Source organism: Nocardia sp. NPDC055053 (assembly GCF_053608285.1).
The window spans coordinates 1-41,659 of the sequence record NZ_JBSGVD010000045.1; the positions used below are offsets into that span (position 1 = coordinate 1).

At 70.2% G+C, this 41,659-nt stretch carries 37 protein-coding genes and 1 pseudogene; 26 read left to right on the forward strand and 12 right to left on the reverse strand.

What is annotated here, in order from left to right; translation table 11 throughout:
* Positions 1-101 precede the first annotated feature (101 nt).
* Genes ACWF82_RS30370 through ACWF82_RS30400 form a run of 7 tightly spaced genes read left to right on the forward strand, consistent with a single transcriptional unit; the run spans position 102 to position 8,934 of the window.
* Positions 102-1,598 carry an SCO6880 family protein gene (locus ACWF82_RS30370; protein WP_452506743.1) on the forward strand — a complete coding sequence of 499 codons (1,497 nt, stop codon included), beginning with the start codon at positions 102-104 and terminating at the stop codon, positions 1,596-1,598.
* Between the two features lie 7 nt (positions 1,599-1,605).
* Entirely contained in the window at positions 1,606-4,038 is a 2,433-nt protein-coding gene (locus ACWF82_RS30375; protein WP_452506744.1) for a hypothetical protein, read from the forward strand.
* On the forward strand, positions 4,035-4,343 hold the full coding sequence (locus ACWF82_RS30380; RefSeq protein ID WP_375928830.1) for a transposase: 309 nt from the start codon (positions 4,035-4,037) through the stop codon (positions 4,341-4,343). Before ACWF82_RS30375 ends, ACWF82_RS30380 begins: the two co-directional genes overlap by 4 nt.
* A gap of 58 nt (positions 4,344-4,401) precedes the next feature.
* Positions 4,402-6,063, forward strand: a complete 1,662-nt coding sequence (locus tag ACWF82_RS30385; protein WP_452506746.1) for a peptidoglycan DD-metalloendopeptidase family protein — start codon at positions 4,402-4,404, stop codon at positions 6,061-6,063.
* Positions 6,060-6,647 (forward strand): hypothetical protein, encoded by a 588-nt coding sequence (locus ACWF82_RS30390; protein WP_452506748.1) that lies wholly within the window; start codon positions 6,060-6,062, stop codon positions 6,645-6,647. Before ACWF82_RS30385 ends, ACWF82_RS30390 begins: the two co-directional genes overlap by 4 nt.
* Before the next feature lie 44 nt (positions 6,648-6,691).
* Positions 6,692-8,515, forward strand: a complete 1,824-nt coding sequence (locus tag ACWF82_RS30395; RefSeq protein WP_452506750.1) for a type IV secretory system conjugative DNA transfer family protein — start codon at positions 6,692-6,694, stop codon at positions 8,513-8,515.
* Entirely contained in the window at positions 8,512-8,934 is a 423-nt protein-coding gene (locus tag ACWF82_RS30400; RefSeq protein ID WP_452506752.1) for a DUF4913 domain-containing protein, read from the forward strand. Before ACWF82_RS30395 ends, ACWF82_RS30400 begins: the two co-directional genes overlap by 4 nt.
* Positions 8,935-8,999: 65 nt before the next feature.
* Here the strand turns inward: ACWF82_RS30400 and ACWF82_RS30405 are convergent, their stop codons facing one another.
* A complete protein-coding gene (locus ACWF82_RS30405; RefSeq protein ID WP_452506754.1) occupies positions 9,000-9,542 on the reverse strand; it encodes a hypothetical protein in 543 nt (180 codons plus the stop codon).
* 276 nt (positions 9,543-9,818) lie between these two features.
* Entirely contained in the window at positions 9,819-10,712 is an 894-nt protein-coding gene (locus ACWF82_RS30410) for a peptidylprolyl isomerase (protein ID WP_452506756.1), read from the reverse strand.
* A gap of 85 nt (positions 10,713-10,797) precedes the next feature.
* Here ACWF82_RS30410 and hisS point away from each other — a divergent pair, with 85 nt between their 5' ends.
* Complete coding sequence (hisS, locus tag ACWF82_RS30415) at positions 10,798-12,072, forward strand: histidine--tRNA ligase (RefSeq protein WP_452506798.1); 1,275 nt, start codon at positions 10,798-10,800, stop codon at positions 12,070-12,072.
* A gap of 70 nt (positions 12,073-12,142) precedes the next feature.
* Positions 12,143-12,787 (forward strand): hypothetical protein, encoded by a 645-nt coding sequence (locus ACWF82_RS30420; RefSeq protein ID WP_452506757.1) that lies wholly within the window; start codon positions 12,143-12,145, stop codon positions 12,785-12,787.
* 9 nt (positions 12,788-12,796) lie between these two features.
* On the opposite strand, the gene ACWF82_RS30425 is transcribed toward ACWF82_RS30420, so the two are convergent.
* Entirely contained in the window at positions 12,797-13,810 is a 1,014-nt protein-coding gene (locus tag ACWF82_RS30425) for an Rv2578c family radical SAM protein (RefSeq protein ID WP_452506759.1), read from the reverse strand.
* A gap of 89 nt (positions 13,811-13,899) precedes the next feature.
* Here ACWF82_RS30425 and ACWF82_RS30430 point away from each other — a divergent pair, with 89 nt between their 5' ends.
* Positions 13,900-14,217, forward strand: coding sequence for a hypothetical protein (locus ACWF82_RS30430; protein WP_452506760.1), 318 nt, complete (start codon positions 13,900-13,902; stop codon positions 14,215-14,217).
* 128 nt (positions 14,218-14,345) lie between these two features.
* Positions 14,346-15,191, forward strand: a complete 846-nt coding sequence (locus tag ACWF82_RS30435; RefSeq protein WP_452506762.1) for an SGNH/GDSL hydrolase family protein — start codon at positions 14,346-14,348, stop codon at positions 15,189-15,191.
* 13 nt (positions 15,192-15,204) lie between these two features.
* On the opposite strand, the gene ACWF82_RS30440 is transcribed toward ACWF82_RS30435, so the two are convergent.
* A complete protein-coding gene (locus tag ACWF82_RS30440) occupies positions 15,205-16,179 on the reverse strand; it encodes an NAD-dependent epimerase/dehydratase family protein (protein WP_452506764.1) in 975 nt (324 codons plus the stop codon).
* A gap of 191 nt (positions 16,180-16,370) precedes the next feature.
* On the opposite strand from ACWF82_RS30440, the gene ACWF82_RS30445 reads away from it, so the two are divergent.
* Both ACWF82_RS30445 and ACWF82_RS30450 read left to right on the forward strand, forming a co-directional pair.
* Positions 16,371-16,700: a type VII secretion target gene (locus ACWF82_RS30445; RefSeq protein ID WP_189023704.1), complete on the forward strand. Its 330-nt coding sequence runs from the start codon at positions 16,371-16,373 to the stop codon at positions 16,698-16,700.
* Entirely contained in the window at positions 16,697-18,334 is a 1,638-nt protein-coding gene (locus tag ACWF82_RS30450) for a hypothetical protein (protein ID WP_452506766.1), read from the forward strand. The genes ACWF82_RS30445 and ACWF82_RS30450 overlap by 4 nt, the downstream gene beginning before the upstream one ends.
* A 60-nt stretch (positions 18,335-18,394) precedes the next feature.
* On the opposite strand, the gene ACWF82_RS30455 is transcribed toward ACWF82_RS30450, so the two are convergent.
* Together ACWF82_RS30455 and ypfJ are read right to left on the reverse strand one after the other, a co-directional pair.
* Positions 18,395-18,895: a hypothetical protein gene (locus tag ACWF82_RS30455; protein ID WP_452506768.1), complete on the reverse strand. Its 501-nt coding sequence runs from the start codon at positions 18,893-18,895 to the stop codon at positions 18,395-18,397.
* Between the two features lie 46 nt (positions 18,896-18,941).
* Positions 18,942-19,868: a KPN_02809 family neutral zinc metallopeptidase gene (gene ypfJ / locus ACWF82_RS30460; RefSeq protein ID WP_452506770.1), complete on the reverse strand. Its 927-nt coding sequence runs from the start codon at positions 19,866-19,868 to the stop codon at positions 18,942-18,944.
* A 209-nt stretch (positions 19,869-20,077) separates the two neighbouring features.
* On the opposite strand from ypfJ, the gene aspS reads away from it, so the two are divergent.
* Positions 20,078-21,892 carry an aspartate--tRNA ligase gene (gene aspS, locus ACWF82_RS30465; RefSeq protein ID WP_452506772.1) on the forward strand — a complete coding sequence of 605 codons (1,815 nt, stop codon included), beginning with the start codon at positions 20,078-20,080 and terminating at the stop codon, positions 21,890-21,892.
* Between the two features lie 76 nt (positions 21,893-21,968).
* Complete coding sequence (locus ACWF82_RS30470) at positions 21,969-22,937, forward strand: DUF389 domain-containing protein (protein ID WP_452506774.1); 969 nt, start codon at positions 21,969-21,971, stop codon at positions 22,935-22,937.
* 4 nt (positions 22,938-22,941) lie between these two features.
* Here the strand turns inward: ACWF82_RS30470 and ACWF82_RS30475 are convergent, their stop codons facing one another.
* Positions 22,942-23,961: a hypothetical protein gene (locus tag ACWF82_RS30475; RefSeq protein ID WP_452506775.1), complete on the reverse strand. Its 1,020-nt coding sequence runs from the start codon at positions 23,959-23,961 to the stop codon at positions 22,942-22,944.
* Between the two features lie 193 nt (positions 23,962-24,154).
* Between ACWF82_RS30475 and ACWF82_RS30480 the strand changes: the two genes are divergently transcribed.
* Entirely contained in the window at positions 24,155-25,324 is a 1,170-nt protein-coding gene (locus ACWF82_RS30480) for a phosphotransferase family protein (protein WP_452506777.1), read from the forward strand.
* Positions 25,325-25,383: 59 nt separating this feature from the next.
* Here ACWF82_RS30480 and ACWF82_RS30485 read toward each other — a convergent pair whose 3' ends face one another.
* Positions 25,384-27,060 (reverse strand): alkaline phosphatase D family protein, encoded by a 1,677-nt coding sequence (locus ACWF82_RS30485; protein WP_452506779.1) that lies wholly within the window; start codon positions 27,058-27,060, stop codon positions 25,384-25,386.
* Between the two features lie 86 nt (positions 27,061-27,146).
* Here ACWF82_RS30485 and ACWF82_RS30490 point away from each other — a divergent pair, with 86 nt between their 5' ends.
* The 6 genes from ACWF82_RS30490 (at position 27,147) to ACWF82_RS30515 (ending at position 34,670) form a co-directional block, all read left to right on the forward strand.
* Positions 27,147-28,523, forward strand: a complete 1,377-nt coding sequence (locus ACWF82_RS30490; protein ID WP_452506800.1) for a replication-associated recombination protein A — start codon at positions 27,147-27,149, stop codon at positions 28,521-28,523.
* A 75-nt stretch (positions 28,524-28,598) separates the two neighbouring features.
* The gene (alaS, locus tag ACWF82_RS30495) at positions 28,599-31,262 is read left to right on the forward strand and encodes an alanine--tRNA ligase (protein ID WP_452506781.1); all 2,664 of its coding nucleotides are present in this window, start codon (positions 28,599-28,601) and stop codon (positions 31,260-31,262) included.
* Entirely contained in the window at positions 31,262-31,828 is a 567-nt protein-coding gene (gene ruvX / locus ACWF82_RS30500; protein WP_452506783.1) for a Holliday junction resolvase RuvX, read from the forward strand. The genes alaS and ruvX overlap by 1 nt, the downstream gene beginning before the upstream one ends.
* A complete protein-coding gene (locus ACWF82_RS30505) occupies positions 31,825-33,375 on the forward strand; it encodes an endolytic transglycosylase MltG (protein ID WP_452506785.1) in 1,551 nt (516 codons plus the stop codon). Before ruvX ends, ACWF82_RS30505 begins: the two co-directional genes overlap by 4 nt.
* Positions 33,368-34,174, forward strand: coding sequence for a shikimate dehydrogenase (locus ACWF82_RS30510; RefSeq protein ID WP_452506787.1), 807 nt, complete (start codon positions 33,368-33,370; stop codon positions 34,172-34,174). The genes ACWF82_RS30505 and ACWF82_RS30510 overlap by 8 nt, the downstream gene beginning before the upstream one ends.
* A 49-nt stretch (positions 34,175-34,223) precedes the next feature.
* A complete protein-coding gene (locus ACWF82_RS30515; protein WP_452506789.1) occupies positions 34,224-34,670 on the forward strand; it encodes a B-4DMT family transporter in 447 nt (148 codons plus the stop codon).
* A 50-nt stretch (positions 34,671-34,720) separates the two neighbouring features.
* On the opposite strand, the gene aroB is transcribed toward ACWF82_RS30515, so the two are convergent.
* The 4 genes and pseudogenes from aroB to ACWF82_RS30535 form a co-directional block, all read right to left on the reverse strand.
* The gene (gene aroB, locus ACWF82_RS30520; RefSeq protein WP_452506791.1) at positions 34,721-35,836 is read right to left on the reverse strand and encodes a 3-dehydroquinate synthase; all 1,116 of its coding nucleotides are present in this window, start codon (positions 35,834-35,836) and stop codon (positions 34,721-34,723) included.
* Between the two features lie 608 nt (positions 35,837-36,444).
* Positions 36,445-36,927, reverse strand: a pseudogene (locus ACWF82_RS30525) (shikimate kinase); the annotation flags it as partial.
* 146 nt (positions 36,928-37,073) lie between these two features.
* Positions 37,074-38,282 carry a chorismate synthase gene (gene aroC / locus ACWF82_RS30530; RefSeq protein WP_452506802.1) on the reverse strand — a complete coding sequence of 403 codons (1,209 nt, stop codon included), beginning with the start codon at positions 38,280-38,282 and terminating at the stop codon, positions 37,074-37,076.
* A gap of 184 nt (positions 38,283-38,466) precedes the next feature.
* Positions 38,467-38,934 (reverse strand): prepilin peptidase, encoded by a 468-nt coding sequence (locus tag ACWF82_RS30535; protein ID WP_452506793.1) that lies wholly within the window; start codon positions 38,932-38,934, stop codon positions 38,467-38,469.
* A gap of 176 nt (positions 38,935-39,110) precedes the next feature.
* Between ACWF82_RS30535 and ACWF82_RS30540 the strand changes: the two genes are divergently transcribed.
* The 4 genes from ACWF82_RS30540 to ACWF82_RS30555 are packed head-to-tail and all read left to right on the forward strand — an operon-like array spanning position 39,111 to position 41,626.
* On the forward strand, positions 39,111-40,232 hold the full coding sequence (locus tag ACWF82_RS30540; RefSeq protein WP_452506795.1) for a M24 family metallopeptidase: 1,122 nt from the start codon (positions 39,111-39,113) through the stop codon (positions 40,230-40,232).
* A gap of 49 nt (positions 40,233-40,281) precedes the next feature.
* On the forward strand, positions 40,282-40,845 hold the full coding sequence (gene efp / locus ACWF82_RS30545) for an elongation factor P (protein WP_379088395.1): 564 nt from the start codon (positions 40,282-40,284) through the stop codon (positions 40,843-40,845).
* A 2-nt stretch (positions 40,846-40,847) separates the two neighbouring features.
* Entirely contained in the window at positions 40,848-41,363 is a 516-nt protein-coding gene (gene nusB, locus ACWF82_RS30550; protein ID WP_189023664.1) for a transcription antitermination factor NusB, read from the forward strand.
* Positions 41,360-41,626 carry a YciI family protein gene (locus tag ACWF82_RS30555; protein WP_452506796.1) on the forward strand — a complete coding sequence of 89 codons (267 nt, stop codon included), beginning with the start codon at positions 41,360-41,362 and terminating at the stop codon, positions 41,624-41,626. The genes nusB and ACWF82_RS30555 overlap by 4 nt, the downstream gene beginning before the upstream one ends.
* The last annotated feature ends 33 nt before the right edge of the window (positions 41,627-41,659 follow it).

Sequence of the window (41,659 nt, forward strand, 5' to 3'; positions counted from 1 at the left end):
GCGGCGGGCAGCGCGGCGCGCGCCGACCAGTCGGCGGGCGACCTCGCCGGTGACCGCTGGGCGAATCGTTCACCCGACCTCGGCAGGAGCACGATCCCGCGATGACGACCACCTCGACCGACACCTACGAGCGGCGCTCGTACGGGCTGTGGCAGAAGCCGCGCAGCGCCGGCCTTTTCGGCCTGCGCTGGGAAGAGACCGTGATCGGTTTCGTCGTGGTGATCGCGGCCCTGATCAGCGCCATGGTCGGTGGGTTCAAATGGGGTTTCGTCGTCGGCGGCCTCGGCGCGCTGGTGATGGTGCCCCTGGTGTGGCGGACGGGGGGCCGCTCGGGCTACGAGACGGGATTGATGATGTTCAACTGGATGCGCTCGCGCAAGAACGGCGAGCACGTGTATCGCGGCGGCCGGTTCTCCCGGATCCCCGGCGGCGTCACCAAGCTGCCGGGGCTGCTCGCCCCGTCGAAGCTCTATGAGGGCATCGACGCGGGTGGCTACCACTTCGGGATGATCCACCTGCCCGCGTTCGCGCAGTACACCGTGGTGTTGCGGGCCTGGCCGCAGGGTCACGAGGCGGTGGACCAGCCGGTGATCGACCGCTGGGTCGCCGCCTGGGGCACCTTCCTGGCCTCGGTCGGGCAGACCAGCGACATCGTCGCGGTGGTGCCGGTGATCGACACCGTGCCCGAGACGGGTAACCGGCTGCTCAACGAGGTCTCCACGATCACCCGCCCGGAAGCGCCCGAGCTGGCCCAGCAGGTGATGTACGAGCTGGCCACCGAGCTGCCGCAGGAGCGGGTGCAGCTGCTGCCGCGCGTGGCGATCACGTTCAAGGCCACCACCGCAGAGCGGCGCAAGAACCCGGCCGAGGAGGCTGTGGAGATCGGGCGCAGGCTGCCCGGCATCTGCGCGGCGCTGGCCGAGGCTGGCGTGCGGGCGCAGCCGATGTCGGCCGAGGAGGTCATCTCCTTCATCCGCCGCAGCTACGACCCGGCCGCCCAGGCCGATCTCGAGGTCGCCGCGGCCGATCCCGGCGGGCACGGTCTCGGCTGGGACGACGCGGGCCCGGTCTCGCACGACGAGAAGTGGGATCACCTGATCCACGACGGTGGCCGCTCGGTCACCTGGGAGATGGACGCGGCGCCGGAGGGCGCGGTCGACGAGCGGGTGCTGCAGCGGCTGCTCGCGCCGAATCCCGAAGTGCCGCGTAAGCGGATCGCGATCGTCTACCGGCCGCACTCGGCCGCCGACGCCGCCGAGATCGTCGACGACGACTTCAAGAACGCGCTCGTCGCGCAGCAGAGCGAACGCGGTGTCGTCTCGGCCGCCGCGACACTGCGGGTCGGCGCGACCCAGCAGGCACGGGAGGAACAGGCCCGCGGGCACGGTGTGACCCGCTTCGGCGCGCTGGTGACGATCACCGAGCCGCTGCGCGGCGACCTGCCGCGCATCGAGGCCATCACCCGCGACCTCTCGACGCAGGCCCGGCTCAAGATCCGGCGTTGCTACCGCTACCAGGCCGCGGCGTTCGCGGCCTCCCTCGGTTGTGGCGTCATCCTGCCCGAGCACGCGACCATTCCGAAGGCATTGGCGGGGTGAGGCGATCATGGGACGCGACTTCGACGACATCGCGCTACGGCCCGTGCACCGGCCGCCCCGCATCCGCGGGGAACGCGAACCACGACCGGCCGGGAGTTCGTCGCGCGTGAGCGACGACGTGCTCGGCCTGGAAGAGCGCACCGAACGCGGCGACCGGGAGTCGGCGCGCGGTACGGCCGTGGCCGGCGAGCGCGAACGCCCGTCGCGCGAGGGCAGGTCGCGCGTCGGGGAACCCGGCGGTAGGCCGCGCGCGGACGAGCCGCGCCGTCCGGCCGCCGAGCGCGGGCCGCAGGGCGAGGACACCCGCAGGCCGCGCGCGGAGGACGAGCGTCGCAGGCCGCGCGCCGAAGACGAGCATCGTGAGCCGCGCACCGGCGAGAACCGCAGGCCGCGTACCGGCGAGCACCCGAGGCCACGCGAAGAGGACGCACGGGGCAGGCGCGGTGACGAGGCCCGTGGCGGTCGGCCCGCCGCGGGGGAGCGGCGTGGACCGCGGCCCGACGCCGACCGTGCCCCCAAGGCCCGCGTCGAGCGCGGCCTGCGTGCCGAGGATCACGGCCCGCGGCTCGATCACGAGCGCGCGATGGATCCGCACCGCCGGAAGCGCCCGGCCGAGCAGGCCAAGCTCGTCAAGGCGCCGCGCCCGGTGAAGGCGGACCGCCCCGACGACGTCGCCGACCGGGCGATGGGCACCGGCCGCTCGGCCAAGTCGCGGAACAAGGCCGACCGGCGCGCCCAGTCCGGCCCGTCACTGCTCGACGACGCCGCCCGCGCCCGCTACGAGATGATCGCCCGCGAGCAGTCCGGATTGCGCGCGGCCTGGGCGACCTTCCGCATCCACACCGACGATCTGCGCCGCAACAACGCGCAGGCGCGCACCGAGGCCGTCGTCAGCGACGGATTCGACCGCACCACCGCCGAATTGACCGACCGCGGCTACTCGGGCCCCGGCGGTGGCAAGATGAACGTGGTCGGCCGCCCGGTCGAGTACCGGGCCACCACCGCCCAGGTCGCAGGCCTGTGGCCGTGGTCGGTCGGCGCGGGCGCGCCGCTGATCGGCACCCCGCTCGGCTCGCACCTGCACACCGGCGCGCCGGTCTGCTTCGACCCGATGAACTGGTTCATGCGCGGCAGCTTCATCACCGCGCCCAGCCTGTTCGTGCTCGGCCTCAACGGTTTCGGCAAGTCCTCGCTGGTGCGCCGGATCGTGCTGGGCGGCATCGCCCAGGGCATCACCCCGCTGATCCTGGCCGACGTGAAACCCGACTACCGCAAGATGGTCGAGCTCGTCGGCGGCCAGGTGATCGACCTCGGCTACGGCCACGGCAAACTGAACCCGCTCGCCGCCGGTGTGCTCGGCTCGGTCGTGCCGCGGCTGGAGGAGTTCCCCGCGCTGCAACGGCAAGTGCTGCAGGACCTGCGGGCCAGGCAGGTGACACTGATCGCCGGTCTGGTGGAGCTGGTGCGTGGCGCCAGGGTCGCCGACTTCGAGGAGACGCTGATCGCGACCGCGCTGCGCATCCTGTACCAGCCGGGCAGCGAATACGCCCCCGACAAGCCGCCGATCATGGAGAACCTCCTGGAAGTGATCGTCGGTGGCGGCGCGGAACTGATGCTCGACGCGGGCGCCGACAACGAGGACGAATACCAGCACGCGATCAAGAACCTGCGCCGCTCGCTGCGCGCGCTCACCCAGGGCCCGTTCGGCGCGATCTTCAACGGGCAGACCAGCGTTCCCATCGATACCGGCGCCGTCGCGGTGTGCATCGACGTCTCGCACATCCCCACCGGCGACAAGAAGCTCAAGGCCGCGGTCATGCTGGCCTGCTGGGCCGACGGCTTCGCCTCGGTCGAGGCCGCGCACGTGCTGGCCGACGCGAAACTCGGTCCGCAGCGCTACTTCCAGGTGGTGATGGACGAGCTGTGGCAGGTGCTCGGCCTCGGTGACTTCATGGTCGACCGCGTCGACGAGCTGACCCGACTGCAGCGTGGCCTCGCCACCGCGCTGATCATGATCAGCCACACCATCAAGGACCTACAGGCGCTGGGTTCGGACGCCGCGATCGCCAAGGCGATCGGCTTCCTGGAACGCGCCCGCGCCAAGATCTTCGGCGCGCTGCCGGCCGAGGAGATCAGCAGGCTCGATTCCACCGTGCCCTTCACCTCCGCCGAGCAGGAGATGGTGACCGGCTGGTCGGCGCCCCAGGCGCTCACCGGTGAAGCGCTACGCCCCGGTCAGCAGCGGCCGTCGCCGCCCGGCACCGGCAAGTTCCTGCTCAAGATCGGTGAGGATCGCCGTCCCGGTATCCCCTTCCACATGGAGTTCACGGTGTCGGAGAAGGAAAGCGGAATCCACGACACGAATCAGCGGTTCAGCGAATTCGGCGACAACCCGCGTGCCGCTCCCGAACCGCCGACACCGAACGGAGGCCGGCAATGATGCCGCACCGGTCCTACCGCCGGGTCTCGCCCGAGGTCCGCAAGGCCGCCGTCGAGCAGGTCGTCGCCCTGACCGACAAGCTGCGCAGCGAGTCCGAGGCCTGCCGGGTGGTGGCCGAACAGATCGGCGTGCACGCCAATTCGGTGCGCAACTGGGTGCGCGCGGCCGAGGGGCCGAGCCTGGACCGGATGGACGCCACGGCGCTACGCCGCAAAGTGGTGCTGCTGCAACAGCAGTTGGCCGCCGCCGCCGAGATGAACCGCACGCTCGCCGACACGCTCAACGAAACCCGGCGCCGCACGTGATCACCGCCGCGGCGGACCCGGATCCCGGCGCCCGGCGCGGAACGCCTGGAGGCGGCCGGTGAACGCCCGCACGATGCTGATGTCCGCGCTCGGCTCCGTCATCGGGTTGATCGCGCTCGTGCTGGTCATCGTGCTGCCCTCCTCGGACGAGACCTGCGAAACCTCCGGCGTGCTCGACGGTTCGTCGGCGCCGACACTGCCGCCGCTGGGCGGCCAGTCGCCCGGTGAGGCCCGCGCTGCCGCGTCCGCGACGCCGACCACCAACGCCGCCGTCACCGGAACGCCCTCGCTGGCCGCCGGGGTCGGTCCGCTGCGCCGCACCCTGCCGCTGGAGACCGGCACCTTCACCGTCTCCGACGTGTTCGGTTCCCGCGGTGGCGATCACAAGGGCATCGATATGGCGGCCACCGACGGGACGACGATCTACTCGGTGTCGGACGGCCGGGTCGTCGCCGCCGGTCCGGCGTCGGGCTTCGGCAACTGGATCGTCGTCGATTCCGTCGACACCAACGGGCGCGCCTACTCCGCCGTCTACGGGCACATGTGGGATCACGGTGTGAAGGTGCGGACGGGGCAGACGGTGACCGCGGGCCAGCCGATCGGGATGGTGGGCTCAGCCGGCGAATCCAGCGGCCCGCACCTGCATTTCGAGATCGTGCCGGGCGGCCGCTTCACCGGGGGCCGCCAGATCGACCCGATGCCGTGGCTCGACGGCGCGCCGACCCCGGATGTCGGTGGCGCGCGGGCGTTCTCGGTCGACCCGAACTGTGTGCGCGGTTTCGGCAGCGCCGGTGGCGCGCTCGCCGACGGCAAGGTGCCCGCGGAACTGGAGATCTGGTATCGCCGGGCTGGCACCGTCTGCCCGGAGATCTCCTCGTCGCTGCTGGCCGCACAGGCCAAGCAGGAGTCGGGTTTCCGGCGCGGGCTGACCTCGCCCGCCGGCGCGCAGGGCCTGGCGCAGTTCCTGCCCGGCACCGCGGTGAGCATCAATCCCGACGACGGCTTGCCCTATGTCATCGACGCCGACGGCAACGGCACGGCCAGCGTCTGGGACGACGGCGACGCGATCATCGGCCAGGCCCGCTACATGTGCGCGATCGCGCACAAGATCGCGGGCTGGATGGCCGCGGGCAAGGTCTCCGGCGACCTGACCGCGCTGACCCTGGCCGGCTACAACGCCGGTGAGGGCGCGGTGCTCGCCTCCGGCGGCATGCCCAATCAGGTTGCGGCGCACTACTCCGAGACCCAGCCCTACGTCACCAACATCCTGTCGATGGAACCGCAGTACCGCGCGCCCGGCGCGCAGGGCCGGTTCACCCCCGAACCCGGTGGCGGTGGCGCGCAGATCGCCGAGGCGGCGCACGACTGGCTCGGCGCGCCGTATGTCTGGGGTGGTGGTGGCGCGCAGGGCCCGAGCAACGGCGGGTTCGACGGGCCTGGCCTCACCGCCGCCGCGGTGTTCGCGGCGTCCTCGGGCGCGGTGACGTTGCCGCGCACCGCCGAACAGCAGTGGGAGTCCGGCCGGGAGGTGCCCCTCGCGAAAGTGGCGGTGGGTGACCTGGTGTTCAGCGATTTCGGGCCGAAAGGTCCGGCGAAGGTGGGGATCTACGCGGGCAACGGTCAGCTGATCCAGGCGGTGCCGCCGTCGAGCAGCGGGGCAGGCGGTGGCGTCGTCGAGGTGGCGGTGCCGGGTGACGCGCGGGCGAGGAGGGTGTTGTGACCACACGACGCGACGCGGCGGGGATAACCTGGTGGGAGAGAACACGAATCCGCACCATTCCGGCGGTGATGCTCGTGGCGGCCCTGACCTCGGTCGCCGCTTGCGGCGGCGACTCCGATACCGCGCGCCCGGACGGCGCGACGCCGACCACCCGGCTGCTCGAGGCAGCGGCCACCACGGTCGACCCGACGACGCCCGACGGTGTCGCGGTCGTCGCCCTGCGCGAGGTCTACACCTGGAACCCCGCGACCGAGCAGCAAGGAGATTCGCTGCAGCGGGCGCGAAAATGGTTGGGGCCCAGCATGATACGTATGCTGGACAGTTCGGCCGGGACCACCGGCACGCCGAAACCGACGCTGCAGTGGGCGGACTGGGGCAAGGCGAAGGCCCGCGTCGAGGCGTTCACCTTCGCTTCGGGGGAGCAGGCGCCGCCGAGCGCGGATCCCACGGTGGCGCAGTACAAGATCGGCATCGAGCAGACGGTCGTCTACCCGAACGGGCGGACCGAGGCCCTACCGCCGAGCACGGTCATCGCGACCGTGGTGCAGACGCCGCAAGGCTGGCGCCTCGACGCGTTCCGCTGAGAGCACCCACCCACCCATCCGACAAGGTCCACAAGGAGGCACACGTGGCGAAGAAGAAGGTGACGGATCCGGCCGCGATCGGACCCGACACGACGCTGATCCTGATCGTGTTCGGCTTTGCGACGCTGATCACCCTCGCCGTCGCGCTGCACCTTGGCAACGCGATGTCGGTGGTGCCACAGAACATTCCGGTGAACCCGATCGCGGTGGTCGCCGACCTGGCGCGCGGGAAACTGCACTGGCCGCGAGCGTCCACGGTGATCGTGCTGCTGGTCATCGCCGCGGCCATCGCGTATGTGGTGATCCGCAAGAAGATGAAGACGCGCGCGGTGGCGGGCCGGTTGTCGATCGACGACAAGGCCGACCACATGGGCAGCGGCAGCGCCATCGCCTCCATCACCGAGGAGGGGGTGCGGACGAAGGCCAAGGAGCTCGGCGTGCGGCTGGGCACCAACGACGCGCCCGGTGTGCCGATCGGCATCGCCGTCGCCGACGGCACCCCGCTCTACGGTTCCTACGAGGACCTGCACCTCGACATCTGGGGTCCGCGCCAGGGCAAGTCCACCTCGCGGGTGATCCCGGCGATCCTGTCGGCCATCGGACCGGTGCTGACCACGTCGAACAAGCGTGACGTGGTCGACGCGACCCGGAATGTCCGCGAGACCAAGGGCAGCGCGACCTTCGTCTTCGACCCGCAGGGTGTCGCGGGTGAACGGCCGACGTGGTTCTGGGATCCGCTGGCCTGGGTCGACCACCGCAAGGAGGGGTGCGAGATGCGCGCGGCCCGGCTGGCAGGCCACTTCGCCGATGCCGAGAGCGGCGGCGCCGACACCACCGACAGCTTCTTCGATCCGGAAGCCGAGGATCTGCTCGCCGGGCTGTTCCTGGCCGCCGCGATCGCGGGCAAGCCCATCACCCAGGTGTGGGAATGGGTGACCAATCCGCAGAACAGCGAGCCGATCGAGCATCTGCGCGGTGCGGGCCACGACTTCACCGCGTCCGGCCTGGCCATGCAGTACAACGCCGAACAGCGCACCAAGAGCGGCATTTTCGGCACGGCCAAGAAGATGGTCCGCTGCCTGCAGATGTCGAACGTACATCCGTGGATCACCCGCGGCAGCAGCGACCGCCTGCAGTTCGACGAGCTCGAGTTCATCGAGCGCAACGGCACGCTCTACTGCCTGTCGCTGGAGGGTCGTGGGTCGGCCGCGCCGCTGGTGAGCGCGCTCACCGAGGCCGTCATCGACGTGGCGATGCGCAAGGCTTCGCTGTCCTCCGGTGGCAGGCTGCCGATTCCGCTGCTCGCGGTCCTCGACGAGGCGGCCAATGTGGTGCGCTGGAAGGATCTGCCCAAGCAGTACAGCCACTTCGGTTCGCGCGGCATCGTGGTGATGACCGTGCTGCAGTCGTGGGCCCAGGGCGCGCGGTGCTGGGGTGACGCGGGCATGAGCGCGCTGTGGTCGGCGGCCAATATCAAGGTGCTCGGCAGCGGTGTCGACGACATGGCGTTCCTGCGTGACCGCTCCGAGGCGATCGGCGAGTACGACTCGATCTCGCAGTCGATGTCGCAGTCGGGCAACAGCAAGAGCTATTCCCGCTCGCTCAGTTCCTCGGTGACCTTCACCGCGCAGGGACTGGCGACGCTGCCGCGCGGCCGCGCGGTGGTGTTCACCTCGGGCCAGCCCGCCGTGCTGGTCCGCACCGTGCCCTGGTGGGAATCGGAGTACTCGGAGGCGGTCAAGCAGTCGATCGAATACAACGATCCCACCCGCAAGACCCGCATCGACGATCTCATCGGGACGCCGGTGCAGTCGAGTTCCACTCCGCCGGATCAGATCGGTGACATCGAGGAGGTCAAGCCACTGTGAACGAACAAACGCAACCCGCGCGCGACATCGCCAACGGGTACGGCAATGTCTTCGATTTCGTCAACGACTACCTGAGCAGGGTGTACAGCAGGCAGGTCACCGATATCAGTGACACCGTGTGGTGCCCGGAATGGTGGCGCCATCCCGAGGCGGCCGTGCGACTGCACGCGCTGTGGCAGGCGTGGGAGCACTTCCGGATGCAGGGTGGACCTGGCATCAGTGTCTGGTTCCTCGATCACGCGGATCCGCATATGGCGAAACTGTTCGATCCGCGTGGGCCGTTCAAGTATTGCAGTGTGCGCAACGGCCACAAGAAGATGCTCGATCCGCTGCCGTTGGAGGAGCAGGTCGGGGCGGATCGCGATCAGTTCACCGACCCGGACGTCATGCGGACGATGGGCAAGACGAAGCCGTTCTAGCCGGCGGTTCCGGTCCGGCGGGGGGCGGTCGGGCCGCCCCCCTGGCCGGTGTGCGCCGGAGCGGGTCAGCGGCCGCGCTCGAGTCCGCGCGGATCGATGCTGCGTTCGATGCCTGCCCGCCGCGCGCCCGCGTTCGTGCGCCGGATCGCCTCGTCCGGCGAAATGCCCTGTCCCATCTCGACCAGCATCCGCACTTCGGCCAATTCCGGTGCGACGCCTGCCCGTTCGAGATGGGCCGCGATGGCCGCGCGCCGCTCGACGGAGTCGTAGCCCACCTGCGGTGCGTTCGCGCCGACCGAGGCCGCGGTGCTCGCGAACGGGGAGGACGGGTCCTTCTCGAGGGTGAGTCCGCGTGTCTGCGCCGACTTGGTGCCGACCGACATCATCTGTACCAGTTCGATATTGCGCGGGTCCTTGGCCTTCAGATCGCGGGCCTCGCGGATCTGGAGTTCCTTGGCTTCCTTCATCTTCGCCTCGACCGCCTTGACGCGGGCCTCGGCCTCTTTCTGGCCGTGCTCACGCGACTTGAGGGCGACCAGGGTGGCCATCTGCAGCATGATTTTCATCATGGACGCCGTTTCGCTGCCGATGTCGTCGAGTTCCGCCATGACTGCTCCCCGATGCTGCTGTGGAAGTGGACATCTGAGCCTACCGCGCGAAGGACACGACTGTATGTCTGGCGGAGCCACGCGAGGCAGGTGTCGAGAAGTTTCGGTGGACACGGAGTGGCGGGGGAGAAAATGCGGAACGAGCTGGCATCGGCCGGACGATCCATAGGATTGCCTTGCCTCTGATGATCTTCCGCCGGTGTCGAGGCGATGGCACCGGAAAAGGGCCGGACACCGCGGCGGCGTCCGGCCCTTTCGGTGCCGTGTGCGGGGCTGTCAGCCCACCTTGACGGTGTTGAAGCTGATCGGCATCTTCGGCTTGCCACCGCCCGCCGACATGGAGCCGTCGTCGCCGGCGGCGCCGACCTTCGCCAGCGTCTTCAGGCCTGCCTCGTCGATGGTGCCGAAGATGGTGTACTTCGGCGGCAGGATGGTGTCGCCGTAGACCAGGAAGAACTGGCTGCCGTTGGTGCCCTCGGGAGTCAGGCCCGAGTTGGCCATCGCGATCACGCCGCGCTGGTACTTGACCGGGCTTTCCAGGTTCGGATCGTCAGCCGGGTACTGATCGGTCGGGTACTCGTTGGCGAAGCTGTAGCCGGGGCCGCCCATACCGGTGGCGGTCGGGTCACCGCACTGCAGCATCTCGAAGCCGGTCTCGGCCGAGATACGGTGGCAGCTGGTGTTGTCGAAGTAGCCCTGCTGGGCGAGGCTCACGAAACTGTTGACGGTGCACGGCGATGCGGCACTGTCGAGCTCGAGGCCGATCGGGCCCTGGGTGGAGTCGATGGACACCTTGGTCTTCGGCGCGTCGGGGCCGGAGGCGACCGTGGTGGTGCTCGGCGGCGCGACCGGCTTGGCCGCGGGCTCGGCGCCGACCGGGTAGGCGCAGTCGACGGTGGCGGGCTTGGCGGCGACCGCGGGCGCGTCCGCGGCGGGCGGCAGTTCGCGCTTGCTGGTGGTCGTCGCGCTCGCCGTGGCCGAGGATTCCGGCTCGTCACCGCCCTTGGTGAGGAAGTACACGCCGGTCACGGCGGCGGCGACCACGATGACACCGAGTATCGAGCCCGCGATCACGAGGCGCTTGCGCTTCTTCTCCTGCTCGGCCCGTCGTTCCAGCTGGCGCTCCAGCTTGCGCTTGGCCGCCGCCCGTCGCTGTTCGTTACTCGGCACTACCGCGTTCCTCCCGTGTCGTCAGATTCGTCTAGAGGGTAACCGGTTGGACGCGAGGGGCGCCCGTGGGGAAAACTGGATGATCGTGACCAAGACCAGCAGCTTCACCGCCCCGAAGGGGGTCCCGGATTACGTGCCCCCCGGCTCGGCCGAGTTCGTCGCCGTGCGCGACGGCTTGATCAACGCCGCCCGACTCGCCGGGTACGGGCACATCGAGCTGCCGGTATTCGAACAGACCGCCCTGTTCGCGCGTGGTGTCGGCGAGTCGACCGACGTGGTCAGCAAGGAGATGTGGACCTTCGCCGACCGCAACGGCGAGAGCTTCACCCTGCGCCCCGAAGGCACCGCGGGCGTCATGCGCGCGGTGATCCAGCACGGTCTGGACAAGAGCGGGCAGTTGCCGCTCAAGCTGTGCTACGCCGGTCCGTTCTTCCGCTACGAGCGCCCGCAGGCGGGCCGGTACCGGCAGCTGCAGCAGGTCGGCATCGAGGCGATCGGCGTCGACGACCCCGCGCTCGACGCCGAGGTCATCGCCATCGCCGACGCCGGATTCCGCGGCCTCGGCCTGGACGGGTTCCGGCTCGAGATCACCTCGCTCGGCGACGAGACCTGCCGCCCGCAATACCGGGACCTGTTGCAGGAGTTCCTGCTCGGCCTCCCGCTCGACGAGGAGACCCGCCGCCGCGCCCAGATCAACCCGCTGCGCGTGCTCGACGACAAGCGGCCCGAGGTGCGCGAGCTGACCGCGAACGCGCCGTTGATGATCGATCACCTCTCCGAATCGGCCAAGGCGCACTTCGAGCAGGTGCTCGCCCACCTCGACGCGCTCGGCGTGCCGTACGTGGTGAACCCGCGCATGGTCCGCGGCCTCGACTACTACACCAAGACCACCTTCGAGTTCGTGCACGACAAGCTGGGCGCGCAGTCCGGCATCGGCGGCGGTGGCCGCTACGACGGGCTGATGGCCGAACTCGGCGGGCAGCCGCTGTCGGGCATCGGCTTCGGCATCGGTGTCGACCGGACCGTGCTCGCGCTGGCGGCCGAGGGCAAGGCGGCGGCCGATCCGGCGCGCTGCCAGGTCTACGGCATCGCCCTCGGTGACGCGGCCAAGGCGCGGCTGGTCGCGCTCGCCGGCGATCTGCGCGGCGCGGGGATCAGCGTCGACCTGGCCTACGGCGGACGCGGGATGAAGGGCGCCATGAAGGGCGCCGACCGCTCCGGCGCGAAATACACGCTGGTGCTCGGCGATCGCGATCTCGAGGAGCACTCGATCGGGGTCAAGGAGATGGCGACCGGCGAGCAGCGGCAGGTGCCCCTCGGCGAGGTCATCGGCGTGCTGCGCAGCGCACTCGGCAACTGAGCCCGGCAGGTCCGGGGCGCGGTAGTCTGACCGCGCCTCGGACCGGACGGGACGGGTGGAGAGGGACATCGTGGACGGGGAGTCCGGGCGGGCGGCGACGGAACCGGTCGGCATCGACCTGGTGGCGCCCGAAGTGTTCGCGCCGATGTTGCGCAGGCTCGCGCTGGCCGCGCTCGGCGTGGGCATCGGCGTGACGCTGCTGGCGGCGGTGTGGTTGAGCTGGCCGTACGCGATCGCCCTCGGGTTGGTCGTCGCGGTGCCGACCATCGGCTATGTGTTCGCGTTCCGGCGCAGGCGGATGTGGTTGAGCGGCACCGAGATCCGCGCGCACCGGCTGCTGGGTGAACATCGCATCGACCTCGCGGACGCGAGCGGCGTGCAGCTGCTGGTGTTTCCGGGCAGGCTGAGCCGGATCGTGCTGAAGGTGACCGCGGGCGCCGACATCCAGCTGGTGCCGCTGGCGATGTACACCGACGCGGGCAGTGGACGGGAGCTGCATCTGCTCGGGCTGCGCAAGCTCGCCGACGCGCTCGCCGCCAGCGAACTCGCCGCCGCCGTCGTCGTCTCGGAGGTGCTGGTGCAGCAGTTGCGGGCTGAGGCGCGCGATGCCGGGCTGGGGGAGCGGCCGCTGTATCGCGGGGTGCGGCTGGTGCGTGCGAAGGACGCCGTGTCGCCGGTGGTGCTCAGCGATTCCGAGGTCGCCTCGCTCGTGTGAGCGCCGGGCTCAACCGAACAGCGCGAGCTGCGGATCCTGGGGTGGCGGGGTCGGCGGTGTCGGTGTGGTGCGGCCCTGGGGGCGGCGCAGATCGTAGGCGGCGAGCAGTGGGTCGACCCGCTCACGAAGCCAGGCGCTGTAGGTAGGGGTGACGTTGCCGCCGCGGCCGTAGAGCTGGCGATAGCGCCGCAGCAGTGCCGGGTGTTCGGTGGCCAGCCAGCTCAGGAACCAGCCGCGAGTGCTGCCGCGCAGGTGCATGGGGAAGGCCATGGCGCTGTCGGCGCCCGCGTCGGCGATCGCGGCGAACAGCGCGTCGAGATGAGCGCTGCCGTCGGTGAGGCACGGGATGATCGGGGCCGCCATGACGTGGACGGCGAAACCCGCGTCGGCGAGTGCGCGGACCAGGTCGAGGCGCGCGCGGGGAGTTGGCGTGCCGGGTTCGAGGCTGCGGTGCAGGTCGGGGTCGAGGATGGCGATCGACACCGCGACGCTCACCGCCACCCGCCGCGACGCCTCGGTGAGCAGCGGTAGATCACGGCGCAGCAGTGGGCCTTTGGTGAGAATCGAGAACGGCGTGCCCGAGTCGGCGAGGGCGCCGATGATGCCCGGCATCAGGCGATAGCGGCCCTCGGCACGCTGATAGGGGTCGGTATTGGTGCCGAGCGCCACCGGTTCGCGCCGCCAGGACCGGCGCGCCAGTTCGCGGCGCAGGATCGCGGCGACATTGGTCTTCACCACGATCTCGGAATCGAAATCGTTGCCCGCGTCCAGGCCGAGGTACTCGTGGCTGCCGCGCGCGAAGCAGTACCGGCAGGCATGCGAACACCCGCGCATCGGGTTGATCGTCCACCGGAACGGCAGCGAGGAACTCTCCGGCATCTTGTTCAGCGCGCTCTTGCAGAGCACCTCGTGGAAGGTGATGCCGTCGAACTCGGGGGTGCGGACACTGCGAACCAGCCCGGCCCTGGTCAATCCGGGCAGGGCGCCGTCATCGGCGTCGAGGGTCTGGGCTTGCCACCGCACTCCACGAGTCGAACATTTGTTCGATGTGGTGTCAAGCGTGGTCGACCCCGACTCTCTACAATCGTCCGCAGTGGCTTCCTCGTTTGCGGATGCGCTCGGGTAATCCACCGACGCCGCGCTATCTCACCGTCGCGCACGTCGGCGCGGTGCTCCAAGGGGCTGTTCTGCTCGGCCTGGTGTGGCCCGCGCGCATGTCGGCTCTGCCTGCCGGGTGGAACACCGCCGCGGCATGGCTGGTCGTGGCCTCCGGGGTGTTCATCGCCGCCAAGGACACGATCAATTGGCTCACGGGCGTCGGCGACGAATTCGCCGAGCGCGCGCGCACCGGTCCGCTGGGTTTCGCCGGTGCGGTGACCATCACGGCGGGGCTCGGGATCTTCCTCGTCGGGGTGCTCGCCGCCCTCTAGTGCGCTGACGAGCGCCGTACAAACCAGACTGGACGGCCGCATTTCAGTGGATTCGCGCGTAAAATTGCTGGTGGCGGACCGTTTGGTTCGGTAATCGGTGGTGTGGGTGTCTCGGTAAGAAGTGTTCGATGGAAAGACCGTTGTTGGTCGCGGCCGTCGCTCAGCTCGTCCTCGGCCTGCTGTTCCCGGGTGCCATCTCGGCGCCCCCGGAGTCCTATGTCTCGATCGGTGACTCCTACACCGCCGCGCCCGGTCTGCTCGATCCCGCTCCGGGGAGCCCGCCGCTGTGCACGCGATCGGCGCAGAACTATCCGCATCGGCTGGTCGCGGCGACCGGCTGGGAGCTCACCGATGTCAGCTGCGCCTCGGCGGCGACCGCGCACATGAGCACCGCCCAATATGCCGATCAGCCACCGCAATTCAACGCGCTGTCGCCGCGGACCGGGGTCGTCACCTATCAGATCGGTGGTAACGACGGCAATCTGTTCCAGACCATGGTCATCGAGTGCGTAGCGCTCAATCTCGGTAATGCCGCCGGCGTCGGCACACCGTGTCGCGACACCTGGGGATCGCGGTTCAGCGACGACATCGCCGCCTACGAGCCCGCGATGGGCGCGGCCATCGGGCGCATCGGGACGTTCGCGCCGAACGCGCGCGTGTACGTCGTCGGATATCCGGCGGTGCTGCCGGAATCGGGCAGCTGCTATCCGCAGGTTCCGCTCAGCCCCGGCGATATCGCCTACGCGCGCGATGTCGAGAAAGAGCTCAATGCCGCGTTGCGTCGCCAGGCCGAAGCCAACGGCGCGAGCTACATCGACATCTATACCCCGAGTATCGGGCACGATGCCTGCCGTGACCTGGCGACCCGGTGGGTCGAGCCGCCGGTGCCGGGTCAGCCGAACGCGACTCCGGTGCACCCCAACGCCGCCGGGCAGCAGGCGACGGCGGACATCATCCGCGCGGTCGTGGCGTAGGGGTGCGTGGGGGTCAGGCGTTGCGCGGTGCGCGCAGGAGGTCGACCAGGTCGGCGACGGTCTCTTCCGCCGGGCGTGGCTGGTAGCCGAGCTCGCGTTCTGCCTTGCCGTGATCGACGACCGGCGCCGACAGGATCGCGCCGAGCGCCGCCTTGGACAGGATGTCCGATCCGAGGCGCTTGCTGATCGGTTCGACCACCGGCAGGATCGCGCCGAGTGCCTTGGCCGGGATCGCGAAACGCGGGCCTTTGGCACCGGTGCGTGCCGCGGCCATCCGGCACAGGTCGATCAACGCGGTCATGTGCCCGCCGAGCAGGTAGTTCTCGCCCGTGCGGCCCTTCTCGCCCGCCAGGATCAGGCCATGGGCGACGTCGCGCACGTCGACCAGGTCGAACCCGCCGCCGATCATCACCGGCACGCGCCCGCGCATCGCGTCGGCGGCGATGCGGTTCAGCCGGGACAGCCGGTCGGGGTGGTCGACCGGACCGTAGACGCCGGTCGGGTTCACGATCACCGCATCGAGACCGCGCTCGATCACCGATCGCAGCGCCTGCTCGCCCGCCCATTTGGACCGGTCGTACACCGGCAGCCCGGAATCGGTGGAGCGGACGGTGGTCTCGTCGATATGCCCGCCCGCGCGGTACTGGTCGAAGGCGTGGATGGAACTGGTGTGCACGAACCGGCGCACGCCGACCTCGAGTGCCGCCTCCGCGGTGACCCGCACCCCCTCGGTGTTGACCCGCCACGCCAGATCGTTCTTCTCGGCGAGGGTGATCAGCGCGACCAGGTGGTAGACCACCTCGGCGCCCGCCAGCGCCGTGCGCATCGACGCCGGATCGAGCACGTCACCGGAAACCCAGGTGACGGCCGGATCGGACGTGGTCGGTGCGGCGCGATCGATGGCCACCACTTCGTGGCCACGCTCGACGAGCTGCGGGATCAGGTTGGTTCCGAGGTAGCCGGCTGCGCCGGTCACTGCGACCTTCATTTCGCCGAGGATATAGAACATGTTCTAGTTTTGAAAGCGAATCCCGCAGATCGGAGCCGACACGGCTCGATAGAGGTCGGGGTGTTCGGTTATATTTGGCGCACTGCGCCCTCGGGCGGCCGTGACGGGAGTTTCCCGGCCACCGATCGCGCTCTCAGAGCAGGCTTTTCACGACGAGTTGGGGGATTCGCATGACCGATCTCTCGGTGCAAACCGATGCCGTCACCGCGTTCGCGGCGACGAACGCCGCCGTAGCGGGGGATATCGCCGCGGCAGGTATCACCGACGCGGCGGGCAATGTCGCCGCGATGACCCCGGTGTTCGGGCTCATCGGCGCCGACTACCTGGCGATGTTCGCGGCCGCGCAGGCCTTGCAGGCCAAGGACATCAACGATCTGTCGGCCAAGTTCTCCAAGCTGTCCGACGCCGCGTTCAAGTCCTCGGTGACCTTCGACGCGACCGACGCCACCAACGCCGCCGACCTGGCGCGTCAGGCCGCCGGGATCGGGGGCATCGCATGAAGCCGCTGAGCGGCGACGCGGGCGTCATCACGCCCGACACCGCCCTGGCCACCGCCGACGCCGCGACCCAGTCCGCGTTCGGCGCCGTGCCTGTCGACTACAGCGCCCAGGCGATCCTCGATGTGCCGCTGATCCAGCTGCCCGAGGACATCGCGACCAGCGAGGATCCGGTCTTCACCCTCGCGCAGAAGATCACCGAGGAGACCCAGAACGGCGCGGTCTCCCCGGCCGGGCTGTCGGGTCTGTCCGGGCTCGGTACCGGCGGCACCGTCGACGCGCAGGACATCCTGTCCGGCGTCGCCACCGACGCGTCCGCGGCACTGAGCGGCGTGCAGAGCACGCTCACCCAGGTCGCCGCGCCGGCGCTGGCCACCGCCCAGACCGCGTTCGACTCGGCCAAGAGCGCGCTCACCGGCACGTCGACCTCCGGCGCGGCGAGCACGGGCAACGGCGCGAGCTCGGCCGCCGCGACCTCGCTGACCGAGGATCCCGTCTCCGCGCTGCTCAACGGGGTGTCGATTCCCGCGCTGCCCGGCATCGACTCGCTGTTCGACCCGATCCTGCAGCTGCTGAGCAGTTTCGGCACCGGCGTGTTCGGCTCGCTCGATCCGACCACGCTGCTGAGCAATTCGTCCACGCTGATCGATTCGGCGATGAGCGTCGCCCAGGGCGGCCTCAAGACCGTCCAGCAGCTGTGGGAGGGCGAGGCCTCCGACGCCGCGACCACCACCAGCCAGCAGGCCCAGGTCGAAGGCCAGGACACCAGCCAGCGCGGCTTCGATATCGCCGCCCTCACCGAGCAGGCCGCCGCCGTCGTCCAGTCGGGCAACGCCCAGCTGTCGGCGATCGCGACCACCTTCGCCGCGCAGGCCACCGCGCTCGCGCCGACGATCATGCTGCCCCCGACCCAGGCCACGCTGATCGGCCTCGCGACCGAACACCTCGGCTCGGCGGTGACCGTCGTCAACTCCACCCGTGGCCAGCTGGCCGGGCACACCTCCCAGCTCGGCGGCGTTGTGCAGCAACTCGTCGGCCAGAGCGGCCTGCCCTCCCCGGAGGAAGTGCTCAGCGCCGCCTCCGAGAACATCGCCGAACCGCTGCTCACCCAGGCCGAAGACGCACTGTCCGGCACGGGCGGCGACTCCACCGCCGCCGCGAGCGCCTCGCCGACCAGCACCACCCCCACGCCCGGCGCGACGACACCGTCGGGCCTCGGCTCCGGCGGTACGGGCGGCTCCGGTGGCACCGGCGGTGCGCTCGGTGCGCTCGGCACCGCCCGCGGCGGATCGACGGGTGGCTCCGGTGGCGGCACCCCGAGCACGGGGACCCCGAAAGCCACGACCGCCGTGCCTGGTTCGGCACTGCCCGCCGGTCGCGTCATGACCACCGCGATGGGTGGCACCGGTCTCGGCAACACCACGACCGCGGGCACCAGCGGCTCCGGCTTCATGGGCGGTGGTGCAGGCGCGGGCGCCGGCCAGCGCAGCAACGACGAGGAACACGGCCGCACCGTGCAGCCCTACCAGAGCCGCACCGGCAACGACGACCTCACCGGCCCGCTCGGTGAATCGACGCCGGAGGTCATCGGCGCGGTCCACGAGGACGAACGCGACGCCGACGAAGACCGGTTCTGAGCCTGAACGACGCCGCCCCGGACACCGTGCTCAGGTGTCCGGGGCGGCGTCGTCGTCAGCTCAGCGCTTTTCCTTGAAGGCGTCGACCAGCTTCTTGCAGAGGTCGGTGAAGCGCTTGCGCGCGGCCTGCTGGTCCGCGTTCAGGCCGTCGGTGGAGTCGGGGGAGTAGACCACGAGATGGGCATCGTCGACCAGGTCCTCCGGCATCAGATCGATGATCGTGGTGCCCTTGCCCTCCCCGGACGGGATGCCGAAGTCGACCTCTTTCAGCGCGTTGATCTCGTCACGCGCGGCCGAGATCACGTCCTCGGCGACGGTTCCCGTCACCTGCTTGGCCGCGGTCTCGGGCTTGCGGTCCTTGCTCACCGCGTCCGGGGAATGCACGGCCTTGCCGTCGGCGAAGACCTGCAGCACCGGCCGCAGGTCGGTGCGCTGGGACCAGCCGTCGGGGATCGTGGTCACGCTGATCAGGGGTAGCGGCGCCGGCTCGGCGTTGGCGACGGCGCTCACGCCGGGCAGGGCGAGAGCGCAGACGAGCAATCCGGTCATGGTCAGGCGCATGGGTTCCCCTCGGTCGAAAAACGATGTGTCGGTGTCGCGTCGGGGGTCAGCGTAGCCCGGGCGGGTTGTTCAGGTCACCCGCGGAATAGGTATCGCAGGCCTTGACCGAACCGGTCTTGTAACCGGTGAGGAACCACTTCTGGCGCTGCTCGGACGATCCGTGCGTCCACGACTCGGGATTGACACCGCGCCCGGCGGAGCGCTGGATGCGGTCGTCGCCGACGGCGTTGGCGGCGGAGAGCGCGTCGCGGATGTCGTTGTCCGACAGCGGCTTCAGGAACGGCTGGGTGCTGCCCGGCGCGGGCTGCTTGTCGGCGAAATGGGCCCAGATGCCCGCGTAGCAGTCGGCCTGCAGCTCGGTGCGCACCGCGCCGGACTTGGCGCCCTGCGGGTCGCGCTGGGCCCGGCCGATGTCGCCGAGCTGGTTCTGGATGTGGTGGCCGACCTCGTGCGCGACCACGTATTCCTGGGCCAGCGGGCCCGCGCTGGCGCCGAACCGGTCGGTGAGATCCTGGAAGAAGGCGGTGTCGAAGTAGGCGGTCTGGTCGGCGGGGCAGTAGAACGGGCCGACGTCGCTGGTGGCATTGCCGCAGCCGGTCGACACGGCGCCGGAGAACAGCACCAGCTGGGGCTCGACATAGCGGGTGCCGGTCTGCTTGGGCAGCTCCTGCGACCACACCCCGTCCAGGCTCTGCGCGGTCGCCACCACCCGGCAGTCGACGTACTTGTTCGCGTCGGCGCCGGTCTTGCAATGGCTCGGGGTGCCCGCGGTGCCCGGCTGACTCTGCTGGGTCTCCTGCACACCGGTGAAGTTGCCGAGCACCGACCCGGGATCGCCGCCGAGGAGCAGCGTGATCACGAGCAGGATCAGACCGCCCGCGCCGCCGCCGACGGCGAGCTTGCCACCCATACCGGGGCCGCCGCCGGAGGAAGCCCGGCCGGGATCGATCTCCATGCCTTCGTTGAAGGTCATCGCGGTACTCGCCTTCGCTCGGTTGTCCAGCTGTCCTGCAGCGCGATTCACCGCGGGCGGACCCTCGCCGGCGGGCATGCGTCACAAGCTTGACACGGCACGGCGAGATATCGGTTTTCCCTCGGGGATCGTGTCTCACTACGATGGCAGTGCACCTGGTCTTCTCCGCCGGTGCGACGAGTCCGCAAAAGTCTGTCGAAAGGAATACCGTGCTGCGCACCCACTTGGCTGGTTCGCTGCGAAGCGAGCACGCCGGTCAGACCGTCACCCTCACCGGCTGGGTGGCCCGGCGTCGTGACCACGGTGGCGTGACCTTCATCGATCTGCGCGACGCCTCCGGTGTCGCGCAGGTGGTTTTCCGCGAGGGCGAAGCTGCCGAACAGGCCCACAAGCTCCGCGCGGAATTCTGTGTGCAGGTCACCGGTGTGGTGGAGCAGCGTCCCGACGGCAACGAGAACCCCGAGCTGCCGACCGGTCAGATCGAGGTCAACGTCACCGACCTGGTCGTGCTCAACGAGAGCGCCCCGCTGCCGTTCCAGCTCGACGAGACGCCCGGCGACGAGGCCCGCCTCAAGTACCGCTACCTCGACCTGCGTCGCGAAGGACCGGGCCACGCCATCCGGCTGCGCTCCAAGGTCAACGCCGCCGCCCGCGACGTGCTGGCCCGCCACGAGTTCATCGAGGTGGAGACCCCGACGCTGACCCGCTCGACCCCCGAGGGCGCCCGCGACTTCCTGGTCCCCGCGCGCCTGCAGCCGGGCAGCTTCTACGCCCTGCCGCAGAGCCCGCAGCTGTTCAAGCAGCTGCTGATGGTCGGCGGCATCGAGCGCTACTTCCAGATCGCGCGCTGCTACCGCGACGAGGACTTCCGCGCCGACCGTCAGCCCGAGTTCACCCAGCTCGACATCGAGATGAGCTTCGTGCGCCAGGAGGACGTGATCCTGCTGGCCGAGGACATCCTCGTCGCGCTGTGGAAGCTGGTCGGCCACGACATCACCACTCCGATCCCGCACATGACCTACGCCGAGGCGATGCGCCGCTTCGGTTCGGACAAGCCCGACCTGCGCTTCGGTATCGAGATCACCGAGCTCACCGACTACTTCGCCAACACCCCGTTCCGGGTGTTCCAGTCCGAGTACGTCGGCGCGGTCGTCATGCCGGGCGGCGCGAGCCAGCCGCGGCGTCAGCTCGACGCCTGGCAGGAATGGGCCAAGCAGCGCGGCGCCAAGGGTCTGGCCTACATCCTGATCAACGAGGACGGCACCCTGGGCGGCCCCGTCGCCAAGAACCTGACCGACGCCGAGCGGGATGGCCTGGCCAAGCAGGTCGGTGCGGAGCCGGGCGACTGCGTGTTCTTCGCCGCGGGCGCGGTCAAGTCGAGCCGGGCCCTGCTCGGTGCCGCGCGTGGCGAGATCGCCCGCAAGTGCGACCTCATCGACCCGAACGCCTGGGCCTTCGTCTGGATCGTCGACGCCCCGATGTTCGAGCCGACCGCCGAGGCGACCGCCAGCGGTGACGTCGCCCTCGGCTACTCGGCCTGGACCGCGGTGCACCACGCGTTCACCTCGCCCAAGCCGGAGTCGATCGACACCTTCGACACCGACCCGGGTTCGGCGCTGGCCTACGCCTACGACATCGTCTGCAACGGCAACGAGATCGGCGGCGGTTCTATCCGTATCCACCGCCGCGACGTGCAGGAACGGGTGTTCCAGGTGATGGGCATCGGTCACGACGAGGCGCAGGAGAAGTTCGGCTTCCTGCTCGACGCGTTCGCCTACGGCGCCCCGCCGCACGGCGGCATCGCCTTCGGCTGGGACCGCATCACCGCGCTGCTGGCAGGCGAGGACTCGATCCGCGAGGTGATCGCGTTCCCGAAGACCGGTGGCGGCGTCGACCCGCTCACCGACGCGCCGGCCCCGATCACCGCGCAGCAGCGCAAGGAAGCGGGCATCGACGCCAAGCCCGAGGTCAAGGGCGACGGCAAGGCCGCCGCCGCGCCGAAAGCTGTTGCCGCCGAGAAATAGCGGTCGCTGACCGTAGCCGGTACCTTCTGGTCAGTTCCCGTGCCGCCCCCGGCGGCACCGACCAGAAGGGCCACCGGTGCTGCATCTGCGTGTGATCAGTCCGCCCGAGCAGACCGACGCCCTCGTGCGTGCGCTCGAAGCCGACGCGGGGGTCACCCACCTGACGGTCGCGCGCGGGATCGCCCTGGATCCACGCGGCGATCTCGTGCAGGCCGACGTGGCGCGCGAGGCGGCCAACAAGGTCCTCGCCGACGTCAAGGCGCTCGGGATCGAGCAGACCGGCGGCATCACGCTCGGTCCGGTGGACTCGGTGCTCTCCGATGCCGCCGACCGTGCGGTCAGAGCCGCCCCCGGTGACCCGAGCGACGCGGTGGTCTGGGAGCAACTGCTCAGGGAGACCCGCGAGGAGTCCTCGCTCAACGCGACCTTCGTCGCGTTCCTGACCATCGCCTGCCTGCTTGCCTCGATCGGTGTGGCGACGAACTCGCCGGTCACCATCGTCGGCGCGATGGTGGTCGGCCCCGAGTTCGGGCCGCTGGCGGCGCTGTCGGTGGCGCTGGTGCGCCGCAACTGGCGGCTGGCGCGGCGCTCGGTGATCGCGCTGGCCGTGGCCTTCCCGGTGGCGATGGTGATCACGCTGGCCGCGACCCTGCTGTGGGAGCGGCTCGGCTGGATCACCACCGAAGGCGTCGTCGACGCCCACGATGTGGACTTCATCTACCAGGTCGGGCCGTTCTCGCTGGTCGTGGCGATCCTGGCAGGCGCGGCGGGCATGCTGTCGCTGGTGACGGCGAAATCCGCGGCCCTGATCGGCGTGTTCATCTCCGTCACCACGGTGCCCGCCGCCGGGTACGCGGTGGTGGCGGCGACCATCGGCCAGTGGCACCGCGCGTTCGAATCGGTGGGTCAGCTGGCGGTGAACCTGCTCGGCATCGTCGTCGCCGGCGTCCTCGTGCTCGAGTTACGGCCGCGCGCGGGCGACGAGGCGGGTCCGGTCGGCCGGTTCAAGCGGGCCATCGGGATGCGCACCCCGCTGCAGCGCTGAAGGCTCAGACCCGGGCGACCGGCCCCGCGGTGAGCATCCGGTAGGAATAGGTCACCGCGATCGCGCACACCGGGCCCGCGACGAACAGGCCGAGCCCGCACAGCACCAGGCCGACGAGGGTGACCAGGGTGACCGTCAGCGCCAGCAGCAGCGAGGCCCACACGTTGGCCAGCACCAGCACCGCGCTCGCCTTGATCGCCTCCAGCGGACCGTAGTCCTGATCGATGACGAAGTGCAGCGAGAACATGCACAGGAACCCGACCACCAGGCCCGGCAGCAGGCACAGCGACGAGGCGAGCAGCGTCGCGGCGAAGGCGAGCAGGGCCGTCAGCAAGACATTGCCCGCGTTCACGAATCGGAAGAACGACCCGAAAGCCGGTGGGTAACCGTCGGTTTCGTAGAGCGCGCCGCGGATCATCACCGCCTGCAGCAGCCACAGCCCCACCGCGACCACCAGGAACAGGAACAGCACGGTGAACAGCGAGGTGGGATCGAAGATCTGGACGATCGCGAGGACGGCCAGATAGATGAGCACCCCGACGGCGGTGACGCCGAGCCACGGGCCCGGATTGGTGCGGAACCGCTCCCAGCCGTAGCTCAGCGAGCGGCCGATATCGAGCGCTTGTGCTCCCGAATGGTAGTAACCCGGCGTCTGCCCGCCGCCGCCGGCCGACACGCCGGGCGCGGGGGCGGCGGCGTACCCGGGGTTGTTCGGTTTCGCCTGCGGCGCGGCGTAACCGGGACCGGTGCCCGCCGGCCCATACTGTGGTGTCGCGGTGGCCGGTCCGGCAATCGGCGGCGCCGGCTCGAGCGGTTCCTCGCCGTACTGCGCGGCGCCGGGCCCCTCGAATTGCGGATAGCCTGCGCCACCGGCCATTCCGTGCCTGCTCGGTCCGGAACCGGACACGGGCGGCTGCCCCTGTCCCTCATGGCGGCCCGTGCCGTCGGCGAACTGTCCGCCACCGCCGGATCGCGGCGACCCACCCGGTGAATCGCTCGATGCGGCGTACGGTGTGTCGGTCACTGTGGTAGACCTTTCGACTCAACCGGTTTGCGGTGTGGCGCACAGCAGTTGACGATGAGAAAACCCGACGACAGTCGGGTGTGTCAAGCGAACAGTCACACTCGCGCAACCTCGGTGCCAACACGCCGGGCGACGCGGAAAGGTTGTGTAACCGCTCGCTAGAAGTGACCAGGTACGAGTAGCTTGAGAGGCGATGACCGCACTATTGGCCGAACGCGCCGCCGACGTCGTGTCCGCAGCACAACAGTTGCTCACAAAGCGAATGGGTGCTGCGGTGAAACTGAGCGATCCGATGGAGCTCAGTGGCAGTGGTAGGACGACAGTCCTACGCGTGCGCGTTGCGGAAAACGCCTTTTCGCTACCGCGCACGCTGATCGTGAAGCAGGTGCGCGGTTCCGCTCAGGACCGCCACACCGGTGGCATGGCGCCCGGAGTCACCAGCATCGACGCGGCATTCCTGCGCGAGGCGGTGTCCTACCAGTTCACCACCGCGCTGAGCCGCGAACAGCGCCCCGGCGCCTACCTGATCGCGCACAGCGTGCCCGACCGGCTGCTGGTGCTGTCCGATCTGGGCGACAACGCGCTGCTCACCTCCGTGCTGCAGACCCGCGCCGAGCCGGGCACCCGCAACGCGCTGATGGCCTTCGCACAGGCGCTGGGCCGGATGCACGCCGCGACCGTCGGCCGCGAACCGGATTTCGTCGCCCTGATGCGCCGGGTCGACTCGGTGCATCGCGTCGACGGGATCGCCCAGCAGGCCCAGGCCGCGATCGCCGATGTCCCCGGGCTGCTCGAGGCCGAGCTCGGCATCGAGGTGCCCGGCGAGATCGCCGAGCGCATCGTGCACGGCAACCGCCTGTTCACCGGCGGCCGGTATCGCGCGTTCAGCCCGTCGGACCTGTGCCCCGACAATGTGATCTTGAACGACGAGGGCGCCCGGTTCCTCGACTACGAGTGGGGCGGTTTCCGCGACGCCACCCTCGACATCGCCTACGCGCTGGTGTCCTTCCCCGGTTGCCTGTGCGATTTCGAGCTCTCGCGCAGCCGCGCCAGGGAGATGGTCGAGGCCTGGCGCTCGGTCGTGGTCGGGGTGTGGCCGTCGCTGGCCGACGACACCGTGCTGGCCGAGCGGATCCTCGAGGCGCGCCTGATCTGGGTGTGGCTGTCGACGTACTGGTTCCTGCCCGCCGATCACACCCGCATCGCCACCGCGCGCGAACACGGCCTGTCCGTGCCGCGCTCGGAGGCCCTGATCAACCGCTGGTCGGCGCTGGCCGAGGACGCGCGGGTCACCGGCGACGACGCGGTCGGCGACTTCGCCGAGCAGGTGTCGGCGATGCTGGAAGAGCGCTGGGCGGAGTAAGCGAGCCGGCGTCCTGGGCCTGCTGTCGATTCGGCGAGACCCCTATCGGGTAGACGTGCTCAGTACAGCGGGGTCGGCCTCGGTTCGATGCGCCCACCCGCCGGGACGGCGAACGACACGCCGTGCCGCACGCCGGTCGCCGGGTCGGTCACATCGGCGACGTAGAACCAGTCCATCTGCGTCTGCGCCGGGGTCACCTCGAGCACGCCGAAACCGTGCGAGTCGAGTTCGGTGTAGCGCAGGTGGTGATTGGCCGCCTTGATGGCCTCTTCGGCCGGGACCGACGCGGTGCGCGGCGGCACCTTCAGCAGGTCGCCGACGCTGGCGGAGGTCACCGACGGGATGACGAACTCCGCGCCGACCGTTGGACCGCCGGGATAGTCGGCGGCGTTCAGCGGCAGATCGGCGGCCCAGGAGGTGTGGATATCGCCGGTGAGGAACACGACGTCGCCCACCTTGTTGTCGGCGATGGTCCGGAACAGGGTGCGCCGGTCGGCGGTGTAGCCGTCCCACTGGTCGCCGTTGACGGTCAGCCCGCCCTGCGGGATGCCGAGCGCCTCGGTGATCGCCTGGGTGGTCGCCGGTTCCAGCGGCGGGAACACCAGCGGCGCGACCATCACCGAGTTGCCGATCAGCTTCCACTGCGCGGGGGAGGAGGTCAGGCCCGCGGTCAGCCAGTCCATCTGGGCGCGGCCGGTGATGGTGCGGGCCGGGTCGTCGGCATTGCGCCAGCCCGCACCCGGGCCGGCCTCGTGGTCGCGGTAGCTGCGCAGGTCCAGCATCGACAGCTCGGCGAGGGTGCCGAACCGCAGCCTGCGGTAGATCTGCACCTCGGTGCCGGTGCGGGTGGCGCGCACCGGCATCCACTCCAGATAGGCCTGCGCGGAGGCGGCACGGCGGGCGCTCCACGGACCGTGCACGGCCGGATCGTGGTTCTCCGAACCGTCGCGCCAGGAGTTGTCGGCCGACTCATGGTCGTCCCAGGTACAGATGAACGGCACCGACGCGTGCAGCGCCAGCAGGTCGGGGTCGGCCTTGTACTGGCCGTGCCGGGTGCGGTAGTCGGCGAGGGTGACGATCTCGTTGGCGGGCTCGTGCGCGCGCACCGCGCCGCCGCGTCCGGTGTACTTGCCGCGGCCGTACTCGTAGAGGTAGTCGCCCAGGTGCACGACCGCGTCCAGGTCGGTGCGGGCGGCCAGGTACCGGTAGGACCCGAACCAGCCCGCTTCCCAGTTGGAGCAGGAGACCACGCCCAGACGCAGTCGCTCGACGTCGCTGTCGTTCGCGGGCGCGGTGCGGGTGCGGCCGATCGGGGACGTCTCGCCGAGGGCGGTGAAGCGGTAGAAGTAGTCGGTGGCGGGCGCCAGGCCGGTCGCGTCCACCTTGACGGTGTGGTCGGTGTCGGCGGTGGTGGTCACCGTGCCCGAGGCGGCGATGCCGGCGAAGGACTCGTTCGCGGAGATCTCCCAGCGGACCGTCGCGGGGGCGCCGAGGCCGGAGCCGGGGGTGGCGTCGTCGGCGACGCTGACGCGGGTCCACAGGATCACCGCGCCGGGCAACGGGTCACCGGAGGCGACGCCATGGCGGAACACCGCGCTCGCCGCGTGCGCCGTCGCGGAACTCAGCACCACCACCGCGGCCGCCGCCGTCCCGCCTCTGAACAGGGTGCGCCGGGCGAACTGCCCTGTCGCGGAAGCGATGACGCCGTTGTTTTCGACCACGAGGAGCGATCTCATCCCACGAACAGGCTTACGCGCAAGTCCTGTTCGTAAAGTTGGTCGATCGTTCAATCGCCTGTCGGTCCGTCTCCGCCGCCGCGAACCTGTCCGACCGCGTCGGTACCCTGCTCGATGTGAGCGAGAGCCTGTTCGACGTGCCCGGAGAACGCGCCGCGCCCGAGCACGGTCTCGACGCGGTGGTCCGGCGTGACCCCGGTGCGCCGCTGGCGGTCCGGATGCGGCCGCAGTCGCTCGACGAGGTGATCGGCCAGCAGCATCTGCTCGGTCCCGGTTCGCCGCTGCGCCGCCTGGTCGAGGGCTCTGGGGCAGCATCGGTGCTGCTCTACGGCCCGCCGGGCACCGGCAAGACCACCCTCGCCTCGCTGCTGTCGCAGGCCACCGGCCGCCGGTTCGAGGCGCTGTCGGCCCTGTCGGCGGGGGTCAAGGAAGTCCGCGCCGTCATCGACGTGGCGCGCCGCAGGCTGTCGGTGGGGGAGCAGACCGTGCTGTTCATCGACGAGGTGCACCGGTTCTCCAAGACCCAGCAGGACGCGCTGCTTGCCGCGGTCGAGAACCGGATCGTGCTGCTCGTCGGCGCGACCACGGAGAACCCGTCGTTCTCGGTGGTGTCACCGCTGCTGTCGCGCTCGCTGGTGCTGCAACTGCAATCGCTCACGGCCGAGGACATCCGGCAGGTCCTCGATCGCGCGATCGCCGATCCACGCGGGCTCGCCGGCGAGTACACGGTCACCGACGACGCGCTCGACCACATCGTGCGCATCGCGGGCGGTGACGCGCGGCGCGCGCTGACCGCGCTGGAAGCCTCGGCCGAGTCCTCGCTCGACGGCACGGTCGACGTCGAGCTGGTCGAGGCCAGTGTCGACAAGGCCGCCGTGCGCTACGACCGCGCCGGCGACCAGCACTACGACGTGATCAGCGCCTTCATCAAGTCCATCCGCGGCTCCGACGTCGACGCCGCCCTGCACTATCTGGCGCGGATGCTCACCGCGGGCGAGGACCCCCGCTTCATCGCCCGCCGCCTGATGATCCACGCCAGCGAGGACATCGGCATGGCCGACCCGATGGCCCTGCAGACCGCCACCGCCGCAGCCCAGGTGGTGCAGCTGGTCGGCCTGCCCGAAGCCAAGCTGGCCCTGGCCCAGGCCACCATCCACCTCGCCACCGCGCCCAAGTCCGGCGCGGTGACCTCGGCGCTGGGCGCCGCCATGGCCGACATCGCCGCGGGCAAGGCGGGCGCGGTGCCACCGCATCTGCGCGACGGCCACTACGCCGGTGCCGCCGCCCTCGGCAACGCCAAGGGCTACAAATTCCCGCACAACGCGCGCGAGGGCGTGCTCGCCCAGCAGTACCCGCCCGACGACCTGGTCGGCACGGACTACTACCAGCCGACCGACCACGGCTTCGAGCGCGAGGTCGGTGGCAGGCTCGGCAAACTGCGCCGCATCATCCGCGGGAAGTAGCCCCGCCCGCGGTGTCACCGAGACCACTGAGTCCGGCGGAAAACAGGTGGAATGCAGGCGGTAAGCTGGACTGCTGTGCAGACCCACGAGATTAGACGGCGTTTCCTGGACCATTTCGTCCGTGCCGGACACACCGAGGTGCCCAGTGCCTCGCTGATCCTGGCCGACCCCAACCTGCTGTTCGTCAACGCAGGCATGGTCCCGTTCGTGCCGTACTTCCTCGGTCAGCAGACCCCGCCGTACGCCACTGCCACCAGCGTGCAGAAGTGCGTGCGCACCCTCGACATCGAGAACGTCGGTGTCACGACCCGTCACCTCACCTTCTTCCAGATGGCGGGCAACTTCAGCTTCGGTGACTACTTCAAGCGCGAGGCCATCACGCTGGCCTGGACGCTGCTCACCAACAGTGTCGAGGACGGCGGCTACGGCTTCGATCCGGAGCGCCTCTGGGTGACCGTCTACCTCGACGACGACGAGGCCGAGCGGATGTGGCTCGAGATGGGCGTTCCCGCCGACCGCATCCAGCGTCGTGGCAAGGCCGACAACTACTGGTCGATGGGCATCCCCGGCCCGTGCGGCCCGTGCTCGGAGATCTATTTCGACCGCGGTCCCGAGTACGGCATCGAGGGGGGTCCCGAGGCCGACGAGGATCGCTACCTCGAGATCTGGAACCTCGTGTTCATGCAGAACGAGCGCGGCACCGGGATCAGCAAGGACGACTACGAGATCCTCGGCCCGCTGCCGAAGCAGAACATCGACACCGGCATGGGTGTCGAGCGCGTCGCGTTCCTGCTCCAAGGCGTGGACAACGTCTATGAGACCGACCTGATGCGCCCGACCATCGACAAGGCCGAGGAACTCACCGGCCGTTCCTACGGCGTCGAGCACACCGACGACGTGCGCTTCCGCGTCATCGCCGACCACGCCCGCACCGCGGCCCTGCTCATCGCCGACGGCGTGAACCCCGGCAACGACGGCCGCGGCTACGTGCTGCGCCGCCTGCTGCGCCGCATCGTGCGCTCGGCTCGCCTGCTCGGCGCCGAGAAGCCGGTGATGGCCGAGCTGATGAAGGTCGTCTCCGAGCTGATGTCGCCGTCGTACCCGGAACTGGCCACCGACTTCGCCCGCATCGAGACCGTCGCGGCGGGCGAGGAAACGGCCTTCCTGAAGACCCTGAACACCGGCGAGACCCTGTTCGACAACGCCGCCACCGCGGTGAAGTCCAAGGGCGGCAAGCAGATCACCGGTTCGGACGCCTTCGCGCTGCACGACACCTACGGCTTCCCGATCGACCTCACCCTCGAAATGGCCGCCGAGGCGGGCCTTTCGGTGGACGAGGAAGGCTTCCGCTCGCTCATGGCCGAGCAGCGCAAGCGCGCCAAGGACGACGCCCAGGCCCGCAAGCACGCCCACGCCGACCTGACCGTCTACAAGGAACTGGTCGACCGCGGCGCCACCGAGTTCACCGGTTTCGACGAGCTCACCTCCGAGGCGACCGTTCTCGCCCTGATCGCCGACGGCGTCCGGGTGCCCGCCGCGCAGGCCGGTCACGACGTCGAGGTCATCCTCGATCGCAGCCCGCTCTACGCCGAGGCCGGTGGCCAGATCGCCGACCGCGGCACCATCACCGCCTCGGGCCTGAAGCTGCGCGTCAACGACGTGCAGAAGATCGCCAAGAAGCTGTGGGTGCACAAGGCCACCGTCGAGCAGGGCCAGATCACCGAGGGCGATGTCGTGCTCGCGCAGGCCGACCCGGCCTGGCGTCGTGGCGCCACCCAGGGCCACTCCGGCACGCACATGGTGCACGCCGCGCTGCGCCAGGTGCTCGGCCCCAACGCCGTGCAGGCCGGTTCGCTGAACAAGCCCGGCTACCTGCGTTTCGACTTCAACTGGCAGGGCGCGCTGAGCGAGCAGCAGAAGGCCGATATCGAGGCCGTCTCCAACGACGCCGTCGGTTCCGACTTCCAGGTCAACACCTTCGTCACCGACCTGCCCAAGGCCAAGCAGATGGGCGCGATGGCGCTCTTCGGCGAGAACTACGGCGACGAGGTGCGCGTCGTGGAGATCGGCGGCCCGTTCTCGATGGAGCTGTGCGGCGGCACCCACGTCGAGCACTCCTCGCAGATCGGCCCGATCACCGTGCTCGGTGAGTCCTCGGTCGGTTCGGGTGTGCGTCGCGTCGAGGCCTTCGTCGGCCTCGACTCCTACAAATACCTGGCCAAGGAGCGCGCGCTGCTGGCCGGCGTCGCGTCCTCGCTGAAGGTGCCGTCGGAGGAGGTGCCCGGTCGCGTCGAGCAGCTCGTGGAGCGGCTCAAGGTGGCCGAGAAGGAACTCGAACGCACCAAGATCGCCGCGGTGCTGTCCTCGGCGGGCACGTTCGTCGAGCAGGCGGAGCGGATCGGCTCGCTGCTGCTGGTCGCCGCCGCGGCGCCGGAGGGCGTCGCCGCGGGTGACCTGCGCACCCTGGCCACCGACATCCGTGGCCGCTTCGGCAGCGACCCCGCGGTGGTCGTGCTGCTCGGCAACACCGACGGCAAGGCGCCGTTCGTGGTGTCGGTCAACAAGGCGGCCCAGGACCTCGGCATCAAGGCCGGCGATCTGGTCGGCAGCTTCGGCCCGAGCATCGCCGGTCGTGGTGGTGGCAAGCCGGAGATGGCGCAGGGCTCTGGTTCGGATCCGTCGGGTATCCCGGCCGGTCTGGCCGCGGTCCGTGCCCGGGTGGCCGAACTCGCCGGCTGATGCCCGCCTCTGCTGGTCCAGCCGAACAGGACCCGGCCGACCGTCCGGACGCGGCGACCGACCCCGGACGGGGCCGTCGCATCGCCGTCGATGTCGGCAGCGTGCGGATCGGGGTCGCCTCGAGCGACCCCGACGGCATCCTCGCGACTCCGGTGGAGACCGTGCCGCGCGCCAAACCGGCGAAATCCGGTGGGCGTGCGGCCGGTCCACCCGCCGACATCAAAAGAATTGCCGAGATTGTGCAGGAGTACGAAGCCGTCGAGGTGATCATCGGGCTTCCGCGCACGTTGCGTGGTGAAAACGGGACAGCGGCCACCATCGCGCGTAAGTTTGCCCGTGAGTTGCGCCGGGTGATCGACCCGATTCCGATACGCCTTTCCGACGAACGTTTGACTACGGTGTCTGCTGCACGTGCGCTGCGCGACAGCGGAGTTCGCGCACGTGGCCAGCGGCAGGTGATCGACCAGGCGGCAGCCGTGTCGATCCTGCAAGGATGGTTGGACGAGCGGAGTTCGGTGTTGAAGGACGCAGCAGACACGGCAAGCGTGGTCGGAGACGATGCATGACCGACCGATGGGCCAGGGCCGAGGAACGCTACCGGGCTCGGGAAGCTGATCGGCGCTACCCCCGGCGCGACGACTGGGGCCTGGACGCCCACACGGCGCGCGACGAGCCGCCCGCGGCCGAGCCGCCCGGCTGGGACGACGAGGACGGCACCGACGTCATCCCGCGCTACGAGGACGAGGTCTACGACGACGAGCCGGAACCGGAACCGGAACCGGCCGCTGTGGCACCCCGCCGGCGTCCGCCCGCGGGCCGGGCAGGCGCTGCCGGAGGTGCCAAAGCCGAACGTGGGCGGGGCAAAGAGGACTCGGGCCGGAGCAAGCAGGCCTCGGGCCGGGGCAAGGCGCCGTCGGGGCGGAGCAAGCGATCGCGGATCGCCTCGCGCAAGGCGGCCGAGCGGAAACGTCGTCGCCGCAACCTCTGGGCCGTCGGCGCGGTGCTGGTCGTGCTGTTGGTCTCCGCCGCCGGTTTCGCCGGCTACAAGCTGATGAGCAGCTTCGCCCCGCCCGCGGATTTCGCGGGCCCGGCCGGTGCGCTCGTCGTCGTCCAGGTGCATTCCGGTGACACCGCGACGCAGATCGCCGGCGCCATGCACGATCGGGGCGTGGTCGCCAGCCGCGAAGCCTTCTACGAAGCGGCCGTGCGGAACGCGGGAATGAACAGCGTGCAGCCCGGGTACTACGCGATCGGCGTGAACAGCCCGGCCGCCGACGCTGTCGCCACGCTGGTGGGCGGGAAGTCGCGCGTCGGCAACGTGACCGTCTCCGAGGGCCGGTTGCTGCACGACAAGCACGACGCGAGCACCGGTGGGCGATACGACGGTATCTACCGCAAGGTCGCCCAGGCCAGCTGCTACGGCACCGACAAGAAGTGCGTGACCTACGAACAGCTCGACGCCGCTGGCCAGAGTATGGACCTGGCCGGACTCGGCGTGCCCGAATGGGCGATGAAGGGCGTGCGGGAATCCCCGGACCGCGCCAGGCAGCTCGAAGGCCTGATCGCGGCGGGCAACTGGGACTTCGACCCGAGCGGGACTCCACAGCAGATCCTGCGGCAGCTGGTGTCCTCGAGCGTGCAGCGCTACGAGTCGACCGGACTGCTGCAGTCGGGCCTCGCCACGAGCCTGACGCCGTACCAGACCCTGATCGCCGCCTCCCTGGTGGAGCGTGAGGCGAAGCCGCAGGACATGGGCAAAGTGGCCAGGGTGATCGTGAACCGGCTGAAGGTCGACCAGATGCTGCAGTTCGACTCGACGGTGAACTACACCCTCGACACCACCGAGGTGGCGACCACCAACGCCGACCGCGCCAGGGAAACCGCGTGGAACACCTATGCGATGCAGGGCCTGCCCGTGACTCCGATCGCGGCACCGTCGCTGGACGCGTTGCGGGCCATGGAGAATCCGGAGCCGGGGGAGTGGCTGTACTTCGTCACCGTCGACAAGGAGGGCACCACCCTGTTCACCGACAGCTATCAGGAACACCTGCGACTGGTCACCCAGGCGCAGCGCAGCGGCATCCTCGACAGCTCCCGGCCCTACGGTGGCTGAGCGTCGCAAGGCGGCGGTGCTCGGCAAGCCGATCGCCCACTCGCGTTCGCCCCAGCTGCATCTGGCCGCCTACCGCGCCCTCGGCCTGGACTGGACCTACGAGCGCGTCGAATGCGATGCCGCGCAGCTGCCCGGACTCGTCGGCGGCCTCGGCCCGGAATGGGTCGGGCTTTCGGTGACCATGCCGGGCAAGGAAGCGGCGCTGGCCTTCGCCGCCGAGCGCACCGAGCGGGCCGTGCTGGTCGGCTCGGCCAACACCCTGGTCCGCACCGAGACCGGGTGGCGGGCGGACTGCACCGACGTCGACGGCGTGTTCGGCGCCCTGCGCGGTGGCGGTGTCGAGGCGATCGACGAGGCGGTGGTGCTCGGTGCGGGCGGCACGGCACGGCCCGCGCTGCTCGCGCTGTCGGAACTGGGCGCGAAGACGGTCACCGTGGTCGCGCGCGATGCGGGCCGGGCCGGTAGCGCGGTGGCGCTGGCCGAACAGCTCGGTATGCGGCCGTCGGTCGTGCCGCTCGACGCGGAGCGGGTGCGCGCGGTGTGCGCGTCGGCGGGTGCCGTGGTGAGTACCGTGCCCGCCGAGGCCGCTGCCGCGATCGCCGAGGCGGTCGCGGTCGCGCCGGTCGTCCTCGACGCGATCTACAACCCGTGGCCGACCCCGCTGGCTACCGCGGTCGAGGCGGCCGGGCACACGGTCGTCAGCGGGCTGCAGATGCTGCTGAACCAGGCCTATGGCCAGGTCGAGCAGTTCACCGGCCTGCCTGCGCCGCGCGCGGAGATGGCCGCGGCGCTCGCCTGATCCGCGGAATTGATACCTGTTCTAGTTTTTACCGGTTAAGGTGTTGCTCATGACCGCTTGGGTGTTGCGAGCCACCGTTCTCGGCGCGTTGGTCGTCGCCTTACGGCTGCTGCTCGGATTCGCGATGGCGTCCGCGCCGACCTACGGCACGATCTGGCGGGTGGGCTGCCTCGTGGTGATCGTGGCCGTCGTCGTCGCCTGGGGCCTGCGCGACGGCCGTTCGGGCACTGCCGCCGATCTCACCGTGCGCTGGCTGGCCGCCGGCGCCGTCGCCGGGCTCGCCAGCGGTGCGGTGTGCTGGGCACTCGATCAGGTGCCGCGGATCGAACTCGGCGATGCCGGGGCGCTGTTCGAGCTGACGTCGGCGGCCTCGTTCATCATGCTGCTGATCTTCCTGCCCGCGCTGGCCGGTGTCGCGTTCGGTCGCCGCCGCGCGCGGCGCACCACCGAATCCGCTGCGCCCGTCACCGAGCCGGAGTTCGCGCCTGCCGCCTGAGACTCGTGGTGATCGTGCCCGGCAGGTTTTCCTGCCGGGCACGCCACGTCTCAGAGCAGAATGGGACCGCCGGTGGAGCCTTCGCGGGCGATCGCGGAGTAGGCCGCTGCCAGCAGCGACGGATCCGGTCCTTCGAGGCGGCCGGGCTTGGCCAGGCCGTCGAGCACCACGAACCGCAGCACACCCGAGCGGGTCTTCTTGTCGGTCTGCATCGCGTCCATCAGCTGCGGTAGCGCGTCACCGTCGTAGGTGACCGGCAGGCCGACGCTCTCCAGGATGGTGCGGTGCCGGTCGGCGGTGGCGTCGTCGAGACGACCAGCCAGCCTGCCCAGCTCGGCCGCGAAGACCAGGCCGACGGACACGGCGGCGCCGTGACGCCAGCGGTAGCGCTCGCGGCGCTCCACGGCGTGGCCAAGGGTGTGCCCGTAGTTCAGGATCTCGCGCAGGCTCGACTCCTTGAGATCGGCCGCGACGACGTCGGCCTTGACCTGGATCGCCCGCCGGATCAGTTCCGGCAGCACCTCACCGGTGGGGTCGAGGGCGGCCTCCGGGTCGGCCTCGATGAGGTCCAGGATCACCGGGTCGGCGATGAAACCGGCCTTGATGATCTCGGCCATGCCCGCCACGATCTCGTTGCGGGGGACGGTCTCCAGGGTGGCGAGGTCGACCAGCACGGCGCTGGGCTCGTGGAAGCTGCCGACGAGGTTCTTGCCCGCCTCGGTGTTGATGCCGGTCTTGCCGCCGACCGCCGCGTCGACCATCGCCAGCAGCGTGGTCGGCACGTGCACGATGCGCACGCCCCGCATCCAGGTGGCGGCCACGAAGCCGGCCAGGTCGGTGGCCGCGCCGCCGCCGAGGCTGACGATGGCGTCGTTGCGGGTCAGCCCGATCCGGCCGAGCACCTCCCAGCAGAACCCGGCCACGGCCAGGTCCTTGCCGTCCTCGGCATCGGGGATCTCGATGCGGTGCGCGTCGATCCCGGTGTCGGCCAGCGCTTTGCGCACCACCTCGGCGGTCTCGGCCAGCGGCGGCTGATGGAAGATCGCCACGGTCCGCACGGCGTTGCCCGCGGTGACCGCCTCGACGAGGTCGCCGAGCAGCCCGCGGCCGATGATCACCGGGTACGGGTCGGCGGTGCGGACCTGGATGGTGGTCGGCTCTGTCACGTGCGCTGCTCCGATTCTTTCTGGTCGTTGTTCTTGCGTCTGCCGCCGCGTCGCCGCGGCCTGTTGCGCCGCGCGCGATCGGCCTGCGTCGCGGCGCGGTCGGCTTCGCCGGACTGGCCTGCTCCGGTCCGCTGCCCGGTCGGCGCCGGGGTGCCGGTGCGCTGGCCCGCCGGGCGATCCGGCGATGCCGCACCGGACTGCTCGGTGCCCGCCGCGCGCGTCGCCGCCCTGCCGTCGGCGTCGCGGTTCGTCCCCGCGGCCGAGCGGATGCGGACACCGCCACGACGGGATCTGGTCCGCCGCGAGCGACGGGTACCGGTCGTCCGTGCACCGGCGGCCTCACCCTGCTGTGTGCCGCCGCGGATGCCCGCGGTGTCACCGGCCGGTGCGGCCTCGGTCCCGGATCGTGTTGTCGCCGAACCGGTCCGGTCGACCGTGTTCTGCTCGTTCGCCCTGCGGGCGGCCGCGGCGCGCGCCCTGGCGCGTCGCCGCGCCCTGGACCGGTTGCTGCCGATACCGGGCCTGCTGGTGACCGAACCCGAAGCGGCAGAACCGGTTCCACCGGAGGTGCGCTCGGCCTCGAGGTCGGTGCGCACCGATTCCAGGCCGAGTTTGGCCAGGATCATCCGCACCACCCGGCCGGGACTGCGCCCGTCGGTGCGCACCCTGACCGTGGCGACCTCGCGGTAGAGCGGGCGCCGGATGCGCATCAGCTCGCGGTACTTGGCGCCGGGATCGGTGCCGTTGAGCAGGGGTCTGGTATTGCTCGAACCGGTGCGCCGAAGTCCTTCGCCCACACTGATTTCCAGGTAGACCACGGTCGCCGCGCGCAGCACCTCGCGGGTCTGCGCCGACAGCACCGACCCGCCGCCGAGAGAGACGACGCCGTCGTGTTCGAGCACGGCCCGGCGCACCACCTCCTCCTCGATCCGGCGGAACTCCGGCTCGCCGTCGGTGGCGAAGATCTCGGGAATGGTGCGGCCGGTGTCGGCCTCGATGCCCGCGTCGGTGTCGTAGAGCTCGACCCCGAGTTCCCTGGCCAGCTTGCGCCCGATCGTCGACTTGCCCGAGCCGGGCGGCCCGACCAGCACGACGCGCGCGCGAGGTGCGGCCGCCCGCTCGGCGTCCGTGGTCTCGCCGGCGGTGCCGGGCGAGTCACCGACGGACCCTTCGGTGCCGACGGTCGATGGGGGGCCCGCGTCGTTGTCCTCCGCGGCCCCCTCCTGCCCCTGCCCGGTCACGACGTGCGGCTGTCCGCGGGCACGTGCGGGCGGTTGCCGATCCGCTTGACGTAACTGGTGATGTTGTCGAGGGTCTCGGCCAGCGAGTCGCCGCCGAACTTCTCCAGCGCGGCCTGCGCCAGCACCAGCGCCACCATCGATTCGGCGACAACGCCCGCCGCGGGGACCGCGCACACGTCCGAGCGCTGGTGGATGGCGACGGCTTCCTCGCCGCTGGACATGTCGACGGTCGCCAGCGCGCGCGGCACCGTCGAGATCGGCTTCATCGCGGCGCGCACCCGCAGGGCTTCGCCGTTGGTCATGCCGCCCTCGAGGCCGCCTGCCCGGTTGGTCGAGCGCAGCACGCCGTCGGGGCCGGGACGCATCTCGTCGTGCGCCTGGCTGCCACGCCTGCGCGCGGTCTCGAAACCGTCGCCCACCTCGACGCCCTTGATCGCCTGAATGCCCATGAGGGCAGCGGCAAGGCGCGAGTCGAGCCGCTGCTCACCGCTGGTGAACGAACCGAGCCCGATGGGCAGGCCGTCGACGATCACCTCGACGACGCCGCCGAGGGTGTCGCCGTCCTTCTTGGCCGCCTCGATCTCGGCGATCATGGCCGCTTCGGCCTCGGCGTCGAACGCGCGGACCGGGCTGGCGTCGATCGCGTCGAGATCGCGCGGGCCGGGAACGACGCCGGTGGTGTTGGCCGCGGTGCCGATGGACACCACGTGCGAGATCACCTCGACGCCGAAGGCCTGGCGCAGGAAGTTGCGGGCGACGGTGCCCGCCGCGACGCGGGCCGCGGTCTCGCGCGCACTGGCCCGCTCGAGGATCGGGCGGGCATCGTCGAAGTTGTACTTGAGCATGCCGGAGTAGTCGGCGTGCCCGGGGCGCGGACGGGTGAGCGGCGCGTTGCGCGCCATCCCGGCGAGCTCGGCGTCGTCGACGGGGTCGGCCGACATCACCTCGGTCCACTTGGGCCACTCGGAATTGGCGATCTCGATCGCGACCGGACCACCCATGGTCCTGCCGTGACGCACGCCGCCGACCAGGGTGACCTTGTCGGCCTCGAACTTCATCCGGGCGCCGCGCCCGTAACCGAGCCGACGGCGCGCGAGTTGTGCGGAGACATCGTCCGATGTCACCTCGACTCCGGCGACCATCCCTTCCAGGAGGGCAACGAGAGCGGGACCATGGGATTCTCCGGCAGTTATCCAGCGCAACACGCCGACTATCTTCCCATGTCGACACGCGTAGGCGGGCACGTGGTCCGACGTGACGAGCGGCACGTCGGTGGTGCGCGGGGCCGCGCGGTGACGGCCACCGGCCCGATCGTGCTGCACCGACCCCCTCCGGACCGTCATCGGGTGCCCGCGCCAGGTGCGCGATCGGCTCGGCGCGTCGCGGTGGTCATGCCAGCGCCATCGCGGTCACGGTGGCCAGGCACATGGCTGGACCGTGCGGCACGACGCGCCCGGACGGCGCCGACCGTACGTCCTCGTGTCCCAGCCCGGAACGCAACCGGTGGCTGCCCAATACCACCACCGCGGCCGTCCCGGTGAGCAGCGGCGCGGCGATCGCGGCCCACACCCAGGCGGGCGGCCCGGCGAGCGCGGCGGCGGCGCCCAATCCCACCGCGAGTTTCACGTCACCGGCGCCCAGCGCGGCGGGCGAGAGCAGATGGGTGACCAGGTACGGCATCGTCAGCAACGCGGCCCCGATCACCGCCGTCGCCAGGCTGCCGGTGCACAGGGCATACAGGAACACCGCGGCGGCACCGGCGCCGGTGAGGGCGTTGGGGAGCCGACGGGCATGGATATCGAGGACGCCGAGCAGCAGGCACCAGGCGATGAGCAGGCAGAACGCGGCAGTGGTCATGGATCTGATCGTGCTGCGCACCGGCCACCGGATCGAGACCTCGACCGCGAATGTGGACAACTCCGGGCGATGTGGACAACACCATCTCCAGTTACGGCGCCGACAGGCGCGCCCACGCTGCGAAAAGTGCCGGGTTCGGTGCCGACGTGTCGCTCGTTCGGCGGTAGCGTTGACCCATGTGTGCTGACTACACGGGTCCTGATCACGCGGCACGACGCGGCGCCCTGCGTAACCTGCTGGTGGAGAACGGCGTCGACGCGCTGCTGGTGACCGATCTGGTCAATATCCGCTACCTGACCGGCTTCACCGGATCCAATGCCGTGCTGCTCGTGCACTCCTGGGACATGCGTGGCGCCGAGGACAGCACCGTCATCGGCACCGACGGCCGCTACTCCGCCCAGGTGGCCGCGCAGGTGCCCGATCTGCGGGCCGAGATCTCCCGTGCGACCGCGCGCCGCATCCTCGAGCTGGGCGGGGAATGGCAGCTCGGCCGGGCCGGCTTCGAGAGCCACGTGGTGACCGTCGCCGAACACCAGTCGTTCCAGGAACAGCGCACCGGGCTACAACTGGTGCCGACCAACGGGCTGGTCGAGCAGCTGCGCATGGTCAAGGACCCCTACGAGATCGCCCAGCTGCGCGCGGCCTGCGCGGCCGCCGACGCCGGCCTGGCGAGCCTGCTCGAGCGCGGACTGATCCGGCCCGGCCGCACCGAACGCCAGGTGGCGCGCGACCTCGAATGGGCGATGTTCGAGCACGGCGCCGAAGCCGTCTCGTTCGAGACGATCGTCGCCGCGGGCGTGAACTCGGCCGTTCCGCATCACCGCCCGACCGGCGCGGTGCTGGCCACGGGCGACTTCGTGAAACTCGATTTCGGCGCCGTCGTCGACGGCTACCACTCCGACATGACCCGCACGCTCGTGCTCGGCGCGCCCGAGGCCTGGCAGCGCGAGATCTACGAACTGGTCGCCCGCTCGCAGGCCGCGGGCAGGGAGGCGCTGAAACCGGGCGCCGAGACCGCCGAGGTCGACGCGGCCGCCCGGGTCGTCATCGAGGAGGCGGGGTACGGCCCGCAGTTCGTGCACGGCCTCGGACACGGGGTCGGGCTCCAGATCCACGAAGCGCCGGGAGTGGCGAAAACGAGTACCGGTACACTTCTTGCTGGCGTGGCGGTGACCGTCGAACCAGGTGTGTACCTTCCCGGCCGCGGCGGGGTCCGGATCGAGGACACGCTCGTGGTGCGCGAAGGGGTCCCGGACCTGCTCACCCTCACCAGCAAGGACCTGACCGTCGTCGAGTGACGCCGGTCCCCCAGAGACCGCAGTAAACGAACGAGGAGATCCGAGGACAGTGGCGGACACCAGCGACTTCAAGAACGGCCTTGTGCTGAAGATCGACGGTCAGCTCCAGCAGATCGTCGAATTCCAGCACGTGAAGCCGGGTAAGGGCCCCGCCTTCGTGCGGACCAAGCTGAAGAACGTCGTGTCCGGCAAGGTCGTCGACAAGACCTTCAACGCGGGCGTCAAGGTCGAGACCGCGACCGTCGACCGGCGCGACATGACCTACCTGTACCACGACGGCACCGACTACATCTTCATGGACGGTGACACCTACGACCAGATCTCCATCCCGGAGGCCACCATCGGTCAGGGTGCGCGCTTCCTGCTGGAGAACATGGGCGTGCAGGTCGCCGTGCACGAGGACGCGCCGCTGTTCGTCGAGCTCCCCGTGACCATCGAGCTCGTCGTGCAGCACACCGACATCGGCCTGCAGGGCGACCGCTCCACCGGTGGCACCAAGCCCGCCACCCTCGAGACCGGCGCCGAGGTCCAGGTCCCGCTGTTCATCAACACCGGTGACAAGCTGAAGATCGACTCGCGCGACGGCAGCTACCTCGGCCGCGTCAACGCCTGATCGTGACGGACTCGCCGGCAGACAAGAAGGGCTCGTTCAAGAAGCTGGGCGCGCGCCACAAGGCGCGCCGCCGGGCCGTCGACCTGCTGTTCGAGGCGGAGGCACGCGATGTCGACGTCTCCGACCTGCTCGCCGAACGCGCTGACCTCGCGACCCGCGACCAGAGCGTGGCTCCCGTGCACGCCTACACCTCGGTCCTGGTCGAGGGCGTCGCCGACGACCTGGACCGCGTCGACGGCACCATCGAGGGCTACCTGCAGGACTGGACGCTGTCCCGCCTGCCTGCCGTCGACCGGGCGATTCTGCGGATCGCGGTGTGGGAGTTGTTCCACGCCACCGACGTTCCCCCGGTGGTCGCGGTCGACGAGGCCGTCGAGCTGGCCAAAGAGCTGTCCACCGACGACTCCCCGTCGTTCGTGAACGGCGTGCTCGGCCAGGTCGTGCAGGTGGCGCCGCAGGTGCGCGCCGCCGCGGCCGCCACCAGGGCCGCGCGTCCCGCGCCGGAGGACCGCTCGTGACGAACAAGTACCTCGTGATGGTCATGCGCACACCGGATTTCGACCAGTCCGTGGTCGAACCGCACCGCGCGTTCCTGCAGGAGCTGCTCGCCAAGGGCCAGCTGCAGGAGAGCGGCCGGTTCACCGACGGCGCCGGTGGCGCCTACGTCGTCCTGGCCGAAAGCCTCGACGCCGCAACGGCAATCGCGCACGCCGACCCGGTCCACACCACCGGAGCGTCGGAACTGACGATCTACGAATGGGAGATCACCGTCTCGGCGTGAGATCTCTCGACGACGGCCGCGCATCCTCGAGGA

What these genes read in the sequence shown, in the direction of transcription:
- ACWF82_RS30370 (WP_452506743.1), top strand. Translation starts at nt 102, where the DNA reads ATGACGACCACCTCGACCGACACCTACGAGCGGCGCTCGTACGGGCTG.
- ACWF82_RS30375 (WP_452506744.1), top strand. Translation starts at nt 1,606, where the DNA reads ATGGGACGCGACTTCGACGACATCGCGCTACGGCCCGTGCACCGGCCG.
- ACWF82_RS30380 (WP_375928830.1), top strand. Translation starts at nt 4,035, where the DNA reads ATGATGCCGCACCGGTCCTACCGCCGGGTCTCGCCCGAGGTCCGCAAG.
- ACWF82_RS30405 (WP_452506754.1), bottom strand. Translation starts at nt 9,542, where the DNA reads ATGGCGGAACTCGACGACATCGGCAGCGAAACGGCGTCCATGATGAAA.
- ACWF82_RS30430 (WP_452506760.1), top strand. Translation starts at nt 13,900, where the DNA reads ATGCGCTCGGGTAATCCACCGACGCCGCGCTATCTCACCGTCGCGCAC.
- ACWF82_RS30435 (WP_452506762.1), top strand. Translation starts at nt 14,346, where the DNA reads ATGGAAAGACCGTTGTTGGTCGCGGCCGTCGCTCAGCTCGTCCTCGGC.
- ACWF82_RS30440 (WP_452506764.1), bottom strand. Translation starts at nt 16,179, where the DNA reads ATGAAGGTCGCAGTGACCGGCGCAGCCGGCTACCTCGGAACCAACCTG.
- ACWF82_RS30445 (WP_189023704.1), top strand. Translation starts at nt 16,371, where the DNA reads ATGACCGATCTCTCGGTGCAAACCGATGCCGTCACCGCGTTCGCGGCG.
- ACWF82_RS30450 (WP_452506766.1), top strand. Translation starts at nt 16,697, where the DNA reads ATGAAGCCGCTGAGCGGCGACGCGGGCGTCATCACGCCCGACACCGCC.
- ACWF82_RS30455 (WP_452506768.1), bottom strand. Translation starts at nt 18,895, where the DNA reads ATGCGCCTGACCATGACCGGATTGCTCGTCTGCGCTCTCGCCCTGCCC.
- ypfJ (WP_452506770.1), bottom strand. Translation starts at nt 19,868, where the DNA reads ATGACCTTCAACGAAGGCATGGAGATCGATCCCGGCCGGGCTTCCTCC.
- ACWF82_RS30480 (WP_452506777.1), top strand. Translation starts at nt 24,155, where the DNA reads ATGACCGCACTATTGGCCGAACGCGCCGCCGACGTCGTGTCCGCAGCA.
- ACWF82_RS30485 (WP_452506779.1), bottom strand. Translation starts at nt 27,060, where the DNA reads ATGAGATCGCTCCTCGTGGTCGAAAACAACGGCGTCATCGCTTCCGCG.
- ruvX (WP_452506783.1), top strand. Translation starts at nt 31,262, where the DNA reads ATGCCCGCCTCTGCTGGTCCAGCCGAACAGGACCCGGCCGACCGTCCG.
- ACWF82_RS30505 (WP_452506785.1), top strand. Translation starts at nt 31,825, where the DNA reads ATGACCGACCGATGGGCCAGGGCCGAGGAACGCTACCGGGCTCGGGAA.
- ACWF82_RS30515 (WP_452506789.1), top strand. Translation starts at nt 34,224, where the DNA reads ATGACCGCTTGGGTGTTGCGAGCCACCGTTCTCGGCGCGTTGGTCGTC.
- ACWF82_RS30535 (WP_452506793.1), bottom strand. Translation starts at nt 38,934, where the DNA reads ATGACCACTGCCGCGTTCTGCCTGCTCATCGCCTGGTGCCTGCTGCTC.
- ACWF82_RS30540 (WP_452506795.1), top strand. Translation starts at nt 39,111, where the DNA reads ATGTGTGCTGACTACACGGGTCCTGATCACGCGGCACGACGCGGCGCC.